This is a genomic window from Parasporobacterium paucivorans DSM 15970 (assembly GCF_900141895.1).
In the GTDB taxonomy this organism is placed as follows: Bacteria; Bacillota; Clostridia; order Lachnospirales; family Lachnospiraceae; genus Parasporobacterium; species Parasporobacterium paucivorans.
Map to the genome: position 1 here is coordinate 1 of NZ_FQYT01000012.1, position 57,671 is coordinate 57,671.

Annotated in this window: 51 protein-coding genes, 1 pseudogene and 1 other annotated feature (1 of these 53 running past the window's edge); of the genes and pseudogenes, 6 read left to right on the forward strand and 46 right to left on the reverse strand. The window is 45.6% G+C overall.

Translation table 11 applies throughout. The features are described from left to right. Positions 1-232: 232 nt before the first annotated feature. Genes BUA79_RS06465 through fliD form a run of 3 tightly spaced genes read right to left on the reverse strand, consistent with a single transcriptional unit; the run spans position 233 to position 3,394 of the window. Positions 233-634 (reverse strand): hypothetical protein, encoded by a 402-nt coding sequence (locus BUA79_RS06465; protein WP_073993556.1) that lies wholly within the window; start codon positions 632-634, stop codon positions 233-235. A gap of 11 nt (positions 635-645) precedes the next feature. Beyond that, positions 646-1,017, reverse strand: coding sequence for a flagellar export chaperone FliS (locus tag BUA79_RS06470; protein ID WP_073993557.1), 372 nt, complete (start codon positions 1,015-1,017; stop codon positions 646-648). Positions 1,018-1,048: 31 nt separating this feature from the next. Then, positions 1,049-3,394 carry a flagellar filament capping protein FliD gene (fliD, locus tag BUA79_RS06475; protein ID WP_073993558.1) on the reverse strand — a complete coding sequence of 782 codons (2,346 nt, stop codon included), beginning with the start codon at positions 3,392-3,394 and terminating at the stop codon, positions 1,049-1,051. Between the two features lie 104 nt (positions 3,395-3,498). On the opposite strand from fliD, the gene BUA79_RS06480 reads away from it, so the two are divergent. Together BUA79_RS06480 and BUA79_RS06485 are read left to right on the forward strand one after the other, a co-directional pair. Then, positions 3,499-4,275, forward strand: a complete 777-nt coding sequence (locus BUA79_RS06480; protein ID WP_073993559.1) for a ParA family protein — start codon at positions 3,499-3,501, stop codon at positions 4,273-4,275. After that, entirely contained in the window at positions 4,276-4,830 is a 555-nt protein-coding gene (locus BUA79_RS06485) for a late competence development ComFB family protein (RefSeq protein WP_073993560.1), read from the forward strand. It begins immediately after the preceding gene. Between the two features lie 62 nt (positions 4,831-4,892). Here the strand turns inward: BUA79_RS06485 and BUA79_RS06490 are convergent, their stop codons facing one another. The 26 genes from BUA79_RS06490 to BUA79_RS06615 all read right to left on the reverse strand — a co-directional run bounded on the left by BUA79_RS06490 (position 4,893) and on the right by BUA79_RS06615 (position 25,446). Further along, the gene (locus BUA79_RS06490) at positions 4,893-6,557 is read right to left on the reverse strand and encodes a bifunctional diguanylate cyclase/phosphohydrolase (RefSeq protein ID WP_073993561.1); all 1,665 of its coding nucleotides are present in this window, start codon (positions 6,555-6,557) and stop codon (positions 4,893-4,895) included. A gap of 96 nt (positions 6,558-6,653) precedes the next feature. Further along, positions 6,654-6,782, reverse strand: coding sequence for a cyclic lactone autoinducer peptide (locus BUA79_RS06495; protein WP_073993562.1), 129 nt, complete (start codon positions 6,780-6,782; stop codon positions 6,654-6,656). 53 nt (positions 6,783-6,835) lie between these two features. After that, the gene (locus BUA79_RS06500; RefSeq protein WP_094757341.1) at positions 6,836-7,483 is read right to left on the reverse strand and encodes an accessory gene regulator ArgB-like protein; all 648 of its coding nucleotides are present in this window, start codon (positions 7,481-7,483) and stop codon (positions 6,836-6,838) included. Beyond that, positions 7,446-7,952: a hypothetical protein gene (locus tag BUA79_RS06505; RefSeq protein ID WP_073993564.1), complete on the reverse strand. Its 507-nt coding sequence runs from the start codon at positions 7,950-7,952 to the stop codon at positions 7,446-7,448. The genes BUA79_RS06500 and BUA79_RS06505 overlap by 38 nt, the downstream gene beginning before the upstream one ends. Next, entirely contained in the window at positions 7,939-8,523 is a 585-nt protein-coding gene (locus tag BUA79_RS06510) for a DUF5317 family protein (protein ID WP_330389205.1), read from the reverse strand. The genes BUA79_RS06505 and BUA79_RS06510 overlap by 14 nt, the downstream gene beginning before the upstream one ends. A 95-nt stretch (positions 8,524-8,618) precedes the next feature. Continuing rightward, the gene (locus tag BUA79_RS06515; RefSeq protein ID WP_073993566.1) at positions 8,619-9,875 is read right to left on the reverse strand and encodes an HD-GYP domain-containing protein; all 1,257 of its coding nucleotides are present in this window, start codon (positions 9,873-9,875) and stop codon (positions 8,619-8,621) included. 28 nt (positions 9,876-9,903) lie between these two features. Then, entirely contained in the window at positions 9,904-10,695 is a 792-nt protein-coding gene (locus tag BUA79_RS06520) for a ZIP family metal transporter (protein ID WP_073993567.1), read from the reverse strand. A 16-nt stretch (positions 10,696-10,711) separates the two neighbouring features. After that, positions 10,712-11,263, reverse strand: a complete 552-nt coding sequence (locus BUA79_RS06525; RefSeq protein ID WP_073993568.1) for a nitroreductase family protein — start codon at positions 11,261-11,263, stop codon at positions 10,712-10,714. Between the two features lie 10 nt (positions 11,264-11,273). Next, positions 11,274-11,759 (reverse strand): ferritin-like domain-containing protein, encoded by a 486-nt coding sequence (locus BUA79_RS06530; protein ID WP_073993569.1) that lies wholly within the window; start codon positions 11,757-11,759, stop codon positions 11,274-11,276. Between the two features lie 19 nt (positions 11,760-11,778). Next, complete coding sequence (locus BUA79_RS06535) at positions 11,779-12,462, reverse strand: lysoplasmalogenase (RefSeq protein WP_073993570.1); 684 nt, start codon at positions 12,460-12,462, stop codon at positions 11,779-11,781. 12 nt (positions 12,463-12,474) lie between these two features. Next, positions 12,475-13,188 (reverse strand): formate dehydrogenase accessory sulfurtransferase FdhD, encoded by a 714-nt coding sequence (fdhD, locus tag BUA79_RS06540; protein ID WP_073993571.1) that lies wholly within the window; start codon positions 13,186-13,188, stop codon positions 12,475-12,477. 27 nt (positions 13,189-13,215) lie between these two features. After that, the gene (locus BUA79_RS06545; RefSeq protein ID WP_073993572.1) at positions 13,216-13,854 is read right to left on the reverse strand and encodes a CatA-like O-acetyltransferase; all 639 of its coding nucleotides are present in this window, start codon (positions 13,852-13,854) and stop codon (positions 13,216-13,218) included. A 15-nt stretch (positions 13,855-13,869) separates the two neighbouring features. Further along, a complete protein-coding gene (locus BUA79_RS06550) occupies positions 13,870-15,066 on the reverse strand; it encodes a class I SAM-dependent rRNA methyltransferase (protein WP_073993573.1) in 1,197 nt (398 codons plus the stop codon). A 25-nt stretch (positions 15,067-15,091) separates the two neighbouring features. After that, entirely contained in the window at positions 15,092-15,970 is an 879-nt protein-coding gene (locus tag BUA79_RS06555; RefSeq protein ID WP_073993574.1) for an N-acetylmuramoyl-L-alanine amidase family protein, read from the reverse strand. Positions 15,971-16,002: 32 nt separating this feature from the next. Continuing rightward, positions 16,003-17,511: a DUF1846 domain-containing protein gene (locus BUA79_RS06560; RefSeq protein WP_073993575.1), complete on the reverse strand. Its 1,509-nt coding sequence runs from the start codon at positions 17,509-17,511 to the stop codon at positions 16,003-16,005. A gap of 24 nt (positions 17,512-17,535) precedes the next feature. Beyond that, entirely contained in the window at positions 17,536-18,267 is a 732-nt protein-coding gene (locus tag BUA79_RS06565) for an alpha/beta hydrolase (RefSeq protein ID WP_073993576.1), read from the reverse strand. A gap of 21 nt (positions 18,268-18,288) precedes the next feature. Further along, positions 18,289-19,497 (reverse strand): MFS transporter, encoded by a 1,209-nt coding sequence (locus BUA79_RS06570; RefSeq protein WP_073993577.1) that lies wholly within the window; start codon positions 19,495-19,497, stop codon positions 18,289-18,291. Between the two features lie 23 nt (positions 19,498-19,520). Then, positions 19,521-19,802: an ArsR/SmtB family transcription factor gene (locus BUA79_RS06575; RefSeq protein ID WP_073993578.1), complete on the reverse strand. Its 282-nt coding sequence runs from the start codon at positions 19,800-19,802 to the stop codon at positions 19,521-19,523. Between the two features lie 113 nt (positions 19,803-19,915). Continuing rightward, positions 19,916-21,094, reverse strand: a complete 1,179-nt coding sequence (metK, locus tag BUA79_RS06580; RefSeq protein WP_073993579.1) for a methionine adenosyltransferase — start codon at positions 21,092-21,094, stop codon at positions 19,916-19,918. A gap of 30 nt (positions 21,095-21,124) precedes the next feature. Beyond that, positions 21,125-21,451, reverse strand: coding sequence for a Rieske (2Fe-2S) protein (locus BUA79_RS06585; protein WP_073993580.1), 327 nt, complete (start codon positions 21,449-21,451; stop codon positions 21,125-21,127). A gap of 22 nt (positions 21,452-21,473) precedes the next feature. Continuing rightward, complete coding sequence (locus tag BUA79_RS06590; RefSeq protein WP_330389206.1) at positions 21,474-21,854, reverse strand: iron chaperone; 381 nt, start codon at positions 21,852-21,854, stop codon at positions 21,474-21,476. A gap of 16 nt (positions 21,855-21,870) precedes the next feature. Continuing rightward, positions 21,871-22,506 (reverse strand): iron-sulfur cluster assembly scaffold protein, encoded by a 636-nt coding sequence (locus BUA79_RS06595; protein WP_073993582.1) that lies wholly within the window; start codon positions 22,504-22,506, stop codon positions 21,871-21,873. A 1-nt stretch (position 22,507) separates the two neighbouring features. Further along, a complete protein-coding gene (locus BUA79_RS06600; protein ID WP_073993583.1) occupies positions 22,508-23,683 on the reverse strand; it encodes a cysteine desulfurase family protein in 1,176 nt (391 codons plus the stop codon). A gap of 12 nt (positions 23,684-23,695) precedes the next feature. Beyond that, positions 23,696-24,115, reverse strand: coding sequence for a DsrE/DsrF/DrsH-like family protein (locus BUA79_RS06605; RefSeq protein ID WP_073993584.1), 420 nt, complete (start codon positions 24,113-24,115; stop codon positions 23,696-23,698). Positions 24,116-24,133: 18 nt separating this feature from the next. Beyond that, positions 24,134-24,355 (reverse strand): sulfurtransferase TusA family protein, encoded by a 222-nt coding sequence (locus BUA79_RS06610; RefSeq protein ID WP_073993585.1) that lies wholly within the window; start codon positions 24,353-24,355, stop codon positions 24,134-24,136. A gap of 20 nt (positions 24,356-24,375) precedes the next feature. Next, positions 24,376-25,446 (reverse strand): MBL fold metallo-hydrolase, encoded by a 1,071-nt coding sequence (locus BUA79_RS06615; RefSeq protein WP_073993586.1) that lies wholly within the window; start codon positions 25,444-25,446, stop codon positions 24,376-24,378. 377 nt (positions 25,447-25,823) lie between these two features. On the opposite strand from BUA79_RS06615, the gene BUA79_RS06620 reads away from it, so the two are divergent. Continuing rightward, entirely contained in the window at positions 25,824-34,619 is an 8,796-nt protein-coding gene (locus tag BUA79_RS06620) for a glycoside hydrolase family 94 protein (protein ID WP_073993587.1), read from the forward strand. Between the two features lie 40 nt (positions 34,620-34,659). On the opposite strand, the gene BUA79_RS06625 is transcribed toward BUA79_RS06620, so the two are convergent. The 17 genes and pseudogenes from BUA79_RS06625 to BUA79_RS06705 form a co-directional block, all read right to left on the reverse strand. Further along, positions 34,660-37,074: a plasma-membrane proton-efflux P-type ATPase gene (locus BUA79_RS06625; RefSeq protein WP_330389207.1), complete on the reverse strand. Its 2,415-nt coding sequence runs from the start codon at positions 37,072-37,074 to the stop codon at positions 34,660-34,662. A 16-nt stretch (positions 37,075-37,090) separates the two neighbouring features. Continuing rightward, on the reverse strand, positions 37,091-38,290 hold the full coding sequence (locus tag BUA79_RS06630) for an acetate/propionate family kinase (protein ID WP_073993588.1): 1,200 nt from the start codon (positions 38,288-38,290) through the stop codon (positions 37,091-37,093). A 10-nt stretch (positions 38,291-38,300) separates the two neighbouring features. Continuing rightward, on the reverse strand, positions 38,301-38,597 hold the full coding sequence (locus tag BUA79_RS06635) for an FtsB/FtsL family cell division protein (protein ID WP_073993589.1): 297 nt from the start codon (positions 38,595-38,597) through the stop codon (positions 38,301-38,303). 73 nt (positions 38,598-38,670) lie between these two features. Beyond that, on the reverse strand, positions 38,671-39,204 hold the full coding sequence (locus BUA79_RS06640) for a hypothetical protein (protein ID WP_073993590.1): 534 nt from the start codon (positions 39,202-39,204) through the stop codon (positions 38,671-38,673). After that, positions 39,195-39,818, reverse strand: a complete 624-nt coding sequence (locus BUA79_RS06645) for a J domain-containing protein (RefSeq protein ID WP_073993591.1) — start codon at positions 39,816-39,818, stop codon at positions 39,195-39,197. Before BUA79_RS06645 ends, BUA79_RS06640 begins: the two co-directional genes overlap by 10 nt. Then, positions 39,799-40,638 (reverse strand): DUF5685 family protein, encoded by an 840-nt coding sequence (locus tag BUA79_RS06650; protein WP_073993592.1) that lies wholly within the window; start codon positions 40,636-40,638, stop codon positions 39,799-39,801. Before BUA79_RS06650 ends, BUA79_RS06645 begins: the two co-directional genes overlap by 20 nt. 54 nt (positions 40,639-40,692) lie before the next feature. Next, the gene (locus tag BUA79_RS06655) at positions 40,693-41,418 is read right to left on the reverse strand and encodes a tRNA threonylcarbamoyladenosine dehydratase (protein ID WP_073993593.1); all 726 of its coding nucleotides are present in this window, start codon (positions 41,416-41,418) and stop codon (positions 40,693-40,695) included. Then, positions 41,415-42,257 (reverse strand): annotated as a pseudogene (locus BUA79_RS06660) (tRNA 2-thiocytidine biosynthesis TtcA family protein); the annotation flags it as partial. The pseudogene BUA79_RS06660 and the gene BUA79_RS06655, both read right to left, overlap by 4 nt. A gap of 33 nt (positions 42,258-42,290) precedes the next feature. Next, the gene (locus BUA79_RS06665; protein ID WP_073993594.1) at positions 42,291-42,503 is read right to left on the reverse strand and encodes a hypothetical protein; all 213 of its coding nucleotides are present in this window, start codon (positions 42,501-42,503) and stop codon (positions 42,291-42,293) included. Positions 42,504-42,587: 84 nt separating this feature from the next. Beyond that, on the reverse strand, positions 42,588-43,760 hold the full coding sequence (locus tag BUA79_RS06670) for an MFS transporter (protein ID WP_207647325.1): 1,173 nt from the start codon (positions 43,758-43,760) through the stop codon (positions 42,588-42,590). Beyond that, positions 43,757-46,348, reverse strand: coding sequence for a PEP/pyruvate-binding domain-containing protein (locus BUA79_RS06675; RefSeq protein WP_094757347.1), 2,592 nt, complete (start codon positions 46,346-46,348; stop codon positions 43,757-43,759). The genes BUA79_RS06670 and BUA79_RS06675 overlap by 4 nt, the downstream gene beginning before the upstream one ends. After that, positions 46,335-46,853 (reverse strand): glycosyl-4,4'-diaponeurosporenoate acyltransferase CrtO family protein, encoded by a 519-nt coding sequence (locus BUA79_RS06680; RefSeq protein WP_073993596.1) that lies wholly within the window; start codon positions 46,851-46,853, stop codon positions 46,335-46,337. The genes BUA79_RS06675 and BUA79_RS06680 overlap by 14 nt, the downstream gene beginning before the upstream one ends. Positions 46,854-46,855: 2 nt before the next feature. Beyond that, on the reverse strand, positions 46,856-47,953 hold the full coding sequence (locus BUA79_RS06685) for a glycosyltransferase family 2 protein (RefSeq protein ID WP_073993597.1): 1,098 nt from the start codon (positions 47,951-47,953) through the stop codon (positions 46,856-46,858). Beyond that, positions 47,950-49,554, reverse strand: a complete 1,605-nt coding sequence (locus BUA79_RS06690; protein WP_073993598.1) for a phytoene desaturase family protein — start codon at positions 49,552-49,554, stop codon at positions 47,950-47,952. The genes BUA79_RS06685 and BUA79_RS06690 overlap by 4 nt, the downstream gene beginning before the upstream one ends. Continuing rightward, on the reverse strand, positions 49,551-51,404 hold the full coding sequence (locus tag BUA79_RS06695; protein ID WP_073993599.1) for an FAD-dependent oxidoreductase: 1,854 nt from the start codon (positions 51,402-51,404) through the stop codon (positions 49,551-49,553). The genes BUA79_RS06690 and BUA79_RS06695 overlap by 4 nt, the downstream gene beginning before the upstream one ends. Before the next feature lie 184 nt (positions 51,405-51,588). Then, positions 51,589-53,220, reverse strand: coding sequence for a hydroxylamine reductase (gene hcp / locus BUA79_RS06700; protein WP_073993600.1), 1,632 nt, complete (start codon positions 53,218-53,220; stop codon positions 51,589-51,591). A 42-nt stretch (positions 53,221-53,262) separates the two neighbouring features. Next, entirely contained in the window at positions 53,263-53,577 is a 315-nt protein-coding gene (locus BUA79_RS06705; protein WP_073993601.1) for a cupin domain-containing protein, read from the reverse strand. A 421-nt stretch (positions 53,578-53,998) separates the two neighbouring features. On the opposite strand from BUA79_RS06705, the gene BUA79_RS06715 reads away from it, so the two are divergent. The 3 genes from BUA79_RS06715 to iorA all read left to right on the forward strand — a co-directional run. Further along, on the forward strand, positions 53,999-54,559 hold the full coding sequence (locus BUA79_RS06715; protein WP_073993603.1) for a hypothetical protein: 561 nt from the start codon (positions 53,999-54,001) through the stop codon (positions 54,557-54,559). Between the two features lie 104 nt (positions 54,560-54,663). Further along, a complete protein-coding gene (locus BUA79_RS06720) occupies positions 54,664-55,503 on the forward strand; it encodes a histidinol-phosphatase HisJ family protein (protein WP_073993604.1) in 840 nt (279 codons plus the stop codon). A 117-nt stretch (positions 55,504-55,620) separates the two neighbouring features. Further along, positions 55,621-55,869, forward strand: a binding site (T-box leader). 46 nt (positions 55,870-55,915) lie between these two features. Beyond that, positions 55,916-57,671: the 5' portion of an indolepyruvate ferredoxin oxidoreductase subunit alpha gene (iorA, locus tag BUA79_RS06730; protein ID WP_073993606.1), read on the forward strand. It continues 41 nt past the right edge of the window; the window shows 1,756 of its 1,797 coding nt (coding positions 1-1,756); the start codon lies at positions 55,916-55,918; the stop codon falls past the right edge of the window.

Below are 57,671 nucleotides of genomic sequence, written 5' to 3' on the forward strand. Positions count from 1 at the left end.
GTATTTACAAGCGGCGTAAAAACTGCCAGTAGGTTATCTACTGGCAGAAAAGATTTATATTTTTTCAATTGTCTACTTGACGGGAAGCAGTTCAACATAGCTGCAAGGGCGAATTTAAAAATTTTGTATCAAACTTGTATCAAAAATGAATTCTATACCACTAAAAGTCTTGAAAACAATGGATCGTACGTATTCCATATGCCATATATTATGCATGGCTTTTTTTATTTCGTCAATCCGTATAATAGGAGGCGGCCCCAGCCACCCGGCGGTTCATGACCTTGTCTATTTCCACGCAGCGGGCAATAACGCTATGAATATTTTCGCTGATCTCGATGATTTTCCTGTAGTCATTTTTCTGGATTCCGTCCGGTGCGTCCGGCTTAAGACAGCTTCTGACCAGGTCGCCTTCCTCCCTGGGGAGGCAGTTCGTCATCAGGGAAATGGCTTTGTCGCAGGCATCTGCCTTATCCATCTCCTCCTTGCGCATTTCCAGGACCATCTGGATGGAAACCTGGTCATTCCGGGAAATGGCTTCCCCCAGCTCCTTCGTCAGACCGAGTATTTCGCTGATGATATTATATTTTCTCTGAAGAAGCCGGATTATCCCCAGCAGAATTTCGCTATACTCCATATTCCACCCGCCTAATTATACACTTGCCTGGCCGCTTCACGAAACGTCCCCCGCAGGTCTTCCGCAAGGGGCTTCAATTCCTGAATAAGCTTCCCATTCCGGCTTGCTTGTATCCTGGACAGCTCATAGAGGAAGAAATCGTACATGCGGCTGAGCTGCCCGCTGACTTCATACTGGTGGTTCAGGGTCTTCTTCAGGTACCGTACGATTTCCACGGACCTGTTTACAGACTGGTCAAAGAGCTCAAAATTATTCTGCTCCAGGGACAGCTCCGCCCGCAGGAGTCTTTTCACCAGTTCATCCAGGACCAGAAGAAGAAGCTCGCTTTGCGTCATGGTATGGACGGATTGTTCTTTGTATTGCTGGTATGCCTGCATATTCATATTTGTTATCCTTTCAGTCGTGGGTTTTCTATCAGCCAAGGGCTGAGGACAGCCAGCTGCTTTGTGAATTCATTTGGGAAATCAGGGTTTCCAGACTGGTGAACTTCTTGATGTACCTGTCTGTCTGCAGCTTCATCTGATCCTTCAGCCTTTCAACATTTCTCTCCGCGCTGTCTATCTCTTTCTGTATGGTGTTGTTAAGCACGCTGGCTGGGGCACTGGCAGAACCCGCCCGTTGAATCAGGATTCCCTTGGAGGCTCCGGTGGTTCCGGCATATTCCTTCAGAATGGTGGATATTTTTGCCATAAGGCCGCCCGCTTCCCCGGTGGTTTTGTTTTCAGTCCTTGTAAAGACATCCTTTACGGATTCCGGATCAGACTCGATCGCCCGTTTTAAGGCCGTCTCGTCCAGGACCAGCTTTCCGTTGTCCGAGTAGCTGGTGGAAACGGAAATCCCCATGGTTCCGAGAGCAGCCTTGTCCGCGCTCCCTGAAGAAAACAGGAAACGAAAATCATCGTACAGGCTGCGCAGGGTGCTGTCATTGAAGAGAAGTCCTGCCTTGGTTTTTCCCTCCCACTTTTCGATCTTGTCGTCGGTCATCTCCTCTTTTTGGGAATCGGTCAGAGGCAGATAGTCCCGGTTTCTCTTAGTAGAGAGCTGGGAGTTTACCATATCAAGAATCCCATTGTAATCTTCGATCATCTGCTTGACGGAGCCGACGATTTCGTCCGAATCCACAGTGGCTGTGAACTGGATTTCCTCGTTATCCGGCACTTCCGTGAAGACGCCAGCCGGCGCCTCCGTATATCCGAAGGCGCTTTTAACCGTCACATTCAGGCCGTCCAGGGTAAACGTATTCGTTCCGCGTACGATATCCATGGTCTCATTGGAACCGGTATATCGGACGGTGACCAGGGCGTCCTGTCCGGAAACAGAGTTCATGCTGCCAAAAACAGAGGCACTCTCCCCGCCAATTTCTACATTTCCGCTGGCTCCGGACGCCGTAGACTTAAAGGTGAATTTGTCCGCATTTGCCAGATAGCTGATTTCCACGTTGGCACCTTCAGTCTTATTGATAGCCTCCATGACCTCCTTCATGGTGCTCCCATAGGTAAGGCCCTGGATTTCCACGTTGTTTATGGTCAGCAGCAGAGGGTCTGACTCCGTTTTTGTCCCCAAACCGGCAGCTAGTCCAGACTCCAGCAGCGAAGCCCCCAGGTTCAGCCGGTTGGATTCCCCGGCGGATATTCCAAGAATGCCATCCGGTCCAAGAAGACCCGAATCCGCACCGGATATTTCCAGAACGGAGGAAGCATCGGGAGAGCCATCCGGACGTATAGCCGCAAAGGAAAATGAGGAATATTCTCCCACCGTGTTCAGAGAAACTTTGACTCTGCCGCTTCCAAACGCACTGCCCATGCTTCTCTGGACGTCTTCCATCAGCCTGTCCATGGTCGTTATCTGGTCTGCTGCCGGCATAGTGAGCTTTTTTGTGATCCCGTTGTAGGTAAAAGAAATGCTCTTTCCGGCAAGCAGATCGCTGGTTTTCTCCGGATGGGAAAGAATCGCCTCCGTTCCGGTAATGCCCCCGACTGTAATGGCGGAATCGGCTGTAAATCCCATGTCGGCAAGGACACTATCGCTGCCGCTCTTCAGTGCCAGAAGATTGCCATGGGCATCCAATTCCTTCAGGGTGAATTTTGTATCATCCGCCGTTACCGTCATAATGTCCGCCAGGGTAAGCCCCGTACCGACGCTCACATTGCTCAGTGCCTTATTTATGGAAGCTGTCGCATTTGCCATGTTGTCATATTTATATTCAATCCCATCCATCGTACCCGTCTCCAGCTTCACTGCATAGGATTCGGTGCCGTATGTGAACGTCAAGGTCTCCCCTTCCAGATTATTGATCGTTCGTTCTGTGGTCAGATCGGTGGCTATCAGCCCTGTCCGGAGCACCTGATCCGAGGCTGCCGAGGCCGAAGTGGCGCTGGCGTCCATGGCAAGCTGTTTGACGCCCGCTACTGAAAAAGACGCCGCACCGCTCAACCCGCCGGTTACAGAAACACAGCCACTGTTTTTCCCCACGGACGCGATATTGTTCCTGGCAAAAAAACTGGCGCTGGACAGATTGTTTTTGGATGTATAGGAAGTATACTTATTGCTGAAGTTTATCATAGCGGAACTTATGGTCCGGCAGGCCTCCATCTTCCATTCGAGAAGTTGCTTGCTTTGTTCCTGTTTATCAATCTTCGCCTGGATTCCGATGGTCATTCCCTTTATCAGGGAATCCGTATCCAGTCCGCTGGCAAGCCCGCCATATCCTCGTATGGTGGAGGCTGATGATGGCCCGGTTGTGCTGCTGATATTTGACATAACCTTACCCCTTTTCAGAATGATTTTAATATATACTTATTTATCGGCATATAGTATACTTTTAATAATATTTTTTAAGACTTTATTACGAACGGAGGATTATTTTGGCAACAGTTATCGTACTGACAAACCAAAAAGGGGGCGTCGGAAAAACAACCACATCCAGTGCACTGGCCGCCGGACTTGCTCTGCATAACAATAGAGTTTTGGCTGTAGATATGGATCCCCAGGGCAATTTAGGATTCAGCCTGGGGCTGGACATTGAGAATTCCAGCAATATTTACGATGTATTGACCGGAAAGCTCCCCATCCAGAGCACCATCCAGTCCACCCGCTACTGCGATGTCATAACGTCCAACATCATGCTCAGCAGCGCTGAAATGGGATTTACAGGTTCCGGTCGGGAATCCCTTCTGTATACAGCACTAAAACCGATACAGGACTGCTACGATTATATAGTGATTGATACGCCTCCGGCCCTTAACATACTTACAGTGAATGCCTATACGGCCGCCAGCCATCTGATTATTCCTATGGTACCGGAGATCCTAAGTCTTCTGGGTGTATCCCAGTTAAAAGAAACCATTGCATCTGTAAAATCCGCCTTTAATCCCAACCTGAATATCCTGGGTATCCTTCTAACCAGATACAACGGCCGGACCCTTCTGGCCCAGGAAGTGAAGGAAATGGCTGAAATTATTGCCGGGCAGATAAGTTCCATTGTCTTTGATACCCAGATTCGAACCAGCGTATCCGTAGCGGAAGCGCCGGCGCAAGGCGAAAGCATTTTTGATTATGCCCCCAGATGCAAACCTGCTGAAGATTATTCTTGCTTTGTTAAAGAAGTTATTGCACGGATAAAGCGTCAGGAGGTGTCTTAAATGCCCAGAAAAAGCAGTAAAACAACCCATGTGCTGAATCTGCTGTCTGGCTCCGAGGAACACGATGAATCCAGCATAACAGATTGTGCCGATTCGGGTGCTCCTGATCAGATAACAGTCGTAATGCCAAAAAAATCCGCTGATCCGGTGGCGGATATTATAAGAGCGCGGCTGGAAGAGGAATTCTCCCCCACAGAATTGGATGAGCAACCGCAGCCCCCGGAGCTGGCCCCTGTAGGCGCTGACAAGAATGAACCTTTAGAGCAAATATCTGAAAAGCCGCAGGGCGTGGATTATGCCTATGTAAATGTTATGGAACATATCATTCAGGAAGAAGTAGAAGGATTCTGCCAGGAATTTGAAACATGTACCTGCAGCCGTTGCCTGGCAGACATAGCCGCCCTGGCGCTTACCAACCTCCCCCCAAAATACATAGTAAAGGATTGCCTGACCATCTCGCCTCTCCTGAATTATTACAGGAGCAAATATTCCAGCCAGGTTACCGTCTCTCTTACCAAGTCTTCTATGAGTGTAAAGGATAAGCCTCGTCATTAAAAAAGACCCCTCCCAAGTTCCGGAGGGGTCTTACTGTTTTGATAAAAACACTGCTCTACTGACTAACCGATGGCTTCCATGAACTGGGACGCAATGACCGGATCAAACTGAGTCCCTTTGCATCTTTCAATTTCTTCAAATGCTTCCTCAAAAGTCTTTGTTTCCTGGTATGTTCTATGGTTTGTCATCGCATCAAAGCTGTCAATAACTGTCAGTATCCTGGCCAGATAGGAAATCTCTCCCCCCTTTAAACCCTGTGGGTAACCAGTGCCGTCAAACTTTTCATGATGCTGCAGAACAATAGGCACCACCTCTTCCAGCCCCTCAATCTGCTCGATAATGGCCGCACTATCCACCGGATGTTTCCGCAGTTCTTCCCACTGTTCCGGGGTCAGGTTATTATCTGCTACAAGCACTTCCTTGGAAACATTTATTTTCCCAAGGTCATGGAGATAGGCCGCGTAAAGTAGTTTTTTCTTTTCATGGTCCGCAAGTTTAAGATGATTGGCCATGATTTCACTGTAATTATAGACCCGGTCGACATGATTGAACGTATAGGAGTCCCTTGAATTTATTACTGTAATCAGAGTTTTTAGAGGTTTCATGACCTCCGTTAGTCCATCGCCCCCACTTGAACCTGTCTGATCAAATATAGAAGAATAGACTTCCACTTTATTTCTTCTTAAAAATTTAGCCCTATACAAAGCCCTGTCTGCTTCTGCAATAAAATCGTTGTAATTCTCCGTTTCCTCGGTAAGGGAGGCCACCCCGACAGATACTGTCATCTTCCGGTTGGGCAGGTATTCTTGACCCGGAAACCCATAAATGGAGACAGCATTTCGCAGATTATCTGCAACTTGGGCCGCTTCATCCTGGCAAATGCCTGGCATCAACACGCAAAATTCATCCCCTCCGTAACGAAAGAGAATGTCCTCCTGTCTAAGGCACATTTTCAAAACTTCGCTTATTTCCTTCAGGAGCTCATCTCCCTTATTGTGTCCGTTCATATCGTTATATTTTTTAAAATAATCCAAATCAATCATTACAAGTGAAAGCGCTGCATCATGCTGGATACTTTCATCATACATTATGCTTATCATGTCATAAAAACATCTGTGATTATAGGCCCCAGTCAGTCCATCTATGTTAGCATATTCGGTCAGTTCATCAATATGCGACTTTTCCAGTTTTACGTAATAGCCCAATGTCCATGCCACCAGGAAAAACATTACTATAAGTGCAATGTCATCTTCAAAATAGCGGTTTACGCCTCTTGTCCCTCCCATCAAAATATCCATAAGTATCACAGCACCCGAGGCTATCGAAGCAATGATTAAACCCAACTTCATTCCATGTTCAATGGTAAAGGAAACGATTACAAAGAGGAAAATGAATTTGTAATAACTTTCATTCGCACCGCTAACAACAATTACGGTAATAAATACGGCTAAAAATATAACGACTTCCAAAACCTGCAGAAATTTGTTCTTTTCACTCCGGTTAAAGACAAAAAACAAAAAAAACATTACAAGACAGATTACAATCAATGTCAAACCAATCGCATAAACACTATAATTATTATTAACAAAATCTATATTGAGCTTTGCTGAAAAATATTGAAACAGGGGGATTGCAGAAAAGAACAGGGCAAGCATCTTAAAAGTAAAAAACATTGTCCTGATTTGTCCCTGCTTCGCCTCTCCAAGATTTGAGATGCTTTTTTCCATGAATTAAGTACCTCTCTTACGAAATTTCAGTTAATCGTTGTAATACTAAAAATCAGAGACTTGCAAAAATTTCGTTTCGCAAGCCTCTTTGCCCTGTTATCTATCGTTGAGGCATTTTGGTTCTTCTGGCTGATAAAAATACCAGAAACATGCTGATGTTGCAATCGTACCAGCAAACAGTGTTGCAAGAGCAGTAACGGCTGCAAGTATTCTTGTCTTTTTCATTTGAAATCCCCCTTTCAAATTTATTCTATAAGATTATTATCCTATATTTTTAGTTAAGCAGAAACTCCCCTAAACCCGACATCAATCCAGGCAAAAAATACCTGCCCCAGCCTTGTCAGGGTGAGCGCTTGCCAAAGCATCGTCAGCCTGATAATAACCGCCAGACTAAAAAAACGTGTATTCCATCCAGTCAGAAAAACACAAACCATGGATAGCAAAAAAAATGCAGTCAATATCAGGAAGCTTTGTTTTCGTAATCTTTTAATTTTTTCGGGTTTAACAATTGGTTTGTTAGGAGTATCAACTGGAACCCGGAGATAAAAAACAACAAAACATAGCAAGTATATAAAAATGGATACGAAACAATTCAGATAAATATTTATGCTTATGTCAAAAATATATCTGGCCGCCGCAGACAGCAGGCTAATCGAAGATACGCTAATAAGGATACACCCTAGCATTGTGGCCGAATGGGCACCACCCGTAGATTTTCTTATTATTCCTACTCCCAGAAAAATCACAACACTTTCCATCCAAAAGCCAAAAAATAGTCCAAATATTGAGATGATGACAAAGATTGTAGCCATCTGAATCATTGCAGTCAAACCATAGGCAATTACTGCTTTTTTATCTTCATCATACTTCATTTGCAAACTAATTCTTTCAGCAGTTCTCTTCGCCCATCTTTCCATCGATGCCATTCCTTCCCCTCAATCGATAATTCGAGAAATAATAAGCCAGGATAATTAATACTGCAAAGAATAATGCGCCAGGCAAACCAATAATGGCCCGGTTTGAAGAAAAAAGCATCTGGTTTTCGAATTTCGCTTTCCCAATGATAGAAATCACGACTGCCACGTTTGCCATTTCGCTGACCAATAATATTACTGTAACCAACAACGCAGAGCGGATTGTTGAGAATCCAGGCATTTTCAAGAACATGATACATATCAGAAAAAGAAACAACATATTCAGTATGGTATGTACACCGAAGCTAATTGGAAGCATTCTCACCAGAAAAGATACGATGATAGTCAAAAGACTTGTGAGGACATAACTTTTCACCTCAATTCTTTTCCGGTTAAATGCATATATTCCCAGAACGATTATAAATCCCTGCAAAGCATATCCCAACAGGTATTCAAACAGTATAATTTTAAATAATTCCATATATTTTCTCTCTTTCCAATTTTTTGTTCAGTTCTTTAATCGAATAATAGACTGTGATGAATACAAAAGAATGTATCAGCAGATCACCAATGCTCATAATGCTGTAACCCACATCGATATAATCTGTCAGGAATTTGAATCTGACAGACTCGTTGCCAAGTATATGTATGCTATCTGCTGTTTGAATAGCAGATGCATCAAAATATCCGGTGATTTTGGAAAGTGAAGGATAGACCGGCATTTTTCCTCCATTTTGGATCATGACAAATTTATTCAGAAAAGTGCCAGCAATTATCAGGCCGGCGCCTAAAAGCCCCTGTTTGTATAATTTAAAAAACATAATCGGAATTATCAACGCGAACAGAAAGATATTGTTCAGAATGGCGGAATACATTATAAAATCATAGTTTCCCATAAATACACTGCCTTGCAAAAAAATATATAGTAATTCAATAGCAAAATATGGGTATAACACATAGGCCTTCATAAGCGGCCGCAGTCTGTACCCTTTCAATTTCCCACACAAAAAAGCTAACAGCAAAAACACTAACATGATGTCTTCCTTTTCCATTAAACTTTATGTCACGATAGATTTAAATGATTATAACATAGGTTGTTCACCGCTTCCACATTTATTTGTGCATAGTTCCTGTTTTTGCCGACAAATTAATATTTTTCGCTCCATTTTTCGTATTCTTTGGATGCCATTTGCTGGGAATCAACACGAAGATCGTTAATTTCCTGGAAATTATCTATGAGCAATTTTACAATTCTGCCGTCTAATGCACCATCTTCAGCCTGGTTTATCAGCAACGTTGCAGCCTTATCGTCACGCATTCCCTCCCGGTAGGGCCGGTTTTCTGTCACAGCAGTAAATACATCTGCCACGGCCATTACCCGAGATCCGAGAGCCAGATTCTCTCCCGGGATATGAAAAGGATACCCTTTCCCATCCAGCCTCTCGTGATGATAGGACGCCCAGACATTAATTGTGTTGAATTGAGGTATGGTTTCCAGAAGACGGTAAGTATAATATGCATGGGAACGGATTTCATTGAATTCATCTTCATTAAGACTGGTCGGTTTTTCAAGAACATCATTATCTATGGCTAATTTCCCAATATCATGCAGATAGCCTGCTACAAGGAGCATCTTGCATTCCATGGGTGAGAAACCGATCAGCTCGCCCAGTTTTTCAGCTGTTTTTGCCACTCCGGCTGAATGTCTTGCCGTGAACTTACTCCTGAAATCGATTATATGGGAAAACACTTTTGCCAGGCTGATAATATCCCCCATCTCCAAAATAAATTTTTTGTTATCTCCCAGTGGGAGCGTATTTACCGGCGATACGGACATGATATCCAGCCATATATATTCCTTTTTGCTTATAGCCTCGAGAGCATCCACCACCGCAGGCATAAACCGGCTGTTCTCTTCTTTCCGAATTTCTGCAAGAACTCCGGGAAGCTGGGACAAAATATTTTCGGACTTATTGATTTTCAAACAGGTTCTGTCCGCCAAGTGTATGATATGGCTGCCGAACGGGACCTCCTGCCCCTTGAACTGTCGTCCGGTTCCGCTATCCCAGGGCAAATGATGATACCTTACTATATTGGCAGGTTTTCCCATGGGGCTGAATTTTTCCATAAGCCTGGCTCCTCTGAAAGCATGATCACAAATTCCAGCCGGTTCGTCCATGGAGATCCTGCGTCTTTCTTCCGTTGAAAGAACACCCAGATCATGAATCAGGGAGGCCAGAAATATCTCACTTTTTTCCTGATTTGAAAGTCGTAGCTCCTCAGCCAGATGATAGGAAAGACAAGCTACCTCCTGCTGATGATTGACGGCACCGTCAGCCGCCAGGTCCTGTGCATTGGAAAGGCACAACAACAGCTCATATAGGTTCACTCTGATTTTGTCCATCTATTTATTCTCCTTACTCCACGGCCAATTACGTAAAAGCAATATCCAGAACCATCATCAGCACAAACCCGGCCATAGCCCCCAATGTACCAATATTGGAATGTTTGCTGTAAGCTTCCGGAACCAGTTCGTCCACAACCACATAAATCATGGCTCCGGCCGCAAAGGAAAGCATAAAGGGCATAATATTGACAACAGCAACCGCCAGCAGTACGCCCAAAAGACCGGCCATTGGTTCCACAATTCCCGAAGCAGCTCCAAACAGAAAGGATTTTTGCTTGGAAAAGCCCTCTCCTCTCAGCGGCAGGGAAATGGCCGCTCCTTCTGGCAGATTCTGGAGAGCCATACCTGTGGCCAGGACAAACGCTCCGGTAAGTGCTGCAGATGATTTCGAAGCCATTGCAAAGGCCAGACCCACCGCCATACCCTCCGGGATGTTATGCAGAGTCACAGCCAGTACAAGCAGTGTGGACCGGGGCATCTTGCTTTTAATTCCTTCCGGACGTTCAGCATCTGCATGAAGATGAGGCAGAAATTTATCCAGCAGGAAGAGGAAAATCCCCCCTGAAATAAATCCAAGGGCAGCTGGCAGCCATTCGATGTCGCCCTTTTCCTTTGACATTTCAATAGCTGGAAGTAATAAAGACCAGACGGAGGCCGCAATCATGACCCCTGATGCAAATCCCAGAAAGGTCTTTTGCACTTTCCCTCCTGCTTCTGCCGCCACGAAAAATACGGTCGCAGCTCCAATAACCGTGGCCAGAAACGTGATGCCCGTTCCAATCAAAGCAAGTACTACCGGTGAATTGATTTCCTCCATCCTTGTGTCCTCTTTCTTAAAGCAATAATTCCCTGATTTCTTTCCGTGTATCCGGATGCTCACGCTCCTGCAGATCCGGTTCAAGGTCTTCCTTCAGTCCATGCTTTCCAACGGCAATCACGGTAATAATATCGTACTCCTGCGGAATATTGAATATGTCCCGGGCTTCCTCCCTTTTGAACCCAGCCATCGGATGAGCCACCAGGCCCCTCCTCCAAGCCTCCAAGGAAAGATACCCCCAGGCTGTCCCTGCATCGAACATATGCCAGTAATTGTCTTTACCATTATGGTTGAAAGTCTTTTTGGATACAATAAGGATCAGAACAGGAGCCTTATTTGCCCATCTCTGGTTGGATTCAGTCAATATCCCTCTCATCCGGTCAAGTGATCCCTCCTCATCAGCCAGTACGAACCTCCAAGGCTGTTCGTTAAAGCAGGAAGGAGCATACCTCGCCGCCTCCAGGAGGGCAAAGACTTCCTCCCTGTCGATTCTTCCCGGAGCCAGAGCCCTGGCAGACCACCTTTCTTTGATTTCAGTCATGATGTCGTAATCAAAGTGTCTTTCCATGTTTTTCCCCCTAATATTCTTCTCTCAGTCCAAACTCAGCGTTTTCTACCCACTCTTCCGCATTGGTCAGCATCCTGTCAATCTCATCCAGTATTGAAAAATGGAGTTTCTCCTGATTGATCAAAAATCTGAACAGTTCCTTTTCGTCATCACTTTGGGCATTTTTTAGAAATTCCGTGTAAAGATCGATGCTCTTTTTTTCAAATTCCAGTCCTGCCCTGTAAAAATCAACCTGACTGGGAATCAATTTCCCAAGAATTCTCACATCAACGGCCGATTCGAACACATTCATGATTTCAGTAAAAGTATCCCGATCATCCAGTTGGTAGGCTTTTCCTTCAAGCCTGGCTTTCAGTAAACTGGCATGCTTCTTTTCTTCCTCCGCAAGCTTGGCGCAGACGACGCACATCCCATTGCCTTCATGGAGTTCGGCCTGTTCCATGTAGTACTTCGCTCCGTCCTCTTCCATCTTAATCGCAAATTCCAAACTGTTCATATGCATTCTCCTTTTCTTTTTACTGCTGATAGTAAACCGATATGGCAATCATCAGCTGTCCTAAAAAGTAACATACCGCAACTAGTGTTGAAAAAATCCGCCTCTTTTTGATAAACCTGTTTATACCAAGAAACATATCTGAAACCCAGAATAATAATGCCCCCATCGAGAACATCCACTGCAGGGTCATCACCCTTTCTCCTGCCAGCAACATCATGACCGCTTTTGCCGCCATAAGAGTTACCAGAGCCGTATAAATGTTAATCGGAAGTCTTGCCTTTCCAAAATCCGGCTTCATTTTCAATACCACAATCAGGATGGCTGACAGCACGAGAATCGTCATGATGAATTCTCCGATTCCGATCCCTGAAAGAACTATCATTCCGGCAATATAAAATACCTGCGTGACAGAAAAAGCAAGTATCCCACAAATGAATCTTTTTTCGTCCGCAAATAGGAACACCAGAAAGTAATCCCCAATCATAGCCAGAATCAATCCACCCAGAATCAGCAGTGGGAAAATGCTGAAATCATGAACGAAGACTGCCGCCAATCCCAAAACGCAGAATATACCTGAAAGTACAAGCTTATATCCAGGTGTCTCCACCGATTCCCTTTTCCTGTCCATCCAGATGTAAATAGGAAGAAGAACAAGCAGATATAGGACACAGATTATAGCCGTTACCAGGATTCTTAAATCCATTTGCAACACCCCCTATAGTATTCGCTCCGGACTGGTGTATATGTTAATGTGATCCTTTCGGACAAATCCCATCATTGTAATCTTATTCATTTCCGCAAGGTGGACGGCTGCCAGTGTGGGAGCTCCCGGTGCCACCAATACCTTCACGCCACAGGAAAGTATTTTCCCGATCATATCCTGAGCCAGCCGGCCGCTGAATATCAGCATCTTTCCTTCCGGGGTCAGACCCTGCAGGAACATCTCCCCTATAACCTTGTCCAATGCATTATGCCGTGCCACATCTTCCATGAAGATCAGGATACCATCCCTGTCTGCCAGAGCTACACTGTGTGCTGCACCCGTTTTGTGGAACAGGTAGCACTTTCTATTAAACGCCTGATTTAAGCGGTGCACATCATCTGGGCTGAACACTGCATTTATCTCTTTTCTGGATTTTTCCTCCGCCGCAGGGGATGTCCTGAGACAAAGACCCCTTGCGTCCTCATCCACCATGAATTCGGCAACCTCATCCTGCATTCCTATCAGCCCTTTGGCAAGGCCGTGTCCGCAGGCAAGCTGAAGCAAATTATCCGGAAGACAGAAAAATTCTCCGCAGTTTACGCCGTTAATTTCCATCGTATATCTCTCTTCCAAAAGGATGCAGTCTTCCGCACAGAATCTGCCCTGTGGGGTTATTCTGGTAATCTGTCTCATTTTTATCGAATTCTCATATTTTTTATTTTGCATCTTTCTCCGTATCCTTATCCAGTCATTTCATTGAAGCAAATCCAATGTCCTGGCCTCGTTTTCTAAATTTTCAAAAAAACTTGCGATATGCTTTCCATCCGCCAGCGCGTGATTCACCAGAAGAGTCGTGGGCATCAGAACCCGACCATCTTGAATAAAAAAACGGCCAAAGGTAATGCGCGGGTTGCTGTCTGCCGGGTAGGGGGTCGGCTGGGTAAGGCCGGTATAGCTCACCCAGGGTACAGAGGATACAAAATAGAGGGAACCCGTTTCCGTTACATCTTCTATACTGGGATCCTGTATCGCCAGTGACTGTCTTTTTCCCGCATCCTCCAGAAAATCCTTAAAGGGCATGTTGAAATCCAAACGGCAATGACAGTATGTCCCGTCTTCCAGAGCCACTGTGTAGGAGGCTCCACAATGTTCGTATTCAATGATTTCGTCCCCCTCAATCCTCTGACGAAGCTGTGGAATCTGATTGGCCGCAGAAACGGCCAGGTAAATAATTGTATGAAAAAATGCATATTTTCTGGATTTGATTTCCGCAAGCAGCTCCGTGATATCAACGTTGGCCGTCACTCCTGCGTATGGGTTGTGAAGGGAGCGGAAATATTCAAAATGTTTGATGCGCGGATAAGAATCCATGTCCAGCCTTTTGATTTTCATCGTAGCCTCCTGATTTTACTTCTCGTCACATACCTGGAAAATATAGAATTTCAGATAATAGGATTCATCCGCAGCCCAGAGTATCGGATGATCCGGTGCCTGAGTACGGTATTCCACCTGGCGCAGCCTTTTATGGACGTTTCGCGAAGCCTGGTGCAGAGTCTGTGTAAAGAGCTCATATGTCATGAAATGGGAACAGGAACAGGTTGCCAGAAATCCTCCATCTTTAAGCAGTTTCATGGCACGAAGGTTGATTTCCCTGTAACCTTTGATGGCGTTCTTAACGGAATTTCTGGATTTGGTAAAGGCTGGGGGATCGAGGATTATGACATCGAACTTTTCACCTTTTTCTTCCATTTCGGGTAATAATTCAAAAACATTTGCACACTGAAAATGCACGATATTCTCCAGGCCGTTCAATTTAGCATTCTCTCTTGCCTGGGCGATTCCCAGTTCCGAAGCATCTATCCCCAATACGCTTCCCGCCTCAGCTAACCCCGCATTTAAAGCAAAGGATCCCGTATGAGTGAAACAATCCAGGACCTTGGCACCTTTGCAGAGTCTTCCGACAGCCAGCCGGTTATATTTCTGATCCAGGAAAAATCCGGTTTTCTGACCTTCCTTTACATCCACAATATATCGTACCCCGTTCTCTGTAATCTCAACATTCGTGTCAAACTCCGGTCCGATAAATCCCTTGAATCGCTCCATTCCCTCGTTTTCCCTTACCTTGGCATCGCTGCGCTCAAATATTCCCCGGATCTGTATTCCGTCTGCTTCCAATATCGACCTCAGACATTTCAGAATGGTGTCCTTTAGCCGGTCGATTCCCAAAGCCAGGGATTCAACAACCAATACATCCGAAAATTTATCGACAATCAGACCCGGCAGAAAATCCGCCTCTCCAAAAATAATCCGGCAGCTGGATGTATCCACTGTTTTCTTACGGTAATCCCAGGCGTTCTGCACACGCATGCGCAAAAAGGCTTCATCAATTTCCTGCTCCTTGTTTCTGGTCATCATGCGGATGCGGATTTTTGAATTTGAATTTATAAAGCCTTTCCCCATAGGAAATCCGTCAAAGTCATGCACCTGAACTATATCTCCGTCTTCAAAGCTTCCCAGGACTGTCTCTATCTCATTGTCAAAAACCCACATCCCTCCGGCTTTGATGGTTCGGCCTTCACCTTTTTTCAATGTTGCGATTGTCATATATTTTCCTCATTTTCTCATTTTATTATTTTACAAAATAGTCGTCCAACCCGGCAGTGATCCCCTCTGCGATCTCATATTGATATGCCTGGGTCGAAAGGAGCATATCCTCTGTCTGATTGGTCATGTACCCCATTTCAATGATTGTGGCCGGTACCTGGCACCAGTTGATGCCGCTCATTGTATCTGTCTCCCAGACGCCTTTGTCTCCGGCTCCGGTTGAATAAAGCACCATGTTCAATATGCATTCAGAAAGTCTGCGGCACTCCCCGTAAAGATTCCCGCAATAAGGGTTGGAGGGGGTAGGGCAAATCATCATGACTCCGTTCGTTTCTGGATTCTCACTGCCATTGGCATGAATCCGTACAAAGGCATCGGCACCATTATTGTTGGCGGCTTCCGCCCTCTGGGCATTGCTGATATCCACATCATTTGTTTCACGAATCATAATAACCTGGTAGCCTCTGGCTAAAAGGAGAGCTTTCAGTTTCAGAGCCACCTGCAGGTTCAGTTCATATTCCGGCAGTCCGGAGAATCTGCCTGTCGTCCCTGAGGACACTTTGGCCTTCGTCTGGGAAGCTCCGGGGCCAATCGGTTCCGGTTCGCTGTCACCATGCCTTTGATGTCCCGCATCAATAGCCACCACGATACCTCCTGCTTCCACTTCCGGACTGCGACCTGAAGATTCCGGCGATGCAGTCTGGGTGTCCACGGCTGGATCCTGCGGACCGGTCTCCGGGGGCATCGTGTTAGTTTCCGCAGGAATCCCGGAAGTCTCCTGTGTCATACTTTCTATGATATTGGGAACGGTATTTTCAGTAGTTCCTTCTTTCTTTGCGGCGCTGCAGGAAAGAAGCTGCAGCAAAATCCCCGCGAACATGATGCACACAGCTATTTTTTTCACACCAATCCCTCCAATCATTATATCATACAACTTTATACATAATAAAGGTTTTCAGAAGGATATACTGGATCACACGTAACATCGATTCCCAGCTGGCGCAGAATCTGTTCAGCCTCATTGTTCAGCATGACCGTTGAATGGGCCTGTACATCCTTGAGTCCGGACAGCTTTTCATAGGCTAATTTTGCTGTCGGATTGATTACAGCAGAAATACTCAGGGCTATAAGCACCTCATTGGCATTCAGGGCGGAAACCCTGCTGTGGAGGTCTTCTGTCTTCAGTTTCTGTATGGTTTCCAGAACAGCAGGGGACAGGAGCGGAATCTCATCCGCAATGTTTGCCAGGACCTTAATGGAATTCAGAATAGCCGCTGAACAGGAGTCCATAAGGCAGGAGGACCGACCGGTAATAACCCTGCCATCCGGCATTTCAAATGCAATGACGGAAACCGAGTCCTGGTTTTCAGATTTTGCCTTCAACCTCTCCGCATACTGGCGGGCAGGGAGCACCGCCACCCGGTCCGTCTTCTTCAGCGCAAGCTCTTCCATGATAATTCTCATCCGATTGAGCACCTCTTCATCCAACAATCCTTTTTTAAAATCACATTCTGTGGAAAAGCTCCTCCGGATTATTTCCTGCCGGGATGCATCCTTTATCACTTCGTCATCGGTAATCCCAAATCCGACACGGTTTACTCCCATATCTGTCGGGGACTGGTACATGGATTCTTTCCCCGTAATTTTCTCGATGATTCTTTTAATGACCGGGAACATTTCCAGATCCCGGTTGTAATTGACCGCCACTTCATTATATTTTTCGAAATGGAAATAATCCAGCATATTGACGTCTTTCAAATCCACTGTGGCTGCCTCATAGGCGATGTTCAGCGGATGTTTCAGCGAAATGTTCCAAACCGGAAAGGTCTCGAACTTGGAGTAGCCTGCTGCGTTTCCAAGACGGTGTTCATGGTACAGCTGGTTCAGACATGTGGCCAGTTTCCCGCTTCCGGGACCGGGTGCCGTAACCACCACAATCGGTTTGGTGGTAGCAATATAAGGATTCTTACCATATCCCTCCTCACTTACAATAGCATCCACATCTGAAGGATATCCTTCTATAGCCACATGTGTATAAACCTTTATCCCCCTTCTCTCCAGCTTGGTGATGAAACGTTTTGCAGATGGCTGACCTTCGTAACGGGTAATGACGACGCTGTTGACCTCCAGTTCGTATTCCCTCAAATCGTCTATCAGTTTCATGACATCCATGTCGTAAGGGATGCCGAAGTCCCCGCGGATTTTGTTGCGTTCAATATCCCCTGCATAAACACAGATAACGATTTCCGCTTTTTCCCGCAGCTTATATAAAAGCTTGATTTTCGCATCCTCATCAAATCCAGGCAGCACTCTCTTGGCATGCTTGTCGCCTATGAGCTTTCCGCCAAACTCCAGATACAGCTTATCGAATTTATTTACCCTTTCCAGAATATACTTTGACTGTTCCTCGATGTATTTCTGTGGATCAAAGCCTATTTTTTTCATAATAATCTCCCGTATATTTTTTTGTCACTCATCTGTGCCTTCTATCCATTCCACAATGACAGCCGCTGTTTTCCGCTGCTGGATCTCTGCCGATATTTCAGCCGTTTTATCCCCCTTCTGTTCCCCATAAAGACCGAATTGAGCATGATTCCCTCCATCCAATACCACTTCTTCAGATGCATCCTTTGGGAGATTTGAAAGATATTCCCCGTATTTTTCCATATCTAAAACTCCGTCCTCACTTCCGTAAATGGATAGAACGTCCAAATCTATACCGGATAAATCCACCGTGGAATAGGCGGCCAGAAGGAACAGTCCGTCAATCTCTCCGCTCTGGTCTGCTACGAAGGATGCAGCCATAGCGCCTCCCAGTGAGTGGCCTCCCAGGTACCAGTCCTCAATTTCCGGAAATTCTTCCATTACGCTCTCTGCCGCATTTATATCGAATACAGCCAGGTTAAATGGCATTTGCACAAGAATGCAAGTGTATCCCTCCTGGGCAATATATCGCATCAGCGGTGCGTAAGCGGTGTATTCCACCTTCCCTCCCGGGTAAAAAACCAGGGCAGTTTCCGGATTTTCGCCTGCCGGATAAAAGACCAGGTTGCCATCCCTTTCCTCTACTTCTATGAATTCATCCGAAACAGTGAAGGCCCCGACCTCTTGGGCGGCATGGTAATATGTTCCTGTATAAATGAAAAAAGCTGCTGCGATGATTATCAAAATGGCTGCTATGCCAATAAATATCCGTTTCATTAGTGGCTCCTCTTCATTTTTTTATATGTGTATATTCCGCAAGGACGGCAGCATTCGGCTGAATACCGCAAGTATGACCGCGGCAATCCCCGACAGGAAGAACCATTTCTCCACACCGATTATCTCCGTAAAAGCACCTGACAAAATCAGCCCTATGGGCATTGCGATCATTGAAAGACTCAGGGATAACGACATGACCCTCCCAAGATATTCCTGGCTGATTTTAATCTGGAGGATTGCAGTCAGCACCCCATAGTAAAAAGGAATGGTCATTCCCATAACCGCTGCAAGGACGACAAATACATTGAATCCGCCGGAGGGCAGGAGACCGGTGACAATCAATCCGACTCCCATGACACCGATAGACTTGCGTATGGCCCCCACCTTATCCATTTTTTCTCCCCATTTCCCCAAAATCAGCGCTCCAATCAGAGTTCCCAGTGAGAAGGCTATCTCTGCCACGCTGGCCTGCGCAAAGGTTCCTCCGAAGTACGACATACACAGCAAAGGATACAATGTTCCAATGGGCATATAAATAATAGCATACAGAGCGCTAATAAGCATAAGTCCCATCATGCCTTTTTCTTTTCGGAGTACAGAAACACCTTCCTTGGCTTCTCTCAGAATTGCCGGTTTATGGCTTTCCTTTTTTTCCAATTTGGGAATCCGAATGGTCGCTGTGGCTCCCACAGCAACCGCGGCACCCGCAACGTCCAGTAAAAGAATGAGATTAATGTCTAGAGCGCTGTACAGGATGGCTGCCACAGCAGGGCTTATCAGCATGGAAACAGACTCGAAAGTCTGAGAATAGCCCGCACACTTTATCAGATTTTCCTTAGGCACAATCAGTGGCGTAACGGCCTGAAGCGATGGATTATATAATGTGGATGCTATGGCACGCAGGAAAAGGATCAGCATAATCAGCCAGATTTGCAGAGTCCCAACGGAGCCTGCCACAACCAGAACCAGGGTCAGCATGGCAATGAAAATATCCGATACAATCATAATGGCTTTTCTGCTGTATCGATCTACAAACACTCCGGTAAACGGTCCTAAAACAGCATAAGGAAGAAACCCTACCAGCGTTCCAATTGAGAGGATGGCCGCAGATCGGGTGGTGTCAGTCAGGTACCATATAATTGCCATGTGAATGACAGAACTTGTAAACATAGATACAGCCTGCCCGCCCCATAGCACGAAGAATTTTCTTTTCCACTTTGTTTCCGGCATCTCTTTAACCTCTTCGGCTTGTATTATTTAGATGACGAATCGATGGTATCCCAGAATTCCTTAACAGAGGATATCATCGATTCGTTGTTGCTGTACCTCATCCGTGGGCCTTCTTTTCTGCTATTGACCAGCCCGGATTCTGTCAGAATTTTCATGTGGTAGGAAAGCGTAGGCTGGGTCAGCTGAAAGCTTTCCAATATATCACATGCGCATAATTCTCCGTCTGACAGCATCTCCACGATCTTCAATCTTGTTTCATCACCCAGAGCCTTGAATACAGGCACGTATTTCTCGTCGGTCTTCATTTGATCCCCCTCGCATAGAAGTTTATCGATATATTCAGTATAGCATTGTGCCGACGATTGTCAATGTTTCCAGCTCCAAAAAAGACAGCCCTTCCCGTTGCTGTCTTTTACGGTTATCTGTATTTCTTCAGAATCTCGGCCTTGTCCGTCTTTTCCCAGGGAAGATTCAGTTCAGGTCTTCCAAAATGCCCATAGCAGGCAAGAGGAAGATAAATTGGCCTCCTTAAATCCAGTTCATGGATGATGGCATTCGGCCTTAAATCAAAATTTTCCTTTATGAGCTCTTCTATTCTTTCTTCTCCTATCTTTGCCGTCCCGAAAGTTTCAATCATAATGGATACGGGGCTGGCAACTCCTATGGCGTAGGCGACCTGAACCTCGCACTTATCAGCCAGCCCCGCTGCCACAATGTTCTTGGCCACATACCTGGCTGCATAGCTACCGGACCTGTCAACCTTGGTGGGATCCTTGCCGGAGAACGAACCTCCGCCATGGCGGCTGTAACCTCCATATGTGTCTACACTGATTTTTTTGCCGACCCATCCGGAGTCCCCGGCAGGGCCTCCCACGACAAAACGGCCTGTGGAGTTTACATAATATTTCGTCTGCTCATCCAGAAGGTATCCCGGAATGACTTCTCTGACAGCTTTCTCGATTATGTCCCGCCGGATCTGCTCCTGTCCCACGGACTCCTCGTGCTGGCAGGCAATCACCACTGCCTCAATCCTCTTGACCCTGTCATTTTCATATTCAACTGTTACCTGGGTCTTCCCGTCGGGCCTCAGATAGGGGATTTCACGGGATTTACGCAAATCTGCCACTTTCCTTGCCAAACCATGAGCAAGAATAATGGGTATAGGCATGAATTCCGGTGTTTCATTACACGCAAATCCAAACATCATCCCTTGGTCTCCGGCCCCGGTCAGGTCCATTTCATCCCTTGAACCCTTTTTATATTCCAAGGACGTGTTTACACCTGCTGCGATATCCTCCGACTGCAGGTCGATTCCCGTAAGTATGGAACACCTGCTTCCATCGATTCCGATTTCTGCATCCGTGTATCCAATGTCCAGTATTATTTTTCTGGCTATTTTGGGAATGTCCACCCGGGCCGAAGTAGTTATCTGCCCGTAAATCAAAACCAGACCGGTACTGGCGGAAACATCACAGGCAACCCGGCTGAATGGGTCTTTATCCAGAATTGCATCCAGGATTCCATCGGCCACCTGGTCGCAGAGTTTGTCTGGATGACCTTCCATTACGGATTCCGATGTAAAGAATCTTTTTCTCACACGCATTCCTCCTCCCGGTTATCCGACTGCTCAGATGCCAATCTTTATTTCTGCGCCATCCACTTCAACCGGATATTTCCGTATCGGGGATACTTTGACTTTTATCATGAAAATTTTCCCTCTTTCGACCACTTCTCCTGTCCGGATATCATACACAGAACCATGCTTCGGACAGGTAATGGTGAATCCTTCCAGCTTGCCGTCATAAAGAGACCCGCCCATATGGGTGCAGGTGTTATCGACCGCATAAAAGCTGCCCTCGTATTTTGCAAGAAGAATTTCCCTGTCCTCATAAGTGATCTTCCGTTTGTTCTCCGTGGTGAAGTCCGCGGTATTCGCAACCGTTACATACTCCATAAAACCCCCTCCGTTCCTGTTTCTATTTCTGATTTTCTTCTGCTCTGAATCTGACTATTTCCCGGATAAGCTCGTAGGGTATCGGCTTGTTTATTGGAAACTGAACGGAACCTTTTGCCTTCTTATATCCGGCAAGCTTATCCCGAAACGCCAGTACTCCGCTTGGAATCGGATAAAATCCGATATGCTTTTCATATGCCGCGAAATATACCAGCACACCCTTATAATAATATGCCGGCATCCGATAGCTTATTTTCTCTTCCGCACCCGGAACCGTTTCTTTTATTACTTGCCTTATATTCTGGAGAATTTCCTGAACTTCTTTCGGAAAACCCGAAATATATTCATCCACAGTATGGACTTCCCGTCCGTCTTTCATGCTGCCGTGCTCCTTTCGGTTCATTTCTCCCCTGTCATGCTTACCCTGCAAATTCTATCTTCACATCCTTTATATCCCAAAGTGTCTCCAGCCTTTCCTTCGACTCCTCCCGTATTGTCGATGCGAACTGATGGGACTCCGGCAGATCTATGACAATCCGTATGCTCCCGTCCTTTATTTCAATTTCCTTGACAAGGTTCGTTGCAATCATATCCAGCCCCTTCATAGGATTCATCACTCTTTTCAGACGCTTCCGTACCACTTCTTCCGTCGTCGGTTCCCTGTTGATTTCCAACCCATGTTTTTCTTCATAATTCTGTATAGCGCTGCGCAAGCCTTCAACGGCAAGCACGGAACAATGGGCTTTTATCGGCGGAAGCCCCCCCAGCGCCTCTGAGGCCTCTTTCCATGTGATATGTTTCGCTTCCTCCAGCGTCTTGCCCTTCGCAAGTTCCGTGATAATCGACCCGGTCGCGATATTTGAAGCGCAGCCATAAGATTCGAACTTGATATCGGTTATAATTTTTGTTTCAGGTTCCACATTGATATACACCGAAACCATATCCCCACAGGCGGGACTTCCTTCTGTCGCCTTGCCATCCGGATTTTCAATACTGCCTACATTGCGTGGATTTTTAAAGTGCTCCAGTACAATTTCATTATAAGGAAATGGCATTTTAATTACCTCCTCTCTTCCCTAAAGGGCTGATTCTTCTGAGGTTCTCAATTATCTTTTCCAGCTTTTCCACGACAAATCCGACTTCCTCCATCGAGTTGAATCGTCCGAAGCTGAATCGTATGGAACCGTGGGCTCTTTCATGGTCTCCCCCAATGGCCATCATGACGTGGCTGGCTTCCAGAGAACGGCTGAAGCAGGCTGAGCCTGTGCTGACAGCAATTCCGTACATATCCAGATGCAGAGTGATGGATTCTCCTTCCACGTGATGAAATGTAATATTCGCATTCTGCGGAATTCTTTTTTCCGGATGCCCATTCAGGGTTACAAGTGGAATTCTTTCAAAAACCAGCTCGGTTATTCTCTTCTGCATGGCCTGCAGATATAAGTTTTCCTCAGGAGTCACAAGCCGGGCAGCCTTTGCGAAACCTACTGCTCCCGGGATGTTTTCAATTCCACCCCTGTGGTCAAATTCCTGAAATCCTCCGTCCATAAGCTTCATAAGCGGGGTACCCTTCCGCACGTAGAGGCCTCCAATGCCCTTAGGTCCGTGAATCGTATGGGCTGATATCGTAACAAGGTCTGCATTAACCCGGTTTACGTCGATAGGGATTCGGGTGAATGTGTGCGTGGCATCCGTATGAAACAATACATCTCTTTCCCTGCATAATTTTCCGATTTTTTCTATATCCTGCACTGTCCCGATTTCCTGGTTGGCATGCTGGACCGATACCAGAATCGTATCCGCTCCTATCCGTTTTTCCAGCTGGCCCATGTCGATGAAACCAAATTCGTCCACATCCAGATAGTCCACCTTGAACCCCTGTTTTTCGAGGGTTTTGGCACTGTGCAGGACCGGAAAATCCTCAATTTTAGAAACGATGATATGTTTTCCCTTTTTCTCTCCAAGAGCTCCGGCCACTCCTTTCAAAGCCAGATTCCCTGATTCAGCATTCCCGGAAGTAAAGACCATTTCCTCGGGATCAGCTCCCAGGCAGGCAGCAAGGTCTGTCCTGGCCTTCAAGAGGATTTCCCTTGCTTCAATTCCCTGAGAGTACCCGAATTCCGACGTGGCAACGGCATACTTCTCAAAAAAACAGGATTTCATCTCTTCAAAGACCGCTTCATCCAGTTTGGTCGCAGCCGCATTATCCAGATAAATCACTTTTTCTCCCACATTTTCACCTCACTAAATAAACAATGTAATTTCCGATTCCCTGGCTTCTCTGATGTATGTACCTACCGCTCCGTATTCATCGATAAGCTCCTCGTTCAGGTCTTTTCGTTTCAGTCCCATTATTTCCATTGTCATTTCGCAGGCGATAATTCTTCCTCCCAGCTCCCTGAAATCTGTAATCAACCTGTCAAGGGAGGCTACATTCACCTTCTTCATCCGGCTTTGGATCATATGCTTTCCAATACCCAGCATATGCATCTTTGACAGGGGTCCCTTTTCCAGCCCGCCTTTTTTCAGCCTCTGCAATCCCCAGAAAGTGAAATACATAGATACTTCCATCCCCATCGATAATGCACCGTTAGCCACGATCAGGGCACTGTATATTTTGTCCATATCTCCGCTGTGAACGATAATAGTTGCTTTATCAGCCATGTTCAAGCCCCCTTCCGGCTACTTCTGGATAACGATTTTCCACTCGTCGCCATTCTGTTCATTGGAGACGACCTTCACCTCCAACGCATCCGCCGCCATTGGAATTTCTCTTCTGGATGCGGGATGCGTGCCGATAATTTCAACCAGATCTCCTTGTACAGACTTCCTTAGGGCCTTCCGCATCTCAACAAGGGGAATCGGACAGGTCTCCCCTCTGACATCTATCTTTATTTCCGCCATACTGGACCTCCATATTTATCTTATTCCTGTTTTCTCCATTCCAGCATTCCGCCCTTTAAGACGGATACATTTTCAAATCCGGCAGACTCCAGGATTCTTGCACCTGCCGCCGCTCTTGCACCGGATCGGCATATAACCACAATTTTCTTATCTTTATATGGATCCATTTCATGAATTCTTGATGCGAGGGATCCAATCGGAATATTTATGATTCCCTCAATGTATCCCAGACGTCCTTTCAGTTCCTCGTCCTCCCTGACATCCAGGAGTGTGGGCTTACTTTCTGCAGAAATGAGTTCCTTTTGCAGTTCCTCCCGGCTGATGTAGCTGACTTCTGGCTCTTTATCTTCTCCTTCCACCATGCCTTTTATTTCACATGCCCTGTTGTCTTCCGGAATCCCGACTGCCTGCGGATCCCTTGTGCAATCGTAGTTGGCCTTGAGAACATCTTTCATCCAGTCTTCCGGTCCCAGCTTCAGATCATCAATATATTCCGAAAATTCCTTTTGGCTTCTTTCCTTTAAGTGAGGATTTCTCCTCTTCTGCTCGCCAATGGTGGAGGGGGTGCGGCCAGCGTAGTCGTGCCCCGGATAAACCATTATATAATCCGGCAGTTTTCGCAGAATTTCCAGACTTTTCCAGTGCTGGGAGGAATCCCCTCCTGGAAGGTCATCCCTTCCTCCGCCGCCTTCATCCAGAAACAGCACATCCCCCGTAAGGGCCTTGCCATCCACCAGCAGAGTAACGGAATCCCGGGTATGTCCCGGAGTATGCAGAATCTTGATTTCCATATCATTCAGTCTCAAAACATCCCCGTCCTTCACTCGTCTTGTGACGCATTGGGCAGGAGCCAGCTCGTGCATGATGTACTCGCACCCCGACATATCTTTCAGAAGAGGCCCTGCCGAGATGTGGTCCGCATGGGTATGGGTATCGATAACGTGGGTAAGGTTCCAGCCTTTTTCCTGCATGAGGCCGATATATTCCTGCACTTTGGAAATAACCGGATCCACAAGGATAGCCCTGTTGTCCTTGTCATTCATGATAAGATAGGTTTTGCATGCAATGTCGTTCAGCTGTTCAAAAATCATATTCATTCCTCCTCCGGTATCAGACGCCATTCCGGCCAAACACAAAAGCCGGCCCTTTCGGGCCGGCTCGAGATTCGTCATGTTCAATGGAAAAAGTAAAAATACACGCTGGCATTCACCGGTCCCGATCACGTTGAAACTATATAGGTATTATACCATGCAGCATTTTCAATTGATACATTTATTTTACTGGCGCCGGCGCAGTTACTCCCAAACTTTGACATTTACATGTTCGGAGCGTATAATCAGAACATAAGAAGAATACTAAGAAAAGAAATCAAATAGGTCTTGCACAACAGCAAAAGTCCCTTTTTATAAAGGTGGCTTTTTTTTATTCTGAATCAGAAAAGAGGAAAACACAATTGATAACACAATACATGATTTATATTTATGTTTTAGGGGCAGTGGTACTCATGTCATTACTCTTATTGGGTGTTTTACTTAAGATACAGAAAAAACGGAATATTAATATTCGGGATGCATCTCTGACGGTAGAAGAACTGGAGGCACATGCCAGAAATATGTCCCTGGAGCATTCGGTGTCTTCAAAGAAAAATATTTTGAACTGGCCTGTGACGCGCATGAACGAAAACTTCGGATTTATCCGCCAGGTATATGAAGATCTGAATTCGGATATCATTAAAAAACATGCTTTGCCGCCCGCTGCGGAGTGGCTGCTCGATAATTTTTATGTGATAGAGGAACAGGTTAACGGGCTGTGCAAAGATCTTTCAAAAAAAATCTATTATGATTTACCAGTTCTGAAAAAAGGACCTCACAGAGGAGTCTCCAGAATCTTAGCTCTTTCATCCGAACTGGTCGCCCATACAGACGGTCAGATTGAAGAAGGCACCTTGCTGAAATATCTGGAAGCATATCAGTCACATAACATACTTTTTGAGCGTGAGATATGTGTCATTCCGGCCATGATGCGGCTGGCACTTATTGAAAACATCAGAACAATCTGTGAAGATTTAACGGAAACCAGAAAACAATGGAAGCTCGCAGATGAAACGATTGAAAAATGGCTGGATGACACTGGAGCTGATACAGACAAAATGCAGGGACTGCTCAAAATCAATGGCAAGGCAATCAACGAAGCAATTGAGACAGCCAACCCATCCTTTTTGGAACACCTCTTTTACAGAATGCGAAGGTCCGGACGAAGGTACTCGGATATACTTCGTTACATAGACGAAAGTCTCGACAAATTCGATACCACAACAGAAATCCTTGCCCAAAAAGCACATAATGCACAGGCAGTCAGCACCGTTTCCTTAGGAAACTGCATAGTAAGCCTCAAACATCTTTCAAGCAGAAACTGGATCGATTTGTTTGATGCGGCCAGTTATCTGGAAAAAATTCTCCAAAAAGATCCCGGTGAAATCTATAGTCAAATGGACATAAATTCCCGATACTTTTATAAAAAAAGAGTTGAAACGATTGCTAAAACATACGGCGTTTCGGAACTTTTTATTGCGAGGGAAGCACTAAGACTCGCTCAGAACGCAATGCCGGATATCCAAACCGCAATTGATGATGATAGTCTGGATAATCGCAGACAGCATATCGGCTATTATATTGTCGGAAACGGACTTAAGGTTCTTGAAGATGGACAAAAGAGAAATACCAAATTTTTAGCAAAGCCTAAAAAATCGATAGAAGACCACCAGGGAATTATATATATGCTTTCAATTATCCTGTTTACGGTACTTCTTACCCTCTTGATACTCAGCTATACGATGAATCATATTTCTGGAAATCCCTATTTATACCTGATTTTAACTGTGGCGGCGGCAATCATACCCGCTTCTGAAATTGTAATTTCTATTATAAACTGGGTCGTTTGTAAAGTGAAAAATCCGGCTGTATTTCCGCGGCTGGAATTAAAAGAGGGCATTCCAGAGAACCTAAGTACGATGGTCGTGATTCCGGCTCTTCTTTCTGACAAAAAACGTGTCATAGAAATAATGGAGAATATGGAAAACCATTACCTCGGGAATAGAGAGAAAAATTTGTATTTTGCGCTGATAGGTGCTTTCAAAGACTCGGATCATGAGAACAATAAAGAGGACAAGAGCGTTGTAAAAGAAGCCTCTGACAGAATAGACGCTTTGAACAGCAAATACACCGACGGCAAAAAAGATGTGTTTTATTTTTATAACAGGCAGCGGAAATTCAATGAAAAAGACAACAACTGGACCGGCTGGGAGCGAAAGAGAGGCGCCTTAATGGAGTTTAATGAATTGCTTCTCGGTTCTGAAGACACCAGTTTTTCCTTTTATTCTAATGAATTGCTCCCGAATGCAAATATCAAGTATGTCATCACGCTCGATGCAGATACTGTATTGCCTTTAGGTATGGCCAAAAAAATGATCGGCGCTATGGCTCATCCACTTAACAGGCCAGTAATTGACCAGAAAGATGGGGTTGTTTCGGAAGGATACGGCCTGATGCAGCCCAAAGTCTCCTTTGACAGCGACAGTTCAAACAGATCAATTTTTTCAAGGATATACACTGGACAGGAGGGACTTGATCCATACGCCAGCGCCATCTCGGACGTTTATCAGGATCTTTTTGGAGAAGGAATTTTTACCGGAAAAGGCATCTATGACCTTAAAGTTTTTCAGACTGTTCTAAAGGGAAAATTGCCGGAAAACGCAATCCTCAGCCATGATCTGCTGGAGGGATCCTTTGTGAGGGCGGCGCTGGTTTCTGACTTGGAGCTGGTGGATTCCTATCCATCAAAATACAATTCCTTTATGGCCAGGCTTCACAGATGGGTCAGGGGGGATTGGCAGCTTATCCCCTGGTTGGGTGGGAAAATCTTTACAAGAGACAAGACATGTATAAAGAACCCGCTTTCATATGTTTCCAAATGGAAAATAATGGATAATCTGAGAAGGAGCCTGCTTACGCCCTCCGTCATGTTACTTATCATTTTAGGCTTGAGCATTCTCCCGGGCTCCGGTATCTTTTGGGTCGGTTTCGGCATTGTTTCCATGGGGCTTCCACTCATCCTGTCTTTTTTAACGCAGATATTCAGGGATGGACTTAAGCCCGACTGCATCAAAAGACATCTTCCGGGGTTTTTCGGAATAAAGGCCCCTGTCTTTCAGTTCTTTATAGGGATCATATTTCTGCCTTACCAGGCACTTACGGTATTGGAAGCTGTTGCGGTCACGCTGACCCGTGTCTTCATAACAAAGAAAAAGATGCTCGAATGGGTTACGTCTGCCGATGCCGACAGAGTGCAGACGAATTCCTTGAAAAGCTATATTTCAACGATGGGCTTAAGCGCAACTTCCGGCATTGTCATTGCGATGCTTTCCTACTATTTCAAACCCGAAAGTTTGACTGTAAGTTTTGTTTTACTCGCAGCCTGGCTGATTTCGCCCGTGGTTGCATGCATTATCAGCAAAGACGATCATATTAAGATTGAAAAATTGCAGGAAAGCGATTTGTTGGATCTAAGGAAAACAGCCAGAAAAACATGGCGGTATTTTGAAGAATTTGCAGATGCAAAAAACAATTACCTCGCACCGGATAATTTTCAGGAAGAGCCTTACAGAGGGATCGCCTACAAGACGTCTCCTACAAATATCGGTCTTGGATTGATGGCCTCTCTGACCGGCAGGGACATGGGTTATACCGGACTTATCATGACTACAGATCTTATTTCAAAAACGATTACAACCATGGAAAAAATGGAAAAGTGGAATGGACATTTATATAACTGGTATGACACCAGGACCCTTGAACCGCTCAATCCAATGTATGTTTCCACCGTTGACAGCGGAAATCTGGTCTGCTACCTGACCACGTTGGTTCAGGGCCTGGAGGAATATTATGAAAGACCTTTGATCGATGCTTCCTTTGCAAGAGGCATTACAGACACGGCAAGAGCCGGTCTGGAAGATGGCCAGGAACTGCCCATTGATTTTTCTGCTTTTGAACCCCTGGAAAAGCAGAAAAAAATCGATCTTGTGCTATGGCGCAAAGCACTGGATGGATTCATTGAGAATCCATTGATCTCCTGCAAAATGAAGGCGGAATGGAAAACCAAAAGCAAAAATATGGTCAGAATGCTTAAAGAAGAGCTGGAAAGCTTCATGCCCTGGGTCGCAATGTCGTATACCGTACCTGGCCCGCTTTCAAATGATGTGCTGACATCAAAAACAGACTTGCTTCTTGAGCTTGTTCGGACGAATGTCAGCCTGAAGGCTCTTCCTTCTTTGAGCAAAAACATCTGTGACCTTTGTAATCAGCTGACTGAAGATATCCGCGAAGCATCGGGCGGATCTTTTGAAGCAGAATTACCCTGGCTGAATGGACTGAAGGAAGCGGCAGGAAAATCATTCCGATTTTCAAGAGACTTCATTGTCCAATATGACCGATTGATAGCGAGAATAAACGACCTTTCGATGAACACCAGATTCGCCGAACTTTACAATGAACGAAGACATTTGTTTTACATTGGCTATAACATGGAAGAAAAAAAACCGACCAATTCCTATTATGATCTGCTGGCATCAGAAGCCAGGCAAACCAGCTATATAGCAATCGCAAGGGGTGAGATACCTCCGAAGCACTGGTTTATGCTGGGCCGATCCCTGACAGTGGTGGATCGTTTCAAGGGGCTGGTTTCCTGGAGCGGAACCATGTTTGAGTACCTGATGCCTTTGCTGTTAATGAGGAGCTACCGAAACACTCTTCTGGATGAGACATACTCCTTTGTAGTGAAGAGTCAGATAAAATATGGAAGGCAGAGGGAAACGCCATGGGGAACATCAGAGTCTGCCTATAATTCTTTAGATATAAATCTTGATTACCAGTATAAAGCCATAGGAGTGCCCTGGCTTGGATTGAAAAGAGGTTTGGCAGAAGATGCTGTCGTAGCACCCTATGCAACCTTCCTTGCCCTGATGGTAGACCCGGAGGAAGCTTACAAAAACATTAAGTACCTGAAGGCGGAGGGCCTGGAAGGTCCATATGGTTTCTATGAAGCAGCGGATTACACCCCGGAGCGCCTCGAACCCCTGACTAAAAGAGTCGTTATAAAAAGCTTCATGGCACACCATGAGGGGATGAGCCTTATGGCCCTCAACAATTATCTTAACGGGGATACGATGCAGAGTCGATTCTCGAAAGACCCGCGTATAAAGGCGGCACGACTCCTTCTTCAGGAAAAAGTGCCATTAAATGTTGTCTTCACGAAGGACGGCAAGGAGAAAATACACGTTTCAAAAGCAACGGCCTTCAGCGACAAAGGTTCATACCGGCGATTTACGGCCCCTGATTTTAATCTGCCAAAATCTCACGTTCTATCCAACGGCAAATACTTTGTGACACTGACGGATAAGGGCACCGGATACAGCAGAAGCCGAGACGTTGATATAACGAGGTGGCGGGAAGATTCCATTATGGACAGCTTTGGCACCTTCTTCTATATTGAACATATCGAAAAGAACCAGAACTGGTCCGCGACATACGCTCCGTTAAATGTGATGCCAAAAAGCTACGAAGTAGTTTTCACTGCAGATAAGGCTGCATATAAAAGAACAGATGGAGACATTGAAACCTTGACGGAGGTCATCGTTTCTTCCGGAGAAAATGCAGAGGTAAGACGGATCAGGCTCAAAAACAATGGAAAATCGGCCTGTACTCTCCAGGTAACCAGCTATTTTGAACTTGTTGCAGCTTCCCACAACTCTGATTTGGCGCATCCGGCTTTCAGCAACCTTTTTGTAAGTACGGAGTTTGATGCCCAACACAAAGTGCTGCTCGCAAACCGGCGTACAAGAAGCCAGTGCGACAAAAAAGTATGGGTAGCCGTAATGCCAGTGATCGACGGGGAAATTATTGGCGACATCGAATATGAAACGGACAGATTGCAGTTTATAGGAAGAGGAAACAATCCCAGCCATCCGGAAGTAATCAGTCGGAGCAAACCCCTGTCAAATACTGTTGGTTCTGTTCTGGATCCGATACTCAGTATGAGAGCACGAGTCCGTGTGGAGGCCGGAAATACTGCCCGTATTTTCTTTGTTACTGCAATGGCAGACACCAGAGAGGCTGTCATGGAGCTGGTCGGAAAATACAACCATACGGAAGCCTGTGATGCTTCATTCTGGCTTGCATTGACAAGAAGCCAGGTGGAAGCGAAGTATCTGAACAACAAAGCAGCTGAAACGGAACTATATCAGGATTGTGTATCCGATATCCTTTTTATCAGCCCCCTAAGGAGGAAGCACGAACAGCTTCTGAAGGATAACCAGGAAGGACAGAAATCCTTATGGAAATACGGCATTTCAGGCGACAGGCCTATTGTTCTTCTGATGCTCGACAGGACAGATGATGTGGAACTCCTTTATGAATTGCTAAAGGCTCACGAATACTGGCGTCTGAAGGATCTTAAGGTTGACCTGATCATTTTAGGCCGGGAAGAAAACAGCTACGCTAACCCACTCCATTCATTGATTACGGAAATAGTCTACAACATGCAGACACAGGATTCATTGAATCGCCACCAGGACGTATTCATTTTAAAAGCCAGCACCATGACAGACCAGGACATAACCCTGCTCTACGCCAGCGCCCGAATGATTTTCATTGGCGGCTGCGGTACAATGGAGGAACAGGTCAGCACTGACGGGTCACGAACCGACGCGGGCTCCTTTCTGGTTGAAGAAAAAATTGCGGATTGTATGGATTTCCGTGAATACAGCAAGGATGAAAACCAGGCACAGCATCCTTTAGTGGGATATGAAACAGACGAGCTTCAATTTTTCAATGGCTTTGGCGGATTTGGAGGAAATGGAAGCAGCTATATCATCCGACTTGAAAACAACCAGATGACCCCTGCCCCATGGGTGAACGTCATCGCCAATCCTGATTTCGGGTTTATGGTTTCTGAGACAGGCGGCGGTTACACCTGGTGTGAAAACAGCAGGGAAAACAAACTGTCCCCCTGGTCAAATGATCCGGTCAGTGATGAGCCAGGAGAAGTTTTCTATATCAGCGATGAATCAGGAGCGCTTTGGTCCATGACCCCGCTTCCAATCAGGGAGGAAGAGCCTTATACCATTGAGCATGGATTCGGACACACAAGATTCCTGCACCAGAGCCACGGGATCAAACAGGAACTTGTACAGTTTGTTCCTGTTTCCGGCACGGTAAAAATCAGCATGCTCCACTTTCACAACGAAAGCCGAATGGCCAAAAATTTAAATATAACCTATTATATGACTCCTATTCTGGGAGTCAGCATGAGCGAGACAGCTTTGCACCTGATAAGTTCCCAGACACCGGAAGGTACGTTGATAATCGAGAATCCATATTCCAGTGAATTTGCTGGCAGAGTTTGTTTTATGGATGTCTCTGTTGCAGAGCGTAGTGTTACCGGAGACAGAAAGGAGTTTTTTGGCTGTGGAAGGCTTGATGCTCCGGACGCATTGAAAGTCAAGCAACTTTCCGGAATGACCGGTGCAGGTTACAATCCCTGTGGAGCGATGCAGATCAATGTCCATCTTGAGGCAAATGAAGCAGCGGACATCGTTTTTGTTATGGGAATGGGCAAAAATCAGGAGGAGGCTCTTGAACTTGCTGGCAGATTCAAGACTGACACGCAGGCAAAGGCTGCTTTAGAGGAGGTTGACCGCTTTTGGAGTGACAAACTACAGGTAATAGAGGTAGATACCCCCGATCCTGCTATGAATATCATGCTGAACGGATGGCTTTTATACCAGGTCATTTCCTGCAGGATGTGGGCCCGCTCTGGATTTTATCAGGCTGGCGGAGCCTATGGCTTCCGGGATCAGCTTCAGGATACATTATCCCTGGCTGCAACCTGTCCTTCCCTCGCCAGAGCCCAGATCATAAAACATGCGGGTCATCAGTTCGAAGAGGGCGACGTACTGCACTGGTGGCATGAACCAGCCTCTAAAGGCACCAGGACCCGAATATCCGATGACTATTTATGGCTGCCTTACGTGACTGCCGAATATATAAAGGTGACCGGAGATTATGACATCTTAAACAGCCAGATACCCTATCTGCAGGAGGAACCTTTAAAAGAGAATGAGGAGGACAGATACTGCCAGCCGAAAGCTTCTAAAGAATGCTTTTCTCTTTATGACCATTGTATCCGGTCTGTGAACAACGCACTCCAGTTTGGTGAACATGGGATTCCGCTAATCCGGGGAGGAGACTGGAATGATGGCATGAACAGCGTTGGAAGCGGCGGGAAGGGAGAAAGTGTTTGGCTTGGATGGTTTTTGTTAACAACATTGCAAAAAATCATACCTATCTGCCACAAAATGGGAGATGGAGATATAGCAGAAAGCTATTCTCTCCTCGTCCCCCAAATATCAGATGCCATTGAAAATAATGGCTGGGATGGAAACTGGTATATCCGGGCTTTCTTTGATGATGGAACGCCGTTAGGCACCGCGGGCAACAGTGAATGCAAAATCGATTCCCTGTCACAAACCTGGTCAGTAATTTCGGGTGCGGGAGATGCAGGGAGAGCCGCTAAGGCTATGCAGTCCCTTGAAAACTATCTCGTGATGGGCGAAGAAGGAATCATCAAGCTACTGACCCCTCCCTTTAATGACGGCATTCTGGAACCGGGCTATATCAAGGGATATCTTCCCGGCATAAGAGAAAATGGCGGGCAATATACGCATGCAGCTGCCTGGGTCGTGGCGGCCTTCGCCAAAATGGGCGAGGGCACCAAGGCATGGAACTGCTTCAGGATGCTCAACCCCATCAACCATTCGCGTACCAACAGAGAATCCTGGATTTATAAGGTCGAGCCATATGTGATGGCTGCCGATGTTTACGGAGAGCCGCCCCACATTGGAAGAGGGGGCTGGACCTGGTACACCGGTGCGGCCGGCTGGATGTACAAGGCCGGCCTAGAAAGTATTCTTGGATTTAATAAGGAGAGCGACAAATTGATTCCAAATCCAAGCATACCAGGGAATTGGACCGGATATTCGATCAGATACAGATATATGGAAACAACATATGAGATAAAAGTAAGCAATCCAAATGGCATCAGCAGGGGCGTGCATCATGTTTATGTGGACCTGGAGCTCCAGGCTGACAGCATAATCCCTCTAGTAAACGACGGGCTGACCCATAAAGTCGATGTGCTGATGGGCACCTGAGTGGAATCCAACCCATTTTTTCAGGCGCATTCCTTATATCCTATAACCCAAATCGTCTGAACAGCCAGTATTTAATGAAATCAACACCAAACATAAATAACAGCGTGATTCCCAATATAATGGAGACTTGATAAATAAACAGGCCCGGAACAAAAACGCCGAAGCTCCCTAGTAACGCGAAACCAATTATGGTCAATATATTAACCAGGAGCAGTTTTTTATTCGGCGCAGACGACCAGAAATGTTTCCTTTCCCTTACAATCAATATTCTGAATTGAGTGTTGAATACGAGGCTCAGCATCACGAGGGTTTGAATTTTATCAAATTGCAGATGGAAATATTTAAGACCGATGAATATGATCAATAAATCTTCAAGAGAAAAAAATATGCCCAGAATCAATGAGGATAAAGTTATATTTTTAATATTCCATTTATTAGGTGAAGCAGTTGACTGTACATTGTCAGTGGAAATTGCCATAGTTACAAAGTCATTGGCAAACACCAACAGGGACATTCCCAAAAGGGAAATGACAATGTCGTGCAGCCAGAAGAATCCGACGGAAAATAAAACTACAACTTCTACAACCTTCGTTATTTTGTTTATAACCCAGGTCAGCATGCGCTGGTAAGTTTTTCTGCTGATTTTCACTGCATCGATTATTTCACTCAATCCTGGCTGGGTCAAAACAATGCTTGCAGATGCCCTCGCTACGTCGGTGGCTTCACTGACAGCGGTTCCGAGATCTGCCTGTTTCAATGCGGGCGAATCATTGACGCCGTCCCCTGTCATTCCAACTACATGTCCATTATCTTGCAGCATTTTTACAATTTTATATTTATCCTCGGGATACACTTCAGCAAAACCATCACTTCTTTCAATAAACTGCAGCTGTTCTTTATTACCCAGAATGTCCAGATCTCCAATTCGGTGAATCTGATTTCCTATGCCAACCTGTATGGCAATCTCCTGTGCAATGGCGGTGCTATCGCCGGTAAGCATCAGGATTTTTATCCCGAGATTTTTTATCTCCGCTATCATGCTTTTCGAATCTTCCCTTGGTGGATCGGCTATTGCCAGGAAGCCTGCAAAATTTAACTGCTCACCGCTGCCCGACTCCGATACCGCAACCGCAATTGTCCTGGAGCCTTTTTCAGAGAATCCCTTTATAACATTGTCTGCCCGTTCTGAAACAATATCATCAATATCCCCGCATAATTCCATGATTGTCTGGGCGGCACCTTTTACGATTCTGATATTCTTTCCATTGAGTTTCACGACCGCCTCCGTTTTCTTGCTTTCAGGGTTGAATGGAATATAGGTTCTTTTCTCATATCCGCTGAAGTCCATATTGATGGATTTTGAATAATTAATAATGGAAAGGTCTATGGCATCCATCCCTTCTTCTTGTGAGGCCAAGGCAGCCATTTTGATGACGTCTTCTTTATTAAACTTTCCAAATGCAGCGCTGTCTACAACAGATAATTTATTTTGCGTTATCGTTCCTGTTTTATCAAAACAAAAGATATCAATTGAAGCTGCATCTTCTATTGAATCCAACCTGGTTACAAGAACCCCCTTTTTCGAAAGCTCCCGCGCTCCCATTGCCTGAACGATTGTCAGTACTGCCGGAAGAGCCACTGGTATGGCTCCGATTAGAAAAATCACAATAAAAGAAAGAATAAACAAAATCTCTTTCTGAAGATGAATGGCATAAACAGAAACTATGATGGACGCGGCTAACCCCAAATACATCATGTATTTGACAATTTTAAGCATCAATTCTTCCTGCTTTGATTTTGGCCTGGCTATTTTCACGAGCTCAACGGTTTTACCAAAATACGTACTCGAACCGGTATTGACCACTACACCTTTAGCTTTCCCACGTTTCACAATCGAACTTGAGAAAACAATATCTGACAGATGCGAGTCTTTCGGCATGGATTCACCGGTTAAAGCTGACTCATCAACTGATACATCTCCGCTGATGATATACACATCCGCCGGAACAAGATTTCCGAGCTTGATTTGTATCACATCTCCTGGGACAAGCTCTTTTGCTTCTAATAAAATCCCTTTGCCATCACGTAATACTTCTGCGTTTATTTCCAGTTTCTTTTTAAGCAGTCCTACGGCCTTTTGCGAGTTTTGGGATTGTACGTACCCAATAACTGCGTTTACGGTCAGCAATATAAAGATGATCCAGCTCTCGGTGTAATGCTTTAATATCACAGTGAGTACAATTGCAAATTCCAGCAGCCAAGGCATTGGTCCCCAATAACGCTTAAAGAACCCAAGAAACGGATTCCTCTTGGGTTCTTTAATTTCATTATATCCAAATGTCTTGATACGTTGCTCTGCCTCTTCTGATGAAAGCCCAGCTGGCGTTGTCTCTAAAATTCCCATTGCCTCATCCGATGACATTTTCTTATATTCAGAAGTGCTCCGAAGCTCCAAGTGCATTCCCCCCCATTCAAATGGATCCGGACAACCTGTAGGTGTCCCGGGCAATCATCCGTTCCTCATCCGTGGGTATGACCATAACCTTTATCCGGGAATTCGGTCCGGTTATATCTGCCATTTCTCCCTGAACCCGGTTCTTGTCTCTGTCGATGGAAATTCCCAGCCAGTCCATTTCCTCGCAGATTTTTTCACGGATTTCAAACCGGTTTTCACCAACACCCGCAGTGAATACCAGGCAATCACATCCGTTCATCTTTGCGATATAATTCCCGATATAGCCTTTAACCCGCAGGATGTATATTTCAATTGCCATACGGGCTTCTTCACTGCCGCCCTCCGCAGCGGTCACCAGATCCCGCATATCGGCGGAAATACCGGAAATGCCCAGCAAACCGGACTTTTTATTTAAATAGTCATTTATTCCGTCTGTATCCAGACCCATTCTGTCCATGAGATACGTTACAATCGCAGGGTCCACATCCCCGCAGCGGGTGCCCATTACAAGCCCCTCCAGCGGGGTAAGTCCCATGGAGGTATCCTCCACCTTCCCTCCACATATTGCCGTGATGCTTGCTCCGTTTCCGAGATGGGCAGAGATTATCCTGCAATCCTCATAAGGTTTGTCCAGAAGTCTGGCTGCCTCATGGGAAACATAGTCATGGGAAGTGCCATGGAAACCATATCGTCTGATCTTGTACTTTTCATATGCCTCCATAGGCAGGGCATACAGAAAATGTTCAGGTCCCATTGTCTGGTGAAAAGCCGTATCAAAGACAGCGACCTGCGGAATTCCTGGCATGGAATCCTGACAGGCTTCAATCCCGGCCAAATTGGCCGGGTTGTGTGCCGGTGCAAGCTCAAAGCAATCCCGTATGGCCTGAATTGTTTCCTGCCCAATTACAGCAGATTCCTTGAAGCGTTCTCCTCCGTGAACCACCCTGTGTCCAACCGCCTTGATTTCCTCCAGCCTGTGCACCACTCCCTGTTCCGGGCTGACAAGGATATCCAAAATCATTTCCAGACCGATCGCATGGTTCTGAACATCCACTCTGATCTCAATCTTTTCATTTCCAATCTTCTCATGCCGAAATACCGTTCCCGCAATCCCGATCCGGTCCACGATTCCTTTACATAGCACGGACTCCTGAGGCATACTGAAAACCTGATATTTGATGGATGAGCTTCCTGTATTTATTATTAATATTTTCATTTCAATATTCCTAGTCAAACATTGGCAGGTATGCGATAAATGTACAGTCGTGGCAGGTTGCCATGGTCTTGCTGCCGTCCGGAGAATCCATTATGGTCATTCTGGTCAGTTTTTTTCGTTTGTCCCAGCAGCGGATACAGAACGGACCATCCATGTCGCCGTTTTCCTTTTCTATGAAATAGCAGTTGTTTTTTACAATGAGGCTGTCGTAAATTTTCTGGTCCTTCTGAAGCTTTTTGATCTGTTCTTTCAGTGCCTTGTTTTCTTCCACCAGTTCCTGATATTTCTTTTCAAGCGAGTTGTCCATTTTTAGTTCCCCCTTTTTTGTCTATACTTTGATTATAGACTTTTTGTCACCTTAAAGCAACTAAAAGCCCCGCCTACAGGCGAAGCTTTTTTCTTGTTTTTTCCCATATATTGTTTTGGAAATACCGATAGGCCGAATCATATACAAACAGGAGAACCTGTCCCGCCAGCCAGAAGCCAGCCAGCAGCCAAAATTTGATTTCTCCCGCGAAAAAAAGTTTCGGAAAAAACACTAGCATAGGGATATACATGATGTTAAAGGCCGCATACTTAATAATCCAGAGGATTTTTTTCCTATTCCTGACGGCCGGTGCGGCAGACAGCCGGTCAAAGGCAAACTCCGAAATCAGGATGTACAGCCCCAGTACCGAATATGTAATGCAATACAGTTTATTGGGGGCAATCAGGAAACACAGGATTACACTGGCCAGATAAAAAGCAAGTCCGATCCGGATATTGTTTTCCCGGATGGCAATTCCAGTACAAAAAGCGGCTGCAGCCATCAGAAAAAAGGTGCTGGTTTCAATCACTCCGCCCAGAATCACCAGCAATACCGAAATTGCCAGCAATAGACCCAATAAAGCCATCTTTTTTGCATTTACATACATGAGCAGAGGTCTCCTCCCATACACTCACACAAGGAATCCGCACACCAAAGGTCGCAGCACAGGTTGCCAGTTCCCATTCCACCGCCCATATTTGTCCGTGTACCCTGGTATCTTTGTGTCTGCCATTCAATCTGGTTCAATAATGTGACATACTCCCTGTTATTTGGTTCCATGTTCACTGCCTGCCTGGCATGGTCCAGAGCAATCATATTATTTCCCACGCCCGCATTGGCAACCGCACTGTAGTAATACCATTTTCCTCCCCGGTTTGCGATTCCGGTAAGCACATTGAGAGCCTCCCTGTAGCGTCGGGCATTCAGGTAATTGGCAACAGCATTTAAATGTGTGTCTTCTTCCGCAGTACTGCCGGAATAGGACGCCTGACCATAAGAGGCTGCGCCGCTCCCGCCATAGGAGCCATTCTCTCTGTCCTTCATGACCTGATCGTACGCTTCCTGGACTTCCTTGAATTTTTCCTCTGCCAGATCGGAAAGGGGATTATTGGCATAGGAATCCGGATGGTATTTCCTGCTTAATTCTCTGTATGCTTTTTTAATTTCATCATTAGAAGCGCTTGGCGAAATACCTAACACCTCATATGGATTTGCTATCATTTAACTGTTCCTTCCTTTTATCCTTTAATTTGGACCATACTCCAACGTACAATACGTTTCGTAAAATGTCGATGTCCACCAGACAGGGGAGTTTTTCAAATTCTCTCGTCGCCTCTGCCATCATCATGGTCAGCATATCCTCGCATTTCTCTTCAAAATCATCTTCATCCCGAATTGAAATCAGCGGATTGTAGCTATTATTTTTTATATCCTTTTCCAGATCGTCATATGCATCCAGGAGATATATGAATTTACCAAGATAAAATCCTGTCTTCCTGAGATTTTCTTCCCACATATCCTGACGATATACAAATATTTCAGCCATAAGTTCGCCGAAACACCGGGACACTATATCAAGATTCGTTTCCCCTTTTTCCTCAGATTCCCGCAGTCTGTCGAGGGATTCCCGGATCACTCCGCATTGTCGTGGATATTTACTGTTTATTTTCTGGAAATCCTTTTTCAGAATTTTTGCTCCCGCCAGACCTGCCAGACTTTTTTCATCCTGCCAATCATCCAGCAGGTGGTAATATGTCAGGGCGATATTCATGTCCGCCACGTATTCTGTTATCTCATTGCAGAGAGTATCATGCGGTTTTACAGGATGACGGATGCATCTATCCCGGGTCTGCTGCATCTGGGTCTCATACAGGGAGTTGAGCAGAACAATCAGAAATGTCATATCATAAGACAGTGTCATCTGACCCGCCCGCCCATATTTTTCATGCAGGATTTTGCACAGCCCGCAATAATAGGCTTTATACTTATAAAAATCCTTCATCTTAAGTTCAGGACCATAAACATTTACGTAACCGAACATATTTCCTCCCGGCTATACCACAATTGAACCAGTATATCATATTTTTCTAATAATTCAAACAATCAAATCCCTGACCACTTCCGATGCAATAATCAGCCCCGCTGCCGGCGGCACGAAAGACGTGCTCCCAGGGACGGCTCTTCGCATAGTGCGGGCACTTTCACCTTCTTTAACTTCCGGAATATCCGCCGGCCTGATGGGATTTTCCCTGGAATAGACAACCTTCAGGCGGTCGATGCCACGTTTTTTCAGTTCTCTCCGCATAACCTTGGCCAGAGGGCAAACGGAAGTCGAATATATATCAGCCACCTCCAGCCTGGTAGGATCCAGTTTGTTCCCTGTACCCATGCAGCTGATTACAGGCACATTCTTGGCCTTAGCCTGAAGGATGATTTCCAGTTTAGCCGTGACGGTATCCACTGCATCCACTACATAATCATATTGCGCAAAGTCAAATTCTCCGGCGATTTCCGGCAAAAAAAAGCAATTATGTATCTCGACCTGCGCCTGGGGATTGATATCAAGAATTCTCTGCTTCATGGCTTCTGTCTTCTGACAGCCTATAGTCTTTGTTGTGGCAATAATCTGTCTGTTCAGGTTGGAGGTGCAGACTACGTCATCATCAATCAGATCGAATTTTCCGACACCGCACCGGGCCAGAGCTTCCACAACTTGTCCTCCGACTCCGCCGATGCCAAATACCGCCACCTTAGAGTTCGATAGTATATTCATTGCTTCTTTTCCCAGAAGCCGTTCCGTCCGGATAAATTGTTCCGTCATTCTGTGGCAGACCACCCTTCTTCCTTGTCATAGTCGTCAAGAAAACTATGTTTTACGCCATTTTGCTTATATGCAATGATTGTATTCAAATTTACATTTTCCACGCTTTTAAAGATATTCCCCTCCAAAAAGGGGTTTGTTTTGTGCAACTCTCTTATCAGGTTCTTTATTTCAAGCCTCTTGGAGTCACTGCTTCCATCGTCAGAAAGCTCTGTCTCTTCGGTGAATCGACAGGCGCACTGGAGAAAATCCAGATCATTATATTTTTTCCAATGAATGATATCCTCTTCCCGGATGAGATACATAGGACGAATCAGTTCCATCCCCTCAAAATTAGAGCTGTGGAGCTTCGGCATCATGGTCTGTATCTGAGCCCCGTACATCATTCCCATCAGGATGGTTTCGATTACATCATCATAATGATGTCCCAGGGCAATCTTGTTGCAGCCTAAATCCTGCGCGTTTTTGTAAAGGTGTCCTCTTCGCATTCTTGCGCACAGATAGCAGGGAGATTTCTCTATATCAACAACAGAATCAAATATCTCCGTCTCAAACACATGAATTGGGATACCCAGCGTTTTGGCGTTGCTCATTATCAGTTCCCTGTTTTCTTTATTATATCCGGGATCCATGACCATGAATTTTATGTCAAATTCAAATTTATTATGCCTTTTCAGCTCCTGAAAGAGCTTCGCCATCAGCATGGAGTCCTTGCCCCCTGAAATGCAGACTGCTACGCAGTCACCTTCTTTCAGCATTTCATATGTATTGATTGCCTTGGTGAATTTGCACCAAATCCGTTTATGAAATTTCTTACGTATGCTCGCTTCAATTCCTTCTAATCTTTCCATGGTAATCCTTCCGGTATATAATCAGTTTGAATCCTGTATTCTTTCCCGCTCTGCGTCCAGCATTTCCTGCAGGGCTTCATCGCTCACATCTATCCATATATCCTCTTCTTCTGCGTTGAGGCCCAGGAATTTCGCCAGCGTCCGTGTATCATCGCTATTATTCCATTCGCTTACAAATCTGTGTATCTCATCGAACTCTATCTTTCCAGACATATATTGTTCCTTAAAATTCATGTTCAATCCTCCATTCTGATTTCCGTTAGCTTTCATTATAACAAAAATACTGTAACATAAAGCTACAATATTTTAAATTCACACTTATTTAACATTTTCAGCGGATGGTCCCGGAGGGTTCAGCAAAAACAGCAGAAGCCCGGCAGCCAGAAAGGACATGCAGCCCCCGAAAATAAATGGAACGCGTGCTCCGAATGTTGTCCATAAAATCCCGGCGATTACACTGGCAGGGAGAAGTGCAATAGAGACGATTGTAGAATGAAGTCCCAGCATCGTGCCTTTCAGATTTTTTGGTGCGGCTTCTGAAATGAACGCCCTTTCAACTCCGGCAATCATGGCTGTATATACTCCATAAAGTATAAACAAGGCTATCATAAAAGATTTACCGGTGACTATCGCAAAACCAAAGTACACGATTCCAAACACTATGTAGCCGGCCACCAGAACCCTCTTCCTTCCTACTTTATCGGATCTTTTTCCTGCCGGTATCGCCAGAGCAGAGGCGGAAATATTATAAATAAAGTAAAGCAGTATAACCGATGCATCACTAAACCCGACACTTTTTGCCCGCAGCAGAAGAAATGTATTGGAGGAATTTCCCAGTGTGAACAAAAAGGCCGCTACAAGATATAATTTCAGCCTGCCATCCAGATTTTTTATATTTTTCCAAAAGGGTTCTCTCTCCATCGGCGGACAGATCACTTTTTTTTCTTTTATTTTCAGGAACATCACAAGGCTGAGAACTGCCGGGATGATGGAAATCGCAAAAATCTGTTTGTATTCAACGGCTCCGACCGTGTTCCTCATCAGGAGCCAGGCAATCAGGATTCCCAGGGCAGATCCCGCCATATCGAGCGATTTGTGAATTCCAAACACTTTTCCGGCTGACCCTTCCTGGGCGCACTCGCTGACCATTACATCCCGCGGTGCCGTCCTGATGCCTTTTCCAATCCGGTCGATAGCCCTTGCACCCAGAATTCCAGACCAGGAACCTGCCAGTATTAATACAAGTTTATACAAAATTCCCGTGGAATAGCCGATAAAGGCAACCGGCTTTTTCTTTTTGTATCTGTCGGTGAAATAACCGCTGAAAACTTTAAGAAGGCTTGCCAGACTCTCCGCAATTCCTTCAATAATCCCAATCAGTACCGGAGTTGCACCAAACGCTGCGGTCAGATAGAGTGGAATGATCGGATAGACCATTTCCGCGCTGATATCTGCAAAAAAACTGACCAGGCCTAAATATATTACGTTCATTTTATCTCCTTGAATCTTCCGCATGTAACCCTGCGGTTTTTGTAGTCTGCAAAAAGGCTAAGCGAATCTTCATCGTCATGTTCATATACCAGAATTATTTCACTGAAATTCTCTAAATCCGGCAAAATTCTAGCAAGTACAGATTCCTCTCCATTCCAGAAATCTTTATTGAATATAGGTTTTCTGTCAGATTTCGCATCCATGATTGCCGTATAAAACATACCCGTCTCCACCAGGTCCTGGAACATATGGCTTCCGAATGACAGTTCCGGTAAAAACCCGATTTCCGCATCGGCATATTCACATAGTATGCTGAAATTGGATATATCCGAAAACGAAACGCATAGCCCCAAATCCGGCGAGGATGTTCCCAAACGTCCAGGGCTGATAAGCATCACTTTTTTTCCACTGTCTTTATAATACTCATTAATGCGGCCTACAATCCGTGCAAATATACTTTTCTGATTATAAGGGCACGCGTGGTAAGCCTTCGAATCAATTAACACCACCGCGTCCACTTCTGAACCGGCTGTATTTCCCATAAAAAGATCATCCACCTGGAACAGAATTCTGTCGGAAGTGATTTCCGGGACATCCTGGTGTGCGGCCGCCTGCCAGACCTGAAGCGGACGGCATTGTAGCAGATTTACAATGTATTCCCCATCTTCCCTGAAATTAATAGTAAATTCCGTATCGACAGGATTCTCGTAGTGTTCCTGCAGTACTTCCAGAATTCTTCTCATCATCTCCATCAGTTTCTTTCTTTTTACCACACCCTGGCAGGAAATGAACTGCACCGGCCTGTATTGTCCTCTGTCGCGCAGGGCTCTTTCGGCCGAGAAATCATGTTCGCTTATTATATCCGTATACCATTTGGGAAGTTTTCCCAGGAGATCATAGGCATCTGCCTCTGTCTTATTGTTTGCTTTTGTATCAATAAGGTCCAGCTTGTGCTGGGAAAACCGGTGCTTCTCATCCTCTCCCACAAGAGTTGTACTTTCCGGTTTGTCCAGGTTCACCAACCGCGGATAATCCGTTCCGGTCCGGTCCACCGCTTTCGTGCCCAGTCCTGCCACAAGCCGCAAAAGTCCCGCGTCCGCGCTGAGCTCTTCGCTCCACCTGTATATGCTGTACGAGAATCCGACGCCCGCAACACAGGGCATGTAGCATTCACCAAACTTCGTCCCACTGACGCGCTGGACCAGTATGGCCATCTGCTCATCAGCCTGCTGCATTCCTCTTTTTCGCCGGTATTCCAGAGCAGACCGGTCCATGGTGCTTGCATAGACCCGACGCACTGCATTTTCAAAGTTCTCCAGTCTTTCTTCCGGATTTCCTCCATTTGCACAGAATACTGATTCATATTTTCCCGCAAATGCATTTCCAAATCCATCTTCCAGAAAACTGCTTGAACGGACAATAATGGGGATCTGTCCGAAATATTCCAGCATCCTTCGAAACTGGACCCGGATTGTCTCCGGAAATGACGACTGCAGCAGAGCTTGCCTCAACTCCTCCGCTTTTTCAAAATAATATTTTTCATCTCTCTGCTTAATTCTCATTTCCCAGAGCCCATTCTCAACAATGTATGAGTAGAATACATCCGTGCCAATGTAATAGGAATCATGCGGTTCAATATAATTGGCATATTCCGGCAGATAATTTTCGGTCATTTTCCTGGCCAGCAGCATTCCACAGGCTTTCCCACCTATGGTGCCTGTCCCGATGAGCCTGTCTTTCACATGAAAGAAGTCTTCTGGTGAAAATTCTTTTTTTATCATGGATGCCATCTTCAGGTCGTGGGTCATCATACTGCGGCTTATTTTATTCAGGGTCCATTCCGTTATCGTCCCTCCGTAATAGGCAGCCTTTGCCTCCCGGAAGAAACGGTCGTAACTGTCCATATTCAGTTCTTCGTCCCCATTGTGTTCCTGCTGCAGCAGACGAAAATATACTGATAAATCCACACTGTTGGTCAGGGATTCAAATTCATCTTGGTCACTCATTTTGTGCGGAAGATACATCTCGGAGGAATATCGGTTCCATACTTTTATAGGGTGCAGATACAGGTTGTTTTCTATTGAATAAAGATCCAGAAGCAGCTGGGTGGTTTCCTGAATGCGGGCGATTGTGGCGTAATCATGGTGCCCCCTCAGTACAGGGAACCAGGCCACCGTATCCAGCCTGAAAAGGTATGGGCAGGTCACGCAGAAAAAATTACCCATCATAAGGTCTGTAGACCAGGTCACCTGCAGGTCTGACAAACAATCGAATACATAGAAGGCACCGCAGCCTTCCTGTTCAATTATTTTGTGTACCTCAACCGTAAAGGACTCAAAACCGCTGTTTGCGTTCAGTTCATAAACCTTTAACCCCTCCTGTTTTTCCAGCAAAGGAGCATGCTTGGCAAAGCGGATGTAGCTGACGCTTTTTTTATCCTGTATGGCTTGCCGGACATACTTCTGCGCCATTATTTTGAAGGCCTCCAGGGACGATACCTGTATGACTACGTTATCTCCCAACCGGATATTGTCCAAAAGCTTATCCATGCTTGGATTTCCAGATTTGATTCGTTCAAACGTTCCCACCGCTTTTCCTCCCGTTATGGGGGTCAGACCCCCTGTTCATAAGTTTAATGATTCTTGGCCGGTTATACCTTTGGGCAATGATGCAGGGTAGATTTACTGCCAGAGAATACACCAGCATAATTGGAACCACGTACCCGGGGGTGAATAAGCCAAATACCCAGAAAGGCATGATTGCCAGCAGGTGTGTCGCTTCGCCCCGACAGGATTCTGTCAGAAACTTCTCCATACCAGCCTGCGAAAAATCCTTCATTTTCTTTTTTTCATATCCACGCTTCATATATTTCCCACCATCCGGCAGGCGTTTTTTCCAGAGGTTCACTTTAAAAACCCGCCTGTATATTTCCCCATCAGCCTCCCATTTGCGGCTTTTGTACAGGAAGGAGGTGTGGCGGAAATATCGGTCGGGAATCCGAAGGCAGATGTACGCAGCCAGACGCTGAAAGAAGGCCCATAATATAAAGCATAGTAATATCGCCCCCGGCGGGGGAAGATGGATAATCTGCATTTTCATTTCTCCAATCTGATTTCCCTGTCTTTCCAGGTCACCTTTAGATGAAAAGTCTTTTTTATTACGGAAATGAGGAATATCCATATATAAAAAACCAAATACACCGGATAGAAAATACATGTTCTTTTCCGGAAATCCCCAAGATAACCGGATATCCGCCAAAAAATGACAACCCACAACACATATAGAGCCGAAAACACGAAGAATTTGAACGAATCCATTTCAAAAACCGACCTGCACAGCTGGATTGGCACGGAAGCAGATGATGATATCCATATAAATACCATCAAAACCAGCCATAATGGTGTCCGGAGGGCACCGGAAGCCTGATTTTTTATCCAGCCCTGGCAAAGCTCCTTAAACCCGCCGCCATACATCCGGTATGAAATCCCGTTATCCCCCAGCAGCAGCCGGTATGGGATATTCTTTTTCCTCAGCTGTTGAGCAAAAGCCATGTCTTCAATTATATCACTGCGGACAGATTCGTGTCCTCCGACTTTGTAATAATCCTCTTTTCTGATCAGGATGATGGGGCCGTACAGTCCGCTTTTGCGGTTTCTAAACGGCAGCGCCAAGCCGTTTGCCGCTGTCTGAATCATATTGAAGAAAAAAGAAAAGTTCTCATAGCCCATAATGACTTTATGGTATGGCTGCACTGACAGAACCATCGGGTCAGATTTATAAGACTGAAGAAGCCTTGCCAATCCGTTTTCGTCCATACGTACGTCTGCATCCAGGAACAGGAGCAGCTCCCCAACTGCCAAATCGGCACCCGCCTGTGCGGCCCAGGATTTTCCAATCCAATGCTCCGGCTTACCTTTCAGGGACTGGGGTCTGACCCCATAAGACTCGATCCGGCTTGCCGTGGCATCTGTTGAATTATCATCCACGCAAATAATTTCATGAGCTGTAACTTTCTGTGCTCTAAGATCACTCAATAGCAGGGGCAGCGTATCCTCCTCGTTCCTTGCAGGAATAATCACGGAAAGCTTCATTTCCTCTTTTGTCACAGCTTCTTTTTTAATGACCGGAAAACGGTAAAACAGCAGAATGGCCGCGGCCAGTCCTGTGAAAATTATGATCAAGTCAATTTTCATATTTCTCCTGGGGTCTGACCCCCTCCTGCGGCGCCTGCCGCAAGCTTCCCTGTCAGAATTGATATTGGCAATCCGGATGGGCTGAATGTCCACTGTCCAGCCTGAAAAATATCAGGAACGGGTGTATAAACCGCTTTTTTAATATCCCCGAATTGGTTTACAGCCGGCAATATCTCATTGGTAAACGCCCATCCGGTAATAGCCCCCTCTGCATTGCCTGTATTTTTTTCTATGGTAAGCGGTGTCGCACATATCGCCCTTATTAAGGATTCCGAAAACCCCTTGAAAACAGATCTGTTCAATACCTCAATGACATATTCGGCGCAAAGACCCTTGAATTCAGCATACCAGCCCTCTTTCTGAATCACTTTGGCCAGATTGTAATCAAACAAAGTGCTTACGATGACTCCCGTCATGTTCGGTGGTGCAAGGGATTCATCCCTGAGTGAAGGACAGGAAATCTCATATGTCGTCAGTCGCAGATAGTCCTTGATCCACCCAAAAAGAGCATCCTTATCTCCGGCGATTTCCTTCCAGTCCGGAATCTTCATGGATGAAAGACCTGCGGCAGAAGGGGTATAGAAGCAATGTTCCCCACATGTCTCCCTGTAATACGCCCCCTTTAATCCGGATGAAATGAATACTGTCAGTATGGAATTCCCTCCGCGTCCCTTCAGCACCTGTCCCTTCTTCTCCATGACCTTCCGGGACAGGCTCATGTCCGAAAGCTGATTTTCATCCAGTGCGTTATACAGAGCCTTCATGTCAGCGCACCAAACCAATTTCCCATAATAGAAACTCTCACCGCCGGCCGTCAGAACCTGCCTGTCCACCGGACGAATACTTGTAATATCCGCACCTGTCAGAATACGGCCGCCGTGAGCCTCTATGTATTCTTTCAGTTTGTCCACCAGGACTCCCGTACCACCTTTTGGATAACTGTAGTCCAGATACAAGCCGAAATAGCTCAGTGCAAAAAATGTCGGGGTTCCCGTAAAAAAATGCTGGATAATCATATCTGTCAGCGCCTGGTTCTTCGTGAATCGCTTTAAATATAGCTCGACCGGTTCATTCAGTTTCCCGGCCTTGCGGATATTGATTTTATACTTTAAAAGCCAGGGCAGAAGGGTTTTGACCAGATACCCCTTATCATCCATGGAATCAAGGAAAAGCGGGTTGTCTATCCCGTAAATGACATCCATATACTTCATTATTTTTTTAATTTCACGGATAATGGCATCAATCTCCTGTATGTTTCCCGGGAAATTTGCGCAAAGCATATCCCGGTAATCCCTCAGGCTTTCCCTTGATTTCAGACGAACCATAAAATCTCCGATCCCGATGGATACAGGATTGCTAACAACCTCCATGCCAATCCCCAGCTGCTTCAGCATCGGGAATACGATACCCGAGTTCTCAAATGCCCTGATTCCGCCATCAAACATAAAGCCTTCCTGGGAAAAAGAAGCAACCAGGCCCCCGCAGGTTTCTTCCCGTTCGCACAGGAGTACCCGCATTCCGTCTCTGCACAGATAGGCCGCACTTGTCAGTCCGGCAATCCCGGCCCCGACCACGATAACATCATACGAATTTCCCTTCATAAAACCGATCTCCCGTCATCAGCCAGATAATGCAGGACTTCCCCAATGGAAACCGGGGTGCCATATTTCATGTTTCTGATGCACCTTTCTTCGCATTCCTCTAATGATACACCCTTTTCCCGAACAGCGGAAGCGATCCTCTTTGCTCCCGTGAAATTCCCAACGGTCACTCTCCGCATGATACCCCGGATATCTGCCTCATGGATCCCTATACAGGCTGGGTGTTCACAATATTCACAGGCTGAGGCCCTGTGCATGATGGACTTTTCAATTTCTGAATAACCGGAATAAAGGCTTTCCTTTGTGACCGGCTTATCCAGGATATTTACGAAACTTTTCATATCCGGATTATAGGTGAATGGTTTCATTCCTGATTTCCGCAGAAGGGCGTTGGCTGCGCTTAGTCCGGAGGTTGTAACGGTGGGGGTACCGGTTCCCATGACGGTAGATTCTCCGCAGAAGAACAGGTTGTCCCACTCGCTCCTTGTATGCAGCCTTTTAAACATATGTTGCCCCAACATCTGTTTCGGGCCGGCCACTGATCCCCTGTATTTATTCGTATACCGTTCAATGGTACGGGGTGTCGCCACCTCCGCATGATAGACCGCTTTCGAAAATCCTGGAAATCGCTTTTCCATTACGCTCAGAAGCCTGTCCTTTTCTTTCTCCTTTTTGTTCTGATATTCCTCCCGGCTTTCCATTCTCCAGTCTTCCAGCGTAGGGCCGATGGCCACCGCCACATGGCGATCCGGCGGGCACAGGGTCTTATCATCTATGCTGCATATATAGACCGTCACTTCGCTTTCATCCAGTTCATCTGGATTTCCTACCAGCATTTCCACTGGCTGGGTATCCTCCGGTATGACATCCTTGCCTACCTCGGCATAAAGGACAATGCTGGGGTACGTAGGAACAAGGTTCCGCGCCCAGTCTCTCCTCTCCCTTGTAGAATGGGAATCATCGATTAGTTTACCATACAGATTCCACACATCCCCCGAGTAGATCAGATTATCCGCATAAATCGCTTCCCCATCTTTCAGTCTTACACCGGCCGGCCTGTCATTTTGGAACAGAATCTTTACCACTTCTTTCTCCAGCAGCATCTGCCCACCATTTTCTTCTATGACTTTTTCCAGTTTTCCAGGCAGGAAAAGGGTGGAACCGGCGGGATAATAGCTGCCTCCAATGTGGTTATCCACAAACATCACCGCCGCAAGAACCGCAGGCGACTCTTCCACAGTGGAGTAGCAGTAGGTAGAGGTAAGCTTGTTGAAAAACTTGAATATTTCCGGATCGGTGAAATACTTTTCCAGGAGGCTTTTTGCACTTTTATTCAAATAAGTCAGAAACCGTGCATAAGATAGGGGGTGTTTCAGAAACCCTTTCAGGGAAGCTATTTTGTCCGTTTCATCCGGGGTTGTATAATTCGGATTTTCCACCATTACATGATGGTACATTTTCTCCATCTCCTTGTAGAATCGTACTATGTTTTCTTTTTCGAGAGGAAAAACTTCTGCAAGTTCCCGGGAAAACATATCCAGATCCGGCCAGAAATGGATTTTATGGCCCTTGAAATTCACGCAATACAAAAGGTCGTGCTTGATCACGTCAATCGGCTCTTCCAGACAATTAAAAACAAAACGGTGGGCATTAAATCCTTTTTCACCGAACCCGTAAAGCATGGATGCTCCCTGATCAAATATTTTTCCGTCCCTTTTAAATATTCCACATGAACCGCCGGGATTATAGCTTTTATCCACCACGCCTACTTTTATTCCCCGCTTTGACAACAGGGCCCCCGCAGTAAGTCCGCTAAGGCCTCCACCGATTATAACCGTATCATACCGCATAATTGTTTCTCCCCTCACCGATATTATTTATCTGCTGCACACCCACCCTACGCTTTAATTTTATCAGTATTAAGTACGTACTGTCCAGTATATGCCCAATTCTTTGTGCGGAATGTTAGCAAAAAAGCCCCATACAACCTTAAGTCATATGGAGCATTTCCATTATTTTCAAATCACTATATTATTACTGGCCCATGAAGAGGGCAATATCATCATCCACGCTGCCGATACCGGCGATTCCGAACGTCTCCACAAGGACTTTTGCCACATTCGGTGACAGGAACCCAGGCAGTGTAGGTCCGAGATGTATGTTCTTTACTCCCAGGTACAGCAGGGCCAGAAGAACGATAACGGCTTTCTGCTCATACCAGCCTATATTATAGACAATCGGAAGATCATTTACGTCATCCAGGCCAAATACTTCCTTCAGCTTCAGGGCAATAACTACTAAGGAGTAAGAGTCATTACACTGTCCGGCATCCAGAACCCTTGGAATTCCACCGATATCTCCCAGATCCAGCTTGTTGTATCTGTATTTTGCGCAGCCCGCCGTAAGGATTACCGTATCCTTTGGAAGTTTTTGAGCAAACTCCGTGTAATATTCCCTTGATTTCATTCTTCCATCACAGCCGGCCATTACAAAAAATTTCTTGATGGCTCCATTTTTCACTGCGTCAACTACCTTGTCTGCCAGGGCAAGGACCTGATTGTGGGCAAACCCGCCAACGATAGTACCTGTTTCAATTTCTTCAGGAGCTGGGAGTTTTTTTGCCATTTCAATAATTGCAGAGAAATCCTTCTTACCGTTTTCGTCCGGGTAGATATGAAGACATCCCGGGTAACCTGACGATCCGGTAGTGAAAATTCTATTCCGTACTTCTTCGCTTCTTGGGGGAACGATACAGTTTGTGGTAAACAGAATCGGTCCGTGGAAGGATTCAAATTCGCCAACCTGTTTCCACCAGGAATTTCCATAGTTGCCCACAAAATTGTCATATTTCTTAAACGCAGGATAGTAGTGAGCCGGCAGCATTTCACCATGTGTATATACGTCTACGCCTGTTCCCTTGGTCTGCTCCAGCAGCTGCTCCAGGTCCGTCAGGTCATGCCCGGAAATCAGGATCGCAGGGTTCTTGCGTACACCAATATTAACCTGGGTAATTTCCGGATTTCCATATTTGGAAGTATTGGCCTCATCCAACAGAGCCATAACCTTCACGCCATATTCTCCGGTCTTTAATGTCAGGGCAACCAGTGCATCTGCAGTAAGGGTATCGTCCAGTGTGGCTGCAAGGGCTTCATATACAAACGCATAAATACTGTTGTCTTCTTTTCCAAGATTTGTTGCATGCTCCCCATAAGCGGCTATACCTTTCACGCCATAGATGATGAGTTCCCTTAATGAACGGACATCTTCGTTTTCCGTGGCCAGGACGCCTACTTTGACTGCTTTTTCCATCATCGCTTCTTTGGATTCTGCCTGGAAAGTTGCCGCATCATGAAGCCCGCTGAGACCGGATTCCTTTACAAGAGAGTCCCTGAGTCCCATCATTTTTTTAATCTGTTTCTCAATTGCCCAATCATCAAAGTTCGCATTTGTGATAGTCATAAAGAGACTTGAAAATACTTCGTGGTTAAGCTCTGGAAGGGTGGAAGCATCCATTTTCCCTTTAACTACAACATCTGAAATGCCTTTCAGCGTATAGATCAATAAATCCTGCAGATTTGCGACTTCCGGGTTTTTCCCGCAGACTCCTGTCACATCACAGCCTGTTCCTCTCGCGGTTTCCTGACACTGGTAACAAAACATACTCATTTTTCTACCTCCTGGAATATTTATAGTAATTTGACTGGGACCTTATTTTATGGGAGCCGGCGCCTTGACAACAATCAGCTCCAATGTCTCCTCATGGAGATTCCTGACATTCATCTTCCTGTCCACTGGAATCTTCAGCAGGGTTCCTGCTTCATATTCATGGATTTCCTGATCATCCAACCCTATGGAGAGTTTTCCTCTGACAATTGTCATATATACATTTGAATTGGAAAAATGTTCGGGCATACCCTCATCCTTGTTGAAAATCATATGGACATAATGGATGTTTTCATCCATCACCACTTTCTCTACAGATTTTGCGTTTCCGGTTGACAATGTAAAAATTTGCTCAATCATCATCCCTCCTCTATCTCAGGGTAAGTCTATGTATGAAATATTATACCACACCCCGATTCCCTATCGAAACTATAACATTATTTCCCAAAAAAGTATGTTACACAGGCAACATTTTCAATATTTGTTGAACAAACATTAGGAGAGCCGGCAAGTCAGTACTCTTGCCGGCTTATGAAAAGATTATTGCAATAAAGCTTATGCTTTATGCATCCTACAATAAATCACAAATATATTGTTTGCATAAAATCTGGGTATTTTTTTTGCAATATTTCTCTTTACAAGCTTTTTACATAAGTCCAAATACAATTTTTACTTTTGAAATGTATATTGAAGAAGCTAAGATAAACCGAAATGAGCGTCGGGCAAGCGCACAAATGCTTGTCCTTTTTACATAATGATCGGTATGCAGGAAGGTGATAGAATGGTATCCATAAAAAATAAACTTATTATGTCCATGGTAGGTTGTCTTATACTGCTTTCATCCATATCAATACTTATTGGATTTGATAAGGAGCCGCACCTGGTACTTGATGGAACATATAAGTTTCCCGGGGCTTCCAGCTATTATGAGCTTGCAGCGAATGACGCGAAGTCCGGATCCGGAACCACTACCCGATACTTGTCTTTTGAACCCGACGGATTCATATATGGAACTTATAGTACAACGGGTTATGATACGGTTGTAATTTCGGAGATGGACGGAATTATAAACACTGAATATACCATATCCGGAGACCTGCTCATCCCGGAAGAGTATTCTTATGTGGGATTCATTCCGCTGACAGACCGCTTCGATGCCGTATGCACGAAAGATGGCGAAGAATTACGTTTCAGCGCTGATGGACAGCTTTCTATGGGAAATACACAGGGATCGTATGAACGTAGCGGAGACCTTCTCAAATGCAGAATCAACGGGTGTGAAAGATACTTTGTCATATATCAGAACAGAATCAATGAAGACGTGCTGTGCAGAACAAATTGAATAGCCGAAATGATTTTACATGCAGAATGCCATATTTTTACTCTTGGGTTGTAAGATTAATTATGTCAGGACAATGGAATATGTAAAAAGAAAGAAGGAAGAGTATGTATTTATTCGATTATCACATGCACTCGGATCATTCTACAGATGGCCAGGACAGTATCATGAAAATGAGCACTGCCGCCGCAGGAAAGGGGTTAAGGGAAATTGCCATATCAGATCATTTTGAACCTACATTGGGAAATGAAGCATATCCGTCATATGATGCGGAGAAATATTTTAGGGAAATCAAAGAAGCCAATGAGATGTTTGGGCAGAAGATTAAAATCAAAACGGCAGTGGAATTGGGACAACCTCATGTATTTCCTGAGTATTCACTAAGTCTGATTGAGAACCACAATTACGATTATGTCATTGCATCCGCCCACAAAATGTCGGACAATACAGATTTTGGAGACCTGGTATACAGCAGGGAAAATCTGGACGACAACTGCGGAAAGTATCTGACGGAACTGGAGAATCTGGCCGGGTGGAACAAATTTGACTGCATCGGTCACCTGGATCTGGTAAAAAGATATGCTTCCAGATACAACATTGAAGCAAAGCTGATCCATTACAGGGAAAAACTGGAGAATATCCTGAAAACCCTTATTGAAAATGGAAAGGGGATAGAAATAAACACATCCGGGCTCAGGCAGAGCGCAAAGGAGTGCATGCCGGGATATGATATACTCAGGTTTTATAAAGAGCTGGGCGGAGAAATAATAACCCTTGGTTCCGATGCACATAATCACTTCGATGTAGGTGCAGGGATTGCGGATGCGGTAGAGCTCCTTCGGACTGCAGGATTTGAATATATGACAGTCTATGAAAAAAGAAAGCCGGAAATGATCCGGATTGCACAGGAGAAAACATTCTGGTTCCAGGCACAAAGGACAGCCTGAAAGAGAATTGCAAAAATGAGGACTAAGGTTCTTATTTTTTTGTTCACATTTTGTTCATGGTGTCAGGTACCAAACAATCCTTGACTTTTATTTTTGATTTAGATATACTTATAAAAATTCAAACCGCTGATTGAGAAGAGTAAGTTTTTTTTGTGTTTACAGAGAATTGCAGGTGCTGAGATTGCAATATCACGAAATTTTCCGAATGGGCTCATGAGGGCAGCAGGAAAGCAATTGCAAGTAATAGCTGACGGGAGCCCCATCCGTTATCAACAGGGCATATATCCTATGCGGATATATGATAAAGTGGTCTGCAATGCAGGCAATTTGGGTGGTACCGCAGAGCGTTTAGTCTTTGTCCCTTTTGGGGCAGGGACTTTTTTATATTTTTTCAAGAAAGGTGCTAATGAAAATGTCGTTGAAATTAATAATGGGTAATCAGGCCATGGCCATGGGCGCAATCCATGCCGGTGTACAGGTCGTATCCGGATATCCCGGTACTCCTTCATCAGAGGTGCTGGAAACCATTTCTTCCCATGCAGGCGAAAGTCTGTACGTGGAATGGTCTGTGAATGAAAAGGTGGCGCTGGAGGTAGCTGCAGGAGCTTCCTATGCCGGAAAGAGGAGTCTGGTCACCATGAAACAGGTAGGCCTGAATGTTGCCTCCGATCCCCTTATGTGCCTCGCCTACGTAGGCATCAAGGGAGGAATGGTAGTTCTTGTCGCAGATGACCCAGGCCCGATTTCCTCCCAGACAGAACAGGACACGCGTCATTTCGGGATATATTCCAAGCTGCCGGTTTTTGATCCCTCCTCCCCTGAAGAAGCATATGAGATGATGGGTGATGCATTCGCATACTCAGAAAAGTACGGTACTCCCGTCATAATGAGACCGACTACGAGAGTTTGCCATGCGTATGCACCCATAAAAATGAAGAGTGAACTTTACAAAAATACATTGGAAGGCTTCAAAAAGGATCCTAAATGGGTCATCTTCCCGAAACTCTCCTATGAAGCTCATCTGAACATTGAAGCCCGCAATCCGGTTATTGGAGACGATTTTTCTGGATACCGGTTTAATTTCATCGAAGGAAGCGGCCGAAAAGGAGTCGTAAGCGCCGGTGTCAGCTACGCCTACACGAAGGAAGCTCTTTCACTTCTGGGTGCAGAATGCAGACTTCTGAAAATCGGAACTCCTCATCCCTTCCCGGAAAAACTTGCCCTGGAATTTTTACAATCTGTGGATGAAGTGCTTGTGCTGGAAGAGCTGGATCCGGTCATCGAAAAAGAACTTGTTTATCTTTGCGGTATACACCATATCCATCTGGATATAAAAGGAAAACGGACGGGAAATGTGAAACAGGCCGGAGAAAACAGCTGTGAAAGCATCGCGCAGGTACTTTCCCTTTATCTGGATATTCCTTACGAAAAGCCTGAAGTGCTTGCGAATATGCCGGCTCTTCCCGTCAGACCACCCGTACTCTGTGCCGGCTGTCCTCACCGCGCATCCTTTTACGCCGTGAAACAGGCAATGAAAGGCCGAAAGGCTGTCTTCGCCGGGGATATAGGCTGCTATACCCTGGGCAATGCCATGCCGCTGGACATGGTCGACACCTGTCTGTGTATGGGTGCCGGCGTAACCATCACCCAGGGAATCCACCACGCTGAACCCGATACGGTGAACTTTGCCTTCATCGGGGATTCAACTTTCTTCCACTCAGGAATCACAGGGATAATAAACAGCGTATATAATGAAACGGATATGATCCTGGTTGTCCTGGATAACTCCACAACTGCCATGACGGGCCATCAGCCTCATCCGGGGACAGGAAAGACCATGATGGGCAATATCACGGACAAGATCTCCATTCCCGCCATATTGGAGGCAGTCGGCGTGAGTGATATACAGATTGTGGATCCCTTCAATCTGGACGAAGCCGCCAAAGCTGTTGAACGGGCCGCTTCGAAGAAGGGAACAAAATCCATTATATTCAAATCACCTTGTATTGCCATCATCAAGCCTGCCCCGCTGCTTAAGGTGGATGAAGATAAATGCACCGGATGCAGGAAATGTATCCGGGAGCTTGGATGTCCGGCCATCATTAAATCCGGAACGAAGGTACAGATAGATCCATCCCTTTGCTACGGCTGCACCATATGTGCACAGA

What these genes read in the sequence shown, in the direction of transcription:
- BUA79_RS06465 (WP_073993556.1), bottom strand. Translation starts at nt 634, where the DNA reads ATGGAGTATAGCGAAATTCTGCTGGGGATAATCCGGCTTCTTCAGAGA.
- BUA79_RS06470 (WP_073993557.1), bottom strand. Translation starts at nt 1,017, where the DNA reads ATGAATATGCAGGCATACCAGCAATACAAAGAACAATCCGTCCATACC.
- fliD (WP_073993558.1), bottom strand. Translation starts at nt 3,394, where the DNA reads ATGTCAAATATCAGCAGCACAACCGGGCCATCATCAGCCTCCACCATA.
- BUA79_RS06485 (WP_073993560.1), top strand. Translation starts at nt 4,276, where the DNA reads ATGCCCAGAAAAAGCAGTAAAACAACCCATGTGCTGAATCTGCTGTCT.
- BUA79_RS06490 (WP_073993561.1), bottom strand. Translation starts at nt 6,557, where the DNA reads ATGGAAAAAAGCATCTCAAATCTTGGAGAGGCGAAGCAGGGACAAATC.
- BUA79_RS06495 (WP_073993562.1), bottom strand. Translation starts at nt 6,782, where the DNA reads ATGAAAAAGACAAGAATACTTGCAGCCGTTACTGCTCTTGCAACACTG.
- BUA79_RS06500 (WP_094757341.1), bottom strand. Translation starts at nt 7,483, where the DNA reads ATGGCATCGATGGAAAGATGGGCGAAGAGAACTGCTGAAAGAATTAGT.
- BUA79_RS06505 (WP_073993564.1), bottom strand. Translation starts at nt 7,952, where the DNA reads ATGGAATTATTTAAAATTATACTGTTTGAATACCTGTTGGGATATGCT.
- BUA79_RS06510 (WP_330389205.1), bottom strand. Translation starts at nt 8,523, where the DNA reads ATGGAAAAGGAAGACATCATGTTAGTGTTTTTGCTGTTAGCTTTTTTG.
- BUA79_RS06515 (WP_073993566.1), bottom strand. Translation starts at nt 9,875, where the DNA reads ATGGACAAAATCAGAGTGAACCTATATGAGCTGTTGTTGTGCCTTTCC.
- BUA79_RS06520 (WP_073993567.1), bottom strand. Translation starts at nt 10,695, where the DNA reads ATGGAGGAAATCAATTCACCGGTAGTACTTGCTTTGATTGGAACGGGC.
- BUA79_RS06525 (WP_073993568.1), bottom strand. Translation starts at nt 11,263, where the DNA reads ATGGAAAGACACTTTGATTACGACATCATGACTGAAATCAAAGAAAGG.
- BUA79_RS06530 (WP_073993569.1), bottom strand. Translation starts at nt 11,759, where the DNA reads ATGAACAGTTTGGAATTTGCGATTAAGATGGAAGAGGACGGAGCGAAG.
- BUA79_RS06535 (WP_073993570.1), bottom strand. Translation starts at nt 12,462, where the DNA reads ATGGATTTAAGAATCCTGGTAACGGCTATAATCTGTGTCCTATATCTG.
- fdhD (WP_073993571.1), bottom strand. Translation starts at nt 13,188, where the DNA reads ATGCAAAATAAAAAATATGAGAATTCGATAAAAATGAGACAGATTACC.
- BUA79_RS06545 (WP_073993572.1), bottom strand. Translation starts at nt 13,854, where the DNA reads ATGAAAATCAAAAGGCTGGACATGGATTCTTATCCGCGCATCAAACAT.
- BUA79_RS06550 (WP_073993573.1), bottom strand. Translation starts at nt 15,066, where the DNA reads ATGACAATCGCAACATTGAAAAAAGGTGAAGGCCGAACCATCAAAGCC.
- BUA79_RS06560 (WP_073993575.1), bottom strand. Translation starts at nt 17,511, where the DNA reads ATGAAAAAAATAGGCTTTGATCCACAGAAATACATCGAGGAACAGTCA.
- BUA79_RS06565 (WP_073993576.1), bottom strand. Translation starts at nt 18,267, where the DNA reads ATGAAACGGATATTTATTGGCATAGCAGCCATTTTGATAATCATCGCA.
- BUA79_RS06570 (WP_073993577.1), bottom strand. Translation starts at nt 19,497, where the DNA reads ATGCCGGAAACAAAGTGGAAAAGAAAATTCTTCGTGCTATGGGGCGGG.
- BUA79_RS06575 (WP_073993578.1), bottom strand. Translation starts at nt 19,802, where the DNA reads ATGAAGACCGACGAGAAATACGTGCCTGTATTCAAGGCTCTGGGTGAT.
- BUA79_RS06585 (WP_073993580.1), bottom strand. Translation starts at nt 21,451, where the DNA reads ATGGAGTATGTAACGGTTGCGAATACCGCGGACTTCACCACGGAGAAC.
- BUA79_RS06590 (WP_330389206.1), bottom strand. Translation starts at nt 21,854, where the DNA reads ATGAACCGAAAGGAGCACGGCAGCATGAAAGACGGACGGGAAGTCCAT.
- BUA79_RS06595 (WP_073993582.1), bottom strand. Translation starts at nt 22,506, where the DNA reads ATGCCATTTCCTTATAATGAAATTGTACTGGAGCACTTTAAAAATCCA.
- BUA79_RS06605 (WP_073993584.1), bottom strand. Translation starts at nt 24,115, where the DNA reads ATGGCTGATAAAGCAACTATTATCGTTCACAGCGGAGATATGGACAAA.
- BUA79_RS06610 (WP_073993585.1), bottom strand. Translation starts at nt 24,355, where the DNA reads ATGGCGGAAATAAAGATAGATGTCAGAGGGGAGACCTGTCCGATTCCC.
- BUA79_RS06615 (WP_073993586.1), bottom strand. Translation starts at nt 25,446, where the DNA reads ATGATTTTTGAACAGCTGAACGACATTGCATGCAAAACCTATCTTATC.
- BUA79_RS06620 (WP_073993587.1), top strand. Translation starts at nt 25,824, where the DNA reads ATGATTTATATTTATGTTTTAGGGGCAGTGGTACTCATGTCATTACTC.
- BUA79_RS06630 (WP_073993588.1), bottom strand. Translation starts at nt 38,290, where the DNA reads ATGAAAATATTAATAATAAATACAGGAAGCTCATCCATCAAATATCAG.
- BUA79_RS06635 (WP_073993589.1), bottom strand. Translation starts at nt 38,597, where the DNA reads ATGGACAACTCGCTTGAAAAGAAATATCAGGAACTGGTGGAAGAAAAC.
- BUA79_RS06640 (WP_073993590.1), bottom strand. Translation starts at nt 39,204, where the DNA reads ATGTATGTAAATGCAAAAAAGATGGCTTTATTGGGTCTATTGCTGGCA.
- BUA79_RS06645 (WP_073993591.1), bottom strand. Translation starts at nt 39,818, where the DNA reads ATGATAGCAAATCCATATGAGGTGTTAGGTATTTCGCCAAGCGCTTCT.
- BUA79_RS06650 (WP_073993592.1), bottom strand. Translation starts at nt 40,638, where the DNA reads ATGTTCGGTTACGTAAATGTTTATGGTCCTGAACTTAAGATGAAGGAT.
- BUA79_RS06655 (WP_073993593.1), bottom strand. Translation starts at nt 41,418, where the DNA reads ATGACGGAACAATTTATCCGGACGGAACGGCTTCTGGGAAAAGAAGCA.
- BUA79_RS06665 (WP_073993594.1), bottom strand. Translation starts at nt 42,503, where the DNA reads ATGAATTTTAAGGAACAATATATGTCTGGAAAGATAGAGTTCGATGAG.
- BUA79_RS06670 (WP_207647325.1), bottom strand. Translation starts at nt 43,760, where the DNA reads ATGAACGTAATATATTTAGGCCTGGTCAGTTTTTTTGCAGATATCAGC.
- BUA79_RS06680 (WP_073993596.1), bottom strand. Translation starts at nt 46,853, where the DNA reads ATGCAGATTATCCATCTTCCCCCGCCGGGGGCGATATTACTATGCTTT.
- BUA79_RS06685 (WP_073993597.1), bottom strand. Translation starts at nt 47,953, where the DNA reads ATGAAAATTGACTTGATCATAATTTTCACAGGACTGGCCGCGGCCATT.
- BUA79_RS06690 (WP_073993598.1), bottom strand. Translation starts at nt 49,554, where the DNA reads ATGAAGGGAAATTCGTATGATGTTATCGTGGTCGGGGCCGGGATTGCC.
- BUA79_RS06695 (WP_073993599.1), bottom strand. Translation starts at nt 51,404, where the DNA reads ATGCGGTATGATACGGTTATAATCGGTGGAGGCCTTAGCGGACTTACT.
- hcp (WP_073993600.1), bottom strand. Translation starts at nt 53,220, where the DNA reads ATGAGTATGTTTTGTTACCAGTGTCAGGAAACCGCGAGAGGAACAGGC.
- BUA79_RS06705 (WP_073993601.1), bottom strand. Translation starts at nt 53,577, where the DNA reads ATGATTGAGCAAATTTTTACATTGTCAACCGGAAACGCAAAATCTGTA.
- BUA79_RS06715 (WP_073993603.1), top strand. Translation starts at nt 53,999, where the DNA reads ATGGTATCCATAAAAAATAAACTTATTATGTCCATGGTAGGTTGTCTT.
- BUA79_RS06720 (WP_073993604.1), top strand. Translation starts at nt 54,664, where the DNA reads ATGTATTTATTCGATTATCACATGCACTCGGATCATTCTACAGATGGC.